Annotated in this window: 56 protein-coding genes (2 of these 56 only partly in view); 22 read left to right on the forward strand and 34 right to left on the reverse strand. The window is 60.4% G+C overall.

All coding sequences use genetic code 11. The features are described 5' to 3' along the window. On the forward strand, window positions 1-360 hold the 3' end of the coding sequence (locus N688_RS10300) for an MFS transporter (RefSeq protein WP_052889197.1). The gene continues 999 nt to the left of window position 1, outside the view; the window shows 360 of its 1359 coding nt (coding positions 1000-1359); its start codon lies beyond the left edge, outside the window; it ends in the stop codon at window positions 358-360. Between the two features lie 7 nt (window positions 361-367). Here the strand turns inward: N688_RS10300 and N688_RS10305 are convergent, their stop codons facing one another. Beyond that, entirely contained in the window at window positions 368-922 is a 555-nt protein-coding gene (locus N688_RS10305; protein WP_202901891.1) for an acyl-CoA thioesterase, read from the reverse strand. A gap of 89 nt (window positions 923-1011) precedes the next feature. After that, window positions 1012-1656, reverse strand: a complete 645-nt coding sequence (locus tag N688_RS10310; protein WP_052889198.1) for a hypothetical protein — start codon at window positions 1654-1656, stop codon at window positions 1012-1014. A 356-nt stretch (window positions 1657-2012) separates the two neighbouring features. Between N688_RS10310 and N688_RS10315 the strand changes: the two genes are divergently transcribed. Beyond that, window positions 2013-2855, forward strand: coding sequence for a phosphate signaling complex PhoU family protein (locus tag N688_RS10315; RefSeq protein WP_052889199.1), 843 nt, complete (start codon window positions 2013-2015; stop codon window positions 2853-2855). Window positions 2856-2982: 127 nt separating this feature from the next. Here N688_RS10315 and bcp read toward each other — a convergent pair whose 3' ends face one another. The 7 genes from bcp to N688_RS10350 form a co-directional block, all read right to left on the reverse strand. Next, window positions 2983-3492, reverse strand: a complete 510-nt coding sequence (bcp, locus tag N688_RS10320) for a thioredoxin-dependent thiol peroxidase (protein ID WP_052889200.1) — start codon at window positions 3490-3492, stop codon at window positions 2983-2985. A 163-nt stretch (window positions 3493-3655) separates the two neighbouring features. Beyond that, window positions 3656-4642: an amidohydrolase family protein gene (locus N688_RS10325; RefSeq protein ID WP_081838716.1), complete on the reverse strand. Its 987-nt coding sequence runs from the start codon at window positions 4640-4642 to the stop codon at window positions 3656-3658. 197 nt (window positions 4643-4839) lie between these two features. Further along, complete coding sequence (locus tag N688_RS10330) at window positions 4840-5484, reverse strand: TMEM175 family protein (RefSeq protein ID WP_052889201.1); 645 nt, start codon at window positions 5482-5484, stop codon at window positions 4840-4842. 360 nt (window positions 5485-5844) lie between these two features. Continuing rightward, window positions 5845-7029 carry a quinolinate synthase NadA gene (gene nadA, locus N688_RS10335; RefSeq protein ID WP_052889202.1) on the reverse strand — a complete coding sequence of 395 codons (1185 nt, stop codon included), beginning with the start codon at window positions 7027-7029 and terminating at the stop codon, window positions 5845-5847. A gap of 65 nt (window positions 7030-7094) precedes the next feature. Continuing rightward, on the reverse strand, window positions 7095-7940 hold the full coding sequence (gene nadC / locus N688_RS10340; protein WP_052889203.1) for a carboxylating nicotinate-nucleotide diphosphorylase: 846 nt from the start codon (window positions 7938-7940) through the stop codon (window positions 7095-7097). Further along, the gene (gene nadB / locus N688_RS10345) at window positions 7933-9648 is read right to left on the reverse strand and encodes an L-aspartate oxidase (protein ID WP_052889204.1); all 1716 of its coding nucleotides are present in this window, start codon (window positions 9646-9648) and stop codon (window positions 7933-7935) included. The genes nadC and nadB overlap by 8 nt, the downstream gene beginning before the upstream one ends. Before the next feature lie 228 nt (window positions 9649-9876). Further along, the gene (locus N688_RS10350; RefSeq protein ID WP_052889205.1) at window positions 9877-10290 is read right to left on the reverse strand and encodes a secondary thiamine-phosphate synthase enzyme YjbQ; all 414 of its coding nucleotides are present in this window, start codon (window positions 10288-10290) and stop codon (window positions 9877-9879) included. A gap of 218 nt (window positions 10291-10508) precedes the next feature. Between N688_RS10350 and N688_RS10355 the strand changes: the two genes are divergently transcribed. Next, the gene (locus N688_RS10355; RefSeq protein ID WP_052889206.1) at window positions 10509-11768 is read left to right on the forward strand and encodes a glycoside hydrolase family 18 protein; all 1260 of its coding nucleotides are present in this window, start codon (window positions 10509-10511) and stop codon (window positions 11766-11768) included. Window positions 11769-11870: 102 nt separating this feature from the next. Here N688_RS10355 and N688_RS10360 read toward each other — a convergent pair whose 3' ends face one another. Continuing rightward, window positions 11871-12515: a TetR/AcrR family transcriptional regulator gene (locus tag N688_RS10360; protein WP_052889207.1), complete on the reverse strand. Its 645-nt coding sequence runs from the start codon at window positions 12513-12515 to the stop codon at window positions 11871-11873. A 240-nt stretch (window positions 12516-12755) separates the two neighbouring features. On the opposite strand from N688_RS10360, the gene N688_RS10365 reads away from it, so the two are divergent. Beyond that, complete coding sequence (locus N688_RS10365; RefSeq protein WP_052889208.1) at window positions 12756-13130, forward strand: DoxX family protein; 375 nt, start codon at window positions 12756-12758, stop codon at window positions 13128-13130. A 145-nt stretch (window positions 13131-13275) separates the two neighbouring features. Here N688_RS10365 and N688_RS10370 read toward each other — a convergent pair whose 3' ends face one another. Together N688_RS10370 and N688_RS10375 are read right to left on the reverse strand one after the other, a co-directional pair. Next, complete coding sequence (locus N688_RS10370; RefSeq protein ID WP_156025374.1) at window positions 13276-15678, reverse strand: beta-galactosidase; 2403 nt, start codon at window positions 15676-15678, stop codon at window positions 13276-13278. Window positions 15679-15948: 270 nt separating this feature from the next. Further along, on the reverse strand, window positions 15949-17103 hold the full coding sequence (locus N688_RS10375; RefSeq protein ID WP_052889210.1) for a LacI family DNA-binding transcriptional regulator: 1155 nt from the start codon (window positions 17101-17103) through the stop codon (window positions 15949-15951). A gap of 535 nt (window positions 17104-17638) precedes the next feature. Here N688_RS10375 and N688_RS10380 point away from each other — a divergent pair. Continuing rightward, window positions 17639-18877 carry an ABC transporter substrate-binding protein gene (locus N688_RS10380; RefSeq protein ID WP_052889211.1) on the forward strand — a complete coding sequence of 413 codons (1239 nt, stop codon included), beginning with the start codon at window positions 17639-17641 and terminating at the stop codon, window positions 18875-18877. Here N688_RS10380 and N688_RS10385 read toward each other — a convergent pair. The 9 genes from N688_RS10385 to N688_RS22785 form a co-directional block, all read right to left on the reverse strand. Next, window positions 18824-20032, reverse strand: coding sequence for an RNA-guided endonuclease InsQ/TnpB family protein (locus N688_RS10385; RefSeq protein ID WP_052889212.1), 1209 nt, complete (start codon window positions 20030-20032; stop codon window positions 18824-18826). The genes N688_RS10380 and N688_RS10385 overlap by 54 nt on opposite strands. A 135-nt stretch (window positions 20033-20167) precedes the next feature. After that, window positions 20168-21073, reverse strand: coding sequence for a sigma-70 family RNA polymerase sigma factor (locus N688_RS10390; RefSeq protein ID WP_052889213.1), 906 nt, complete (start codon window positions 21071-21073; stop codon window positions 20168-20170). Then, on the reverse strand, window positions 21057-21299 hold the full coding sequence (locus N688_RS10395) for a hypothetical protein (protein ID WP_052889214.1): 243 nt from the start codon (window positions 21297-21299) through the stop codon (window positions 21057-21059). Before N688_RS10395 ends, N688_RS10390 begins: the two co-directional genes overlap by 17 nt. 119 nt (window positions 21300-21418) lie before the next feature. After that, window positions 21419-21718, reverse strand: a complete 300-nt coding sequence (locus tag N688_RS10400; protein WP_156025375.1) for a hypothetical protein — start codon at window positions 21716-21718, stop codon at window positions 21419-21421. After that, window positions 21715-22254 carry a hypothetical protein gene (locus N688_RS10405; protein WP_052889216.1) on the reverse strand — a complete coding sequence of 180 codons (540 nt, stop codon included), beginning with the start codon at window positions 22252-22254 and terminating at the stop codon, window positions 21715-21717. The genes N688_RS10400 and N688_RS10405 overlap by 4 nt, the downstream gene beginning before the upstream one ends. Beyond that, a complete protein-coding gene (locus N688_RS10410) occupies window positions 22247-22963 on the reverse strand; it encodes a hypothetical protein (RefSeq protein WP_052889217.1) in 717 nt (238 codons plus the stop codon). Before N688_RS10410 ends, N688_RS10405 begins: the two co-directional genes overlap by 8 nt. Before the next feature lie 123 nt (window positions 22964-23086). Beyond that, window positions 23087-23578, reverse strand: coding sequence for a hypothetical protein (locus tag N688_RS10415; RefSeq protein ID WP_156025376.1), 492 nt, complete (start codon window positions 23576-23578; stop codon window positions 23087-23089). A 21-nt stretch (window positions 23579-23599) separates the two neighbouring features. Then, a complete protein-coding gene (locus N688_RS10420) occupies window positions 23600-24277 on the reverse strand; it encodes a hypothetical protein (protein ID WP_052889219.1) in 678 nt (225 codons plus the stop codon). A gap of 28 nt (window positions 24278-24305) precedes the next feature. Next, window positions 24306-24635, reverse strand: a complete 330-nt coding sequence (locus N688_RS22785; RefSeq protein WP_156025377.1) for a hypothetical protein — start codon at window positions 24633-24635, stop codon at window positions 24306-24308. Between the two features lie 557 nt (window positions 24636-25192). On the opposite strand from N688_RS22785, the gene N688_RS10425 reads away from it, so the two are divergent. The 6 genes from N688_RS10425 (at window position 25193) to N688_RS10445 (ending at window position 30131) form a co-directional block, all read left to right on the forward strand. Beyond that, window positions 25193-26032 carry a hypothetical protein gene (locus N688_RS10425; protein ID WP_052889220.1) on the forward strand — a complete coding sequence of 280 codons (840 nt, stop codon included), beginning with the start codon at window positions 25193-25195 and terminating at the stop codon, window positions 26030-26032. A 112-nt stretch (window positions 26033-26144) separates the two neighbouring features. Next, complete coding sequence (locus N688_RS10430; protein ID WP_156025378.1) at window positions 26145-26489, forward strand: hypothetical protein; 345 nt, start codon at window positions 26145-26147, stop codon at window positions 26487-26489. Beyond that, complete coding sequence (locus tag N688_RS23785; RefSeq protein WP_272945037.1) at window positions 26486-26614, forward strand: hypothetical protein; 129 nt, start codon at window positions 26486-26488, stop codon at window positions 26612-26614. Before N688_RS10430 ends, N688_RS23785 begins: the two co-directional genes overlap by 4 nt. A 161-nt stretch (window positions 26615-26775) precedes the next feature. After that, the gene (locus tag N688_RS10435; protein ID WP_202901892.1) at window positions 26776-27768 is read left to right on the forward strand and encodes a carbohydrate ABC transporter permease; all 993 of its coding nucleotides are present in this window, start codon (window positions 26776-26778) and stop codon (window positions 27766-27768) included. Next, window positions 27768-28697: a carbohydrate ABC transporter permease gene (locus N688_RS10440; protein WP_052889222.1), complete on the forward strand. Its 930-nt coding sequence runs from the start codon at window positions 27768-27770 to the stop codon at window positions 28695-28697. The genes N688_RS10435 and N688_RS10440 overlap by 1 nt, the downstream gene beginning before the upstream one ends. A 207-nt stretch (window positions 28698-28904) precedes the next feature. Continuing rightward, the gene (locus N688_RS10445) at window positions 28905-30131 is read left to right on the forward strand and encodes a glycoside hydrolase family 53 protein (protein ID WP_052889223.1); all 1227 of its coding nucleotides are present in this window, start codon (window positions 28905-28907) and stop codon (window positions 30129-30131) included. Window positions 30132-30363: 232 nt separating this feature from the next. On the opposite strand, the gene N688_RS10450 is transcribed toward N688_RS10445, so the two are convergent. After that, complete coding sequence (locus N688_RS10450) at window positions 30364-30807, reverse strand: ArsR/SmtB family transcription factor (protein WP_202901893.1); 444 nt, start codon at window positions 30805-30807, stop codon at window positions 30364-30366. Window positions 30808-31148: 341 nt separating this feature from the next. On the opposite strand from N688_RS10450, the gene N688_RS10455 reads away from it, so the two are divergent. Continuing rightward, window positions 31149-31622, forward strand: a complete 474-nt coding sequence (locus N688_RS10455) for a hypothetical protein (RefSeq protein ID WP_052889224.1) — start codon at window positions 31149-31151, stop codon at window positions 31620-31622. A 40-nt stretch (window positions 31623-31662) separates the two neighbouring features. Here N688_RS10455 and N688_RS10460 read toward each other — a convergent pair whose 3' ends face one another. Continuing rightward, a complete protein-coding gene (locus N688_RS10460; protein ID WP_052889225.1) occupies window positions 31663-32514 on the reverse strand; it encodes a hypothetical protein in 852 nt (283 codons plus the stop codon). Window positions 32515-32972: 458 nt separating this feature from the next. On the opposite strand from N688_RS10460, the gene N688_RS10465 reads away from it, so the two are divergent. Next, complete coding sequence (locus N688_RS10465; RefSeq protein ID WP_052889226.1) at window positions 32973-33953, forward strand: GAF domain-containing protein; 981 nt, start codon at window positions 32973-32975, stop codon at window positions 33951-33953. A gap of 26 nt (window positions 33954-33979) precedes the next feature. Continuing rightward, window positions 33980-34804 (forward strand): hypothetical protein, encoded by an 825-nt coding sequence (locus tag N688_RS10470; RefSeq protein ID WP_052889227.1) that lies wholly within the window; start codon window positions 33980-33982, stop codon window positions 34802-34804. Here N688_RS10470 and N688_RS10475 read toward each other — a convergent pair. Then, window positions 34801-35427, reverse strand: coding sequence for an ATP-dependent Clp protease proteolytic subunit (locus N688_RS10475; RefSeq protein WP_052889228.1), 627 nt, complete (start codon window positions 35425-35427; stop codon window positions 34801-34803). The genes N688_RS10470 and N688_RS10475 overlap by 4 nt on opposite strands. A gap of 54 nt (window positions 35428-35481) precedes the next feature. After that, on the reverse strand, window positions 35482-35787 hold the full coding sequence (locus N688_RS10480) for a hypothetical protein (RefSeq protein ID WP_052889229.1): 306 nt from the start codon (window positions 35785-35787) through the stop codon (window positions 35482-35484). A gap of 269 nt (window positions 35788-36056) precedes the next feature. On the opposite strand from N688_RS10480, the gene N688_RS10485 reads away from it, so the two are divergent. Continuing rightward, the gene (locus N688_RS10485) at window positions 36057-36494 is read left to right on the forward strand and encodes a helix-turn-helix domain-containing protein (protein WP_052889230.1); all 438 of its coding nucleotides are present in this window, start codon (window positions 36057-36059) and stop codon (window positions 36492-36494) included. Window positions 36495-36747: 253 nt separating this feature from the next. On the opposite strand, the gene N688_RS10490 is transcribed toward N688_RS10485, so the two are convergent. Together N688_RS10490 and N688_RS10495 are read right to left on the reverse strand one after the other, a co-directional pair. After that, window positions 36748-37074 carry a hypothetical protein gene (locus tag N688_RS10490; RefSeq protein WP_052889231.1) on the reverse strand — a complete coding sequence of 109 codons (327 nt, stop codon included), beginning with the start codon at window positions 37072-37074 and terminating at the stop codon, window positions 36748-36750. Window positions 37075-37222: 148 nt separating this feature from the next. After that, window positions 37223-37609 (reverse strand): ACT domain-containing protein, encoded by a 387-nt coding sequence (locus N688_RS10495; protein ID WP_052889232.1) that lies wholly within the window; start codon window positions 37607-37609, stop codon window positions 37223-37225. A 275-nt stretch (window positions 37610-37884) separates the two neighbouring features. On the opposite strand from N688_RS10495, the gene N688_RS10500 reads away from it, so the two are divergent. Both N688_RS10500 and N688_RS10505 read left to right on the forward strand, forming a co-directional pair. Then, window positions 37885-38334, forward strand: a complete 450-nt coding sequence (locus N688_RS10500; protein ID WP_052889233.1) for an ArsR/SmtB family transcription factor — start codon at window positions 37885-37887, stop codon at window positions 38332-38334. Window positions 38335-38366: 32 nt separating this feature from the next. Beyond that, window positions 38367-39398 (forward strand): cation diffusion facilitator family transporter, encoded by a 1032-nt coding sequence (locus N688_RS10505; RefSeq protein WP_162179532.1) that lies wholly within the window; start codon window positions 38367-38369, stop codon window positions 39396-39398. A gap of 48 nt (window positions 39399-39446) precedes the next feature. On the opposite strand, the gene N688_RS10510 is transcribed toward N688_RS10505, so the two are convergent. Together N688_RS10510 and N688_RS10520 are read right to left on the reverse strand one after the other, a co-directional pair. After that, window positions 39447-40733, reverse strand: coding sequence for a Bcr/CflA family multidrug efflux MFS transporter (locus tag N688_RS10510; protein ID WP_052889234.1), 1287 nt, complete (start codon window positions 40731-40733; stop codon window positions 39447-39449). A 418-nt stretch (window positions 40734-41151) separates the two neighbouring features. Then, complete coding sequence (locus N688_RS10520; protein ID WP_052889236.1) at window positions 41152-41766, reverse strand: DUF4202 family protein; 615 nt, start codon at window positions 41764-41766, stop codon at window positions 41152-41154. A gap of 346 nt (window positions 41767-42112) precedes the next feature. Between N688_RS10520 and N688_RS10525 the strand changes: the two genes are divergently transcribed. The 3 genes from N688_RS10525 to N688_RS10535 all read left to right on the forward strand — a co-directional run bounded on the left by N688_RS10525 (window position 42113) and on the right by N688_RS10535 (window position 47046). Then, window positions 42113-43813 carry an ArnT family glycosyltransferase gene (locus N688_RS10525; protein ID WP_156025380.1) on the forward strand — a complete coding sequence of 567 codons (1701 nt, stop codon included), beginning with the start codon at window positions 42113-42115 and terminating at the stop codon, window positions 43811-43813. 533 nt (window positions 43814-44346) lie between these two features. Continuing rightward, a complete protein-coding gene (locus tag N688_RS10530) occupies window positions 44347-45228 on the forward strand; it encodes a PHP domain-containing protein (protein WP_052889238.1) in 882 nt (293 codons plus the stop codon). Window positions 45229-45531: 303 nt separating this feature from the next. Then, on the forward strand, window positions 45532-47046 hold the full coding sequence (locus N688_RS10535; protein ID WP_162179533.1) for a carboxylesterase/lipase family protein: 1515 nt from the start codon (window positions 45532-45534) through the stop codon (window positions 47044-47046). Window positions 47047-47219: 173 nt separating this feature from the next. Here N688_RS10535 and N688_RS10540 read toward each other — a convergent pair whose 3' ends face one another. Together N688_RS10540 and N688_RS10545 are read right to left on the reverse strand one after the other, a co-directional pair. After that, window positions 47220-48158 (reverse strand): class I SAM-dependent methyltransferase, encoded by a 939-nt coding sequence (locus N688_RS10540; protein ID WP_052889240.1) that lies wholly within the window; start codon window positions 48156-48158, stop codon window positions 47220-47222. Between the two features lie 83 nt (window positions 48159-48241). Next, a complete protein-coding gene (locus N688_RS10545) occupies window positions 48242-49180 on the reverse strand; it encodes a class I SAM-dependent methyltransferase (protein WP_052889241.1) in 939 nt (312 codons plus the stop codon). 533 nt (window positions 49181-49713) lie between these two features. On the opposite strand from N688_RS10545, the gene N688_RS10550 reads away from it, so the two are divergent. Beyond that, a complete protein-coding gene (locus N688_RS10550) occupies window positions 49714-50583 on the forward strand; it encodes a class I SAM-dependent methyltransferase (RefSeq protein ID WP_052889242.1) in 870 nt (289 codons plus the stop codon). A 161-nt stretch (window positions 50584-50744) separates the two neighbouring features. Here N688_RS10550 and N688_RS10555 read toward each other — a convergent pair whose 3' ends face one another. From N688_RS10555 to N688_RS10565, 3 genes are all read right to left on the reverse strand, one after another. After that, on the reverse strand, window positions 50745-51614 hold the full coding sequence (locus N688_RS10555) for a carbohydrate ABC transporter permease (RefSeq protein ID WP_052889243.1): 870 nt from the start codon (window positions 51612-51614) through the stop codon (window positions 50745-50747). A 1-nt stretch (window position 51615) separates the two neighbouring features. Further along, a complete protein-coding gene (locus N688_RS10560) occupies window positions 51616-52560 on the reverse strand; it encodes a carbohydrate ABC transporter permease (RefSeq protein ID WP_052889244.1) in 945 nt (314 codons plus the stop codon). Window positions 52561-52726: 166 nt separating this feature from the next. Beyond that, window positions 52727-54043 carry an ABC transporter substrate-binding protein gene (locus N688_RS10565; RefSeq protein ID WP_052889245.1) on the reverse strand — a complete coding sequence of 439 codons (1317 nt, stop codon included), beginning with the start codon at window positions 54041-54043 and terminating at the stop codon, window positions 52727-52729. A gap of 379 nt (window positions 54044-54422) precedes the next feature. Here N688_RS10565 and N688_RS10570 point away from each other — a divergent pair, with 379 nt between their 5' ends. Next, window positions 54423-55543, forward strand: the 5' portion of a protein-coding gene (locus tag N688_RS10570) for a cache domain-containing sensor histidine kinase (protein WP_162179534.1). The gene runs 712 nt beyond the window's last position; the window shows 1121 of its 1833 coding nt (coding positions 1-1121); its start codon is at window positions 54423-54425; its stop codon lies off the right edge, out of view.

The following is a 55543-nucleotide window of genomic DNA, read 5'->3' on the forward strand; positions in this document are numbered from 1 at the left end:
ACCTGGATCGCCGTGAATGTGGCTGTCGAGCCGCTGGTGCTGCGGCTGACGGCCCGTGAATTTGTGGGTCGCGTGACAGCGGTGCTCACGCCGGCAGGTAGCCTGGCCTCGGTTCTGAGCGCAGCGCTGGCCGGGTCCCTGGTGAGCACAGTGCTACACGATTTCCGGGGCACGGTACTCGGCCTGGCTGTTGGCCCGGTAGACACCTTCTTCTGTGGCATCGGGGCTTTGGTGCTGCTGGGTAGCGCGGCGGTGCGCCTGCTGATGCACGATGTACGTCTTCTGGATGAGCAGCCGAAGCCCGAGACCCCAAGGCTGGCCTCCACCAGCGGCGATCAGACCGAGGCGCACGATGGATAGCCCGGCCTCACTCGCTGCTGCCTGCCTCCAGCTTCGCCAGCTCTTCTTCGAGCTTCTGCATCCGTTGACGGCGCAGGCGGGCCCGCTCGATAATGGCGCGCTCCTCGTCATTGCCAGGCACGAGCGGCGGGACCGGCGTGGGCTTACCATGCTCGTCGAGAGCAACGTAGATCACCCGGCTGCTGGCGACGTGCCGCACTTCGCCGGTCAGCGGGTCCTCCGCCGTGACACGCACGCCTACCTCCATGCTACTGCGCCCCACATACTGCAGCTCGCAGTGTACTGAGACAACGTCACCTAGATAGGCCGGCTCCAGGAAGTCAAAGCGCTCAACACGCGCAGTAACCACATTGCGGTGTGAGTGCTTGATGGCAACCACTGCCGCCGCCTCGTCGACCATGCGCATGATGACGCCGCCGTGGACATTGCCATTGGCATTGGCGTCAAGAACACCCATGAGACGGCTGCTGGTGGTACGTGAGTAGGCAATGGTATGCCCCTGGCTACTGTCGATTGCCGGGAACGAGGTTGCTCGCTCTTTCGCCTTGTCGAACAGCTCCATGCGCTCTTTTCACTCCCTGCATTGGTGGCCGATGGTTACGCCCCACCCGACACCCGCCTGGAGGCGGACCCTTGCCCAGGGTCGCACCTTCACGAGCTAAAGGCAAAGGAGCGCAGCATCGGCTGAAATTCCCCTTGATCAGCCAGATCGAAGATCTCCTGGGCAGTAGCGTAGGCAATGGTAAAGCCCTGGGTTTGGGGCGAGTTCGCCGGATGGTTGGCGGCCAGAACAACAATTTTGACCGTGACAGGATTCGGTTGGCCCTCAACACGCAGGTCACCGGTGGCTGCTCCCTGGTTCCAAGACTCGCCAGCGACAGTCGTGGTCGGGGCGACGCTGACTGGCTGGTAGTGAGTCACCTGCGAGCGGAAGAGCTGCAGGCCAACCGAAACCTGGTCCTCTGCTGAGATGACACCGTTCGGATTGGGCTGGACATGCACCGAGAGATAGGCGATGCCCTGCGGATCAGAAAAGGTGACAAAGCCTGCTTTACTCGTGTCTACTTTCCAACCGCGAGGATAGCTGATGACATAGCCATCGCCACGGTAGCTGAGGAAATCGCCCGTCGGGACAGTGCTAGAGGCCACACTCGGCTTACTCGTTGGAGTCGGCGTCGGCGTTGGGGCACTTTCCACGCCCCCAAAGAGATTGCAAGCGCCTAAGACGCTCATCAAGATGAGGGAGCAACCGACGCCCAGGAAGAGACGTGTAAGCTGTTTGATCAAGTGCTCCATCAGCGGGCAGCCCTCCACAATCGATATTTGTATACTGATGATCGGCGCGTAAACTGCTCAGCCTATGTGCCGCCTATTATAGCAGCCACTGCCAGAACGGACCAGGCACGTGGCCCATTTTTGCCCGCCCCGGCCCCGTTCTATGCCGATGATAACGCCTCTCCCCGGGCTTTTTATGGGTCGGTTCGTTCCCCACCTGATCACCGACACCACAGTTGTGCTCGGAGTGTGAGAATCAACGCCCTGGCTGTGTCTTCGCCGAGAACTGCCTGCCCTATCGTCCAGGACAGGGCCATTCTCGCAAGGGCCAGAGATTCCTTCAGCTACAACCTGATGCAACAGGAGACAGATCGGCAATGTCAGAAGAGAAGACTATGTATGAAATAGCTTCCCCCTTTCTTGTTTCCCCACTGGAAGCCACCTGGATTCGCCTGGTTCAGTTGGGTTCCCTAACCAGCGAACGCCTCAGACTGGCATTGACGGCAGTTGCCAATGTGGATCTTGCGCTTGCCAGCACATTGCAACAGAGCGATCCCCAGCTCGCTGCTCTTGGGCAGAGCATTGAGGAAGAGATTGGTCGCTGGCTAGCCATGTCGGGCAAGGGATTAGCCCAGAGTGAGAGTCAACTTCGTTATCTCTGCTCTTTACCCTTGCTCGTGAGCACGCTTTTGCAGCTAGCGGAGGAGACGCGCGAGCTGGCCCGTCTCCTCCGCTGGCTCCAGTTCCCCCCCTCAGCGCCGATGGCGGTTAGCAGAGCCCAAGGCCCTAACACGTCCGCCGCTTCGGCCTTGCTCGTGGCGACACTCTTCGAACGCCTCACGGTCTTTGGCCAGCAAGCCAGCGCGCTGACAACGGCCAGCGTTGGAGCCTTGGCCCGTTGGGATACTCAGGAGGCTCAGCGCCTCTGGCGACGGCAACGCTACTTTCGCTGTCACCTTGCCCGCCTGCAGCACGATCTGCTCACCAGCCTGAGTACTCCCGAGCCAGGAGCGCAGCCACTAGAGCCTGGCCACGAAGGCAGTCAACGCTGGCTCATGCTCCTCTGGAGCTTCGTCTCCTCGCTGCGCGACATCAGTCTCCACGGGAGCACGCTCTGCGAGCGACTGGTCTACCTGGTCGAGGGGCAGCGGGACATTCGTGCTCTGCAACGGGTCGAGCGCCAGCTCCAGATCTGCCATCCCCCAGAGCAGAGGCAATAGCATCGTCTCCTGCCCTCCTGCCTGGGGTCGGTGGCAGACAGGCGCAGGGCACGTATGTCCTGCCAGAAGGCTCGACTCTCTCAGGCCGGCGTCTCGCCCCCGATCCAATCAGAGTCGAGCCGAGCCGTCAGGCAAGCTGCAGCTCCTCGAGCGCGCGCAGCACCTCTTGCGCATGCCCATCTGGCTTGACGCTGCGCCAGATCTTGCGAATGATACCATCCCGATCGATGAGGAAGGTCATGCGCTGCACACCGAGATACTTGCGACCGTAGAGGGTCTTCTCTCCATAGGCCCCATACTGGCGCGCGACCACGGCCCCCACATCGGCAAGCAAGGGGAAAGGCAGATGATATTTCTCGGCGAAGTCGCGATGCGAGTCAACCTCATCGGCACTGATGCCCAGCACGGCGATGCTGCGCCGGCGAAACTCGGGATGCATGTCGCGGAAGTTGCAGGCCTCAGTAGTGCAGCCAGGAGTATTATCCTTCGGGTAGAAGTAGAGGATAACGACGCGCCCGCGTAGATCGGCCAGATGCAGCTGATCACCGCTGGTCTCGTCGCCGCCTACGACAGGCAGCGTGAAGTCTGGGGCCGGCTGGCCCTCCTCTAGCACAACACGCTCTATTGTTTCGCTCATGGCTGGTCCTTTCGTCACACAGAAAGTCTGACCCGGCGTCCACCGAGAGAGGCGGTACGGCGGGTTCGCGCCCGAGGCGCTGCTTACACAGTATCACCGCCACCCTCCCGCTGGCAAGGCTAACTGCACCGTCTGCTCCTGGGCCGCAGCAGACCTGCCCACCCTAGGCCCCGGGCTTGAGCTTGAGCAGACGCTCAGCATTGCCGTGGGCGATCTTCTCGCGGTCGGCAGGGCTGAGCGGCGCCTGCTCAAGAAAGGCTCGTGCCTGCCTGTCCTGGATATAGGGATAGTCGACGGCGTAGAGGATACGATCGGCCCCCACGATCTGCAGCGTCAGCAGCAACGGTGGCAGGGTAAACATGCCGCTGGGAGTAACGTAGAAGTGCTCCAAGAAATAGTCAGCGACGGGGCGCTGCAGGTGAGTGGCAGCAGGAGTCAACGTCTGATTGATGCGCGCCAGGTAGAAGGGGATCATCTCGCCCCAGTGCCCGAGAATCATTTGCAGGCGCGGATGGCGATCAAAGACGCCGGATAGGATCAGATGCAGCGCATGAATGCCGGTCTCCAGGTGCCAGCCCCAGCCTGCAGTTGCAAAGACGGTCGTGACGTTGGGGGGAAGTCCCGCGTAGCAGGAGGCAATCACCGGCTCTGGCGGCGGAGCTGGGTGGAGATAGATGGGCACGTCCAGGGCCTCGGCGGCCTCTAGCACAGGACGGAAGCGAGGATCATCCAGAAAGAGGCCAGCGACGCGCCCGTTGATCATGGCCCCCTTGAAGCCTAGCCTGGAAACGGTGCGCTCGAGCTCGCGGGCCGCCGCCTCGGGATCAGTCAATGGCAAGGTGGCAAAGCCGGCAAAGCGCTCGGGATGGGCCTGGATGGCAGCGGCCAGCCGATCATTGACCTCGCGCATGAGCGCGACCGCCTCGACAGGAGGAATGGTCGGGAGAGCCATAGCCGTGTAGGAAAGCACCTGCATATCGATGCCCATCTCCTCCATTGCCCGAAGCCGCCCCTCGCCAAGATCTTCTAGCTCGCGTTCAGGTGGGGGATAGCCAACGGGACGGAAGCCCTCTTCCTGGGGCTGCCACTGCGCAGCAGCTCGATTGATCTCTGCAATCTGAAAGTGCTCTTCAAGTGCGATGATACGCATATCTTTCACCTTCTCCTTCAATCAACAGTCCGGTCGCCGCTTTCAGCCGCGCGGCCAGCGAAAGCAGGAGAGGCCAGCGTTCTCTTGCCAGCACCCTTCTCTTTTGATGATAGGGCTGACGTGCCAGAGCCTGCTGCCAAGACCGCAGGCGGTCGCTCACTTCGTCGTCCCTCTGCCGGTGGGTTGTGACCAGTGGCTCAGCTCTGTTGCCTGTGCTGCTTGCGCCCGATGAGACGCGTCAGGCCAGTGACCGCAGGAATGAGTAGCCAGCAGACCATCACTGGCAGCGTGGTGCGTGTGAACAACAGCAGTAGCAATGAAGATAGCAACAGCAGCGAGGTAGGGAGACCGTAATAGAGGGCATGCTCCCAGACCTGCCGCCCCATCGCACGCTCAAGCAATCCACGGTGAAAGACGGCATACCAGGTCAGCATCACGAGGGCCAGGCCGCAGCAGGCCAGATTAAGCGTATAGAACGCAATCGCCAGGGGTATGCCTGGATAGCGACCAAAACTGTTCATAGTCACCGGCAAGAGGGTAATGAAAAAGAGAAAGAGCAGACAAAGCGCAGAGAAGCCACCATCAACTACAGTCATTCGATCCATCAAGCGATGCTGACCATACCAGTAGGAGGAGCACAAGAAGAAAGTCATAACATAAATTAAGAAGCGCGGTAGCAGATCAAGAAATGCGTCGGGAACAGCTGCTGATCCGAGGCCATCTGGCAGGCGGATATCGAGGACAAGGAGGGTCATGGCGACGGCAAAAATCCCGTCGCTCAGGGCGCTCAAGCGATCCTTGCTTGCCAGAAGATCTCTGCTCGCTGCGTGTCTCTGCTGCATGCCATCCTCCTTTGGCAGGAGAGAATCCGGCTGAAGTCACACCCTCTCTCCCTGGAGCCAGCTACCACAAGCGCCTCTCCAGATCCGGGGAAGGAGGAGAAGGCAGTTTCCACTCCTTGAGTTGAACCGAGCAGATCCAGGGAGAGCACACCGTTTTTACCTCTTCAGAAGGATAGCAGTCAGCGCATTCTGCTGGCAAGCACGAGGAGGGGAAGAGCAGAGCGCGCTGTCCGAGAGCGACCAGCAGGCCATCGCGAATCAGAGCAAGAAGGGAACGGCGCGCGGGCGCGTGCTCTGCAGAGCAGCATCCTGCGCGCCGTCACTGATGCGGCCACCCTGGTGGTCGCCTTAGCTCAGTCTTTATTTCAGGGCCAGCATGCGGTCAAGGGCTACACGAGCCCAATGGGCCACCTCTGGGTCCACCTTGACCTGATTGATCACCTGGCCGTCGACGAGGGCCTCCAGGACCCAGGCCAGGTACGCTGGATGGATACGGTACATGGTCGAGCAAGGGCAGACAATCGGGTCGAGGCAGAAGATCAGCTTGTCGGGATGCTCCAGGGCCAGGCGATGAACCAGATTGATCTCGGTTCCCACGGCCCACTTGCTGCCCGCCGGCGCCCGCTCGATCTGCTGAATGATGTACTCGGTCGAGCCGTAGAGATCGGCGGCCTCGACCACTTCACGCCGGCACTCGGGATGGACAATGACCGTGATATCGGGGTGCTCGGCGCGCGCCTTGGCGATCTGCTGGACGGTGAAGCGCATATGGGTCGAACAGTAGCCTTTCCACAGGATAAGGCGGGCGCGCTGAAGCCGCTCCTCGTCGTCGAGGGTCTCCTGGGGATTCTTGGGATTCCAGACGACCATCTCCTCTTCGGCAATGCCGTAGGCGTGGCCAGTATTGCGCCCGAGATGCTCATCCGGGAAGAAGAGCAGCCGTTGCCCCCGGCTGAAGGCCCATTCCATCACCTTGAAGGCATTGCTGGAGGTACAGACAATACCACCATGCTGGCCGCAGAAGGCTTTGAGACTGGCCGCCGAATTGATGTAGGTGATCGGCACCAGGCCGGCCTCCTCTCCCAGGACCTCGCTGAGCGTCTCCCAGCACTCTTCAACCTCAGCGATGCTGGCCATATCGGCCATTGAGCAGCCAGCGGTCGGGTTGGGCAGGATGACTTGCTGATGAGGGGCGCTTAGAATGTCGGCACTCTCGGCCATGAAGTGCACGCCACAGAAGACGATGTAGTCGGCTTCAGGCCGCGCTGCCGCCTGCTGAGCAAGCTTGAAGGAGTCACCGCGCAGGTCGGCGTATTTGATGATCTCGTCGCGCTGGTAGTGGTGCCCCAGGATCAGCAGGCGCTGGCCAAGAGCAGCTTTGGCCTGACTGATGCGCCGATCGAGTTCGGCCCCATCCATCTCGGCATAGCGACGCGGGATGTGGTCGGCGCGCCCTCCGTGCGCATACTGGTCGCGCGTGGCCGGATGCAGCAAGGGTAGAATGCGACTCTCCTGGCTGGCTTCACAGGCTGTTTGCAGAGCCATGAGATTTCGCTCCTCCTTTCTCGTTTCGACTTTGCGGGCTGCAGGAACGCTCCCGCTGGCAAGCGCTAGGCAAGAAACTCCAGGGCAACGTCCAGATTGGGAGCCGAGTGCGTCAGCGCGCCCAGGGAGATGAAGTCGACCCCCGTGGCCGCGACAGCCGCCAGGCGCTCTGGATCTGGGCCGATACCGCCCGAGGCTTCGAGGAGGATGCCAGGCGCCTCGCTCCGCACGAGGGCAACGGCCTGACGCAACTGCTCCAGCCCCATGTTGTCGAGCAGGATGACATCAGCCCCAGCCTGGACGGCGGCCTGCACCTCCCCAAGGGTCTCGCACTCGACTTCGATTTTGAGGAGATGGGGCACCTGACGACGTACCGCGTCGATGGCAGCAGTCAGGCCACCAGCAGCCTTGATATGGTTGTCTTTGATGAGGATGCCGTCACTAAGACCGAAGCGGTGGTTGTAGCCCCCTCCCAGACGCACGGCCTCCTTTTCAAGGGACCGCAGACCAGGGGTGGTTTTGCGCGTGTCAAGAATGCGCACGCCGGTGCCAGCCACGGCCCGCACACAGCGCGCAGTCAGGGTGGCAATGCCGGAGAGGTGGCCGAGGAAGTTGAGAGCCACACGCTCGGCACTCAGGAGGGCGCGCGCCGGCCCGCGTAGATCCGCTAACGGCTGACCGGCGGCGATCGCCTCCCCGTCTTTGACGTGGGCCTCTCCCTGGACACGCTCGTCGAGCAGGCGAAAGGCGGCCAGGGCAAGAGGGAGGCCGGCAATGACCCCCTCGCGCCGCGCCAGCAGAACAGCCCGAGCCTGGGCCTCGGCGGGCACTGTACACAGCGTGGTGAGATCGCGATAGGCTCCGTCTTCGACTAGAGCCTGTCTGATCAGGTCAAGCGGGAGTTCAGACATACGGTCTTCCTTTGTGCTGGAGAGCAACGCTGCTCGCGGCCTCGGCGCCCGGAAGAGCGGGCCGCAGGACAAGGCTCACGCCAGCCAGCGCTGGATCAGGCTGAGGATAGTCCCTACGCCAGTGGCTGCCACGACTTTCGCGTCGCGCCAGGGCGGCCTGCACGACGAGAGCAGCACTATCAAGCATGTTGGCGGCCTCTAGCCAGGTGCACGCCACGGCCTCGTGAGGGGCGCGTGGTCGGGCCGCCTCAGCAAAGCGGGTCCGCAGCCGTAGCAACTGTTGCCAGGCGGCGCGCAGTCCCTCCTCGTCGCGGCAGAGCGAGACGGAGCGCCACATCAGGTCTCGCAGCTCCTGCTGAAGCACGCGCGCCAGCTCCTCTGGCCCAACCCAGTCCGGCGGCAGCGGCCACTGCCGGGCCTGCTCCTGGGTAGCGACGAGTGAGAGCCTTAGCTCGTGCCGCCGCCGTCCGGCAGCCCGGGGAGCCTGCTCAGAGAGCGCTCCCCGCAAGGCGGCAGCAAGACGGCGCCCAAAGACCAGTCCTTCAAGCAAGGAGTTGCTGGCGAGGCGATTGGCGCCGTGCACACCAGTACAGGCGACTTCGCCGACGGCATACAGGTGCGGCAGCGTGCTGCGCCCCTGCTGATCCACCAGAATACCGCCCATGCAGTAATGGGCCGCCGGCGCAACGGGTAAGAGATCATGGGCCAGGTCCAGGCCGTAACGACGGCAGAGAGCGGCAATGGTCGGAAAGCGGGCATACATCCGCTCATCAGGAAGATGGGTCAGGTCGAGGTATTGGCAGTCCACCCCTTCAGCCTGCATCTCGCTGAGGATGGCCCGCGCCACCACGTCGCGCGGGGCTAGCTCGGCAAGAGGATGATAGCGCGGCATGAAGCGCTCGCCGGTATGGTTGCGCAGATAGGCCCCTTCGCCGCGGACGGCTTCCGAGATGAGATGGCTGGCCCCATTGACCTTGAGTACCGTCGGGTGGAACTGGACAAACTCAAGGTCGGCCAGAGCAGCCCCAGCCCGCCAGGCCAGGGCCAGGCCGTCAGCAGTAGCCCCAGCAGGGTTGGAGGTGTATGCCCAAAGGCTGCCCGTACCGCCACAGGCCAGCACTGTCTCGCGCGCTTCAATAACAAAGGGCTGCCCGTGCTGATCAAGGGCCTGCAGACCATAGCAGCCAGCCTCGTTAACGAGCAGGGAGCAGACAGGCGTGTCGGCATAGATGGAGATGTGGGAACAAGCCTTGAGGGCGGCCAGCAGGGCCCGCTCGATTTCGGCCCCCGTGGCGTCGCCGCCGGCGTGAAGAATGCGCCGCCGGCCATGAGCCGCTTCCTGACCCAAAAGCAGACCGTCGGCAGTCACAGCCTCAGCGCTCTCGCCAGGTGCCGCCCGATCAAAATGGACGCCCAGCTCGATGAGCCAGCGCACGGCTGTCGGCGCTTCTTCGACAAGGAGGCGTACGGCCTCCGTGTCACAGAGGCCAGCCCCCGCCGCCAGGGTGTCCGCGTAATGAAGTGCGGGACTGTCGTCCGGCCCCAGTGCCGCCGCTAGCCCCCCCTGCGCATAGCGCGTGTTGCTCTCCCCCAGCCGCCCTTTGGTAAGGAGGGCCACACGCCAGTCAGGCGGCAGGCTGAGAGCCACGGTCAGGCCGGCGATGCCAGCGCCCACAATGGCTACGTCAAATCTCTGGCAGCTCGCCATGTTGGTCCCTTCTTGTCTCGGTCCATAGCCATTAAGTGTAAAATTTACACTAACTGGCCTCAAAAAAGAAAAAGGTGTATCAAATACACCAACCGTATTGCTAACAAGTATACCAGCGATCTCTCAGGAAAACAAGGGGCCGGGGAAGCGCTGCCCGGAGAGCACGAGCGCGCGTCTGATCCCGGCCCGGCCCGTTTGTCTCTGCCTGAGCGAATCAGAGAGATGTGGCTACTCACCGATGACTTTCACAATGACGCGCTTATCGCGCTGGCCGTCGAATTCGACATAAAAGAGGCGCTGCCAGGGACCGGCGTCGAAGCGTCCGCGTGTGATAGGAATCACAACCTGCAGATGCATCAAGAGGTTCTTGAGGTGAGCATCGCCGTTATCCTCGCCGGTGCGATGGTGGTGATAGTCGGGCCGCTCGGGAGCCACCTGCTCGGCCCACTCCATGATGTCGCGCCAGAGGCCAGACTCCTCGTCCTGGATAATGACACTGGCCGTCAGGTGCATCGAAGAGACCAGGGCCAGGCCCTCCTGAATGCCACTCTCGCGAATGATGCGCTCGACCTGATCTGTGATAGGGATGATCTCCTTGCGTTTCTTAGTATGAAAGGTGAGATAGGCTGTATGCGATTTCATAGCAACCTCCTGCGGTAGGATCTTCTCGGGACCCCGCCATCTGGCTCGTAGCGCAGGTCCAGCTAGAGAGGGTTTCCGTTCAAGTATAGTGCCGGCTCCGGCACTGGACAATCCAGGCAGGCATTCGGGCCAGGCTCTTCCTTTTGGGGTCTGAAATATGGTACGCTCTGAAACAAGGTGGTTCAGCTCTTCAGCAGCGGCAACAGCGAGGACATCTCATGCAGCAGAGCAGACGCGGCGTGCTGACCGGCCTCTTGCTTATCGCCCTGGCCATTGTGCTGGCCCTCTTGATGGGTGCGGCGCGTGCGCACGCTCCCCTTGGCTTTCTGTGGTCTGGCAACAATGTGGCACTCCAACAACAGGGACAGGGAACGCCGCAGACGCTCCACTTGCTCAATGGCCGGCTAGCCTCTCTCGGCTGGATTGTTGGGCGCGACTGCCAGCGTGGCATCCAGGCCTATCTGCAGACTGCCGACATCAATCCCGATGCAGCCCTGGTCGGCAGCGGCTGGGTCAATCCCTTGACGGGGCAGCTGATGGACGGGGAGAGCAATAACTGCCAGCCAGGCACGCTCAGCATGGAGAGCGTAGTCCGCCTGATCCATAGCAAGGGAGGCAAAGCCTACCTGACGGTCACAATGGAGACCGACGCTAACGGCTGGACGGCGCAGCAGCAGTCGGATTACATCAAAGCAGCCATCAAGCAGCCGGCCTATATTCAGGCGATCGTCAATGTCGTCAAGCAGGGCAGCTACGACGGGGTCATTATGGACCTGGAGGGAGCGGACCGCACCTATCCCCAGATCCAGCAGCTCTTCGCCGACTACAACCGCCTGGTCTGGAAAGCCATGCAGGCCCTCGACAAGCCCTACGGCATCGCCCTCATTCATAAGGTGGCCGACCAGGACGACTACTACAATCTGAACGGCTTTGAGGACTGGTCGCTGCTCGGACGCTGCGCCGACTTTATCGTCATCATGTCCCTGGATCAGTCCTATTTCACCCCGGGGCCAACAGTGAGCGTGCCCTGGCTGAAACAGATCCTGGCCTATGCCCTCAAGACCATGCCCCAGATGCTGCCTCGCACCATCTGGGAGTTTCCCCTTTATGGAGCGCGCTGGCATCAGGCCGCCGACGGGCACTGGATCTTTGACGGAGGGGTTAACTACGCCGATGCGGTGGCCCTGGTCAAGAGCATTCCCGCCGCCCAGATCGACCAGGAGGCCAGCAACCTGAACGACCCCTACGCCGCCCACCTGGTCTACACGGACAGCAGCGGGGTCAGGCATGCCGTCTGGTACCATACCGCCGAGAACCTGCTGCGGATCATTCGCGAGTTTCGCGACCTGCTGAAGCAGACGCCGCAGTTCAGCAGCGCTCAGGCATATTTGCAGATCGCCGTCTGGTACCGGGCCACCTGGGAGCCAGGTACGCTCTGGCGCGCGCTGCTGCCAGTGCTTCCCAATGCCGCTGCCTAGACCTGGCGTCCCGTCCGTCGCTGGACAGTAAAGCTCTGGCCCGGGCATACTTTCCGTCCCTGGTAATCTGCGGCAGACAGCAGGAAGCCAGGCTGGCCAGCCTCACTCTTCCAGTCCAGGAACCAGACGACGCGTGCCCTCCACCAGGATACGCAGCACCAGCTCACTCATCTCCCCTGCCGTCAGTTTCCCCTCTTCACGCTTGCTCCACTGGGCGGCACAGCCAAAGATGGCCCAGCTCATGACCTCTGCCAATGTCTCCAGAGGCACCGGGCGCGACGACCATCGATGAGCTGAGCTACTCGCTGGAGCTTGTCGCAGCCACTGAAGCAAGATGCGCGCTAGCTCTTGCTGGACCGCCCGCTCCATCAGGGGATCAAACTGCCCTCCCGCCGGTGAGCAGTACTCATGCAACCCGCCAAGGAACTCAAAGACAGCGCTGATGAGCAGGCGCAGACTCTCCAGCTGCCAGCCTGGGGTAGCTGGCAGCTTGCTGGTAACAGCCTCCAGAAAGCGTTCGTGGATCACCGCATCAGCCAGGGCATATTTGTCGCCAAAATGGGCGTAAAATGTAGTACGATTAACAGTTGCCCTCTCAGCTATATCCTGAATACTGATATCGGCGAAGCTCTTCTCTTGCAAGAGTTCTAGCAGCGCTTGCTGCAGCAACCGCCGGGTACGGCGGACGCGCGGATCAACGTGCCCACCTGCTGATTCTCCCAAGGGCTGCCCTTCCGCTGTGCTCATAACTGTTCCTCACAGCCTCCTATGTGGACTAACTCGACGCTCGGCGCCCAACTGCCCCAAGTCGCTGTGATCACGACTTTGCCAACAGAGGGCAGCCTCCTGTTGCCTAGACAACAGAGAGGCTAGATTGTCTCTTGCCCTGCAGTTCCAGAGCACAGTAGTATGATAAGCAACATCTATTGCTTAGGCAATAGCCGATGCTTTCAAGATAGCTGTTGTTTAAGACAAGGAGGGAGAACATTGAGCAACTGGCTTCTCTGGATCGTGCAGAGTCTGCTAGCCCTCTCCTTTCTGGCGGCGGGAGTCATGAAGAGTGTTCGCCCACTAGAGCAACTCAAGCAGAGCATGGCCTGGGTAGGCAGGGTGCCACCAATGCTGGTGCGCTTTATCGGTATCTGCGAGCTTCTGGGGGCCATAGGGCTTGTCCTCCCGCTGGCTACCGGCATTCTCCCCGGGCTGACGGTGGCCGCTGCCAGTGGTCTGGCCCTCATCATGATCTTTGCCGCCATTTTCCACGCCAGGCAAGGCGAATATCGCGAGATTGGCCTCAACTTGATCTTGCTTCTGCTGGCGCTAGTTGTCGCTATCGGGCGACTGCCAAGTGCTCATTTCTAAAAACGCTGCCGGTCCTCTTTGTGGGGATAGCGTAATGAGCAAGAAGGAGCCTCCTCAACTCAAGAGCGATGAGGCTCCTTCCAGGCAAGGAAGTAATGCCAAGCGGTCGGGCAGAGGGAAGAAACCGGCGCTGGGCCAGAGCCTCTCAGCAATGTTGCTCGAGCTGGACGCTATACTCTGGCACCAGGCGGATGGCCCGCAGCGTCACCGGCAAGGTACCATCGCTGGCAGGCGCTGGCAGCCGCTCCCTGGAGAAGTAGCGCAGCACCGGTGCATCAGCCCGTAAAGGAGTAAAACGCAGGATCAGCTCCAGTTCCTGCCCAGGCTGCAGAAAGCGCTTCAGCCCGATCACCCACGGCTGATCAGAGCCGAAGTAATCGGCTACCAGCTGCCCATCGAGGAAAGCCTGTCCTACATCGGCCACACAATCCACCTGCAGAAAGAGATCGTGCACTCCTTCCAGGGCCTCCGCTGCCAGCCGCAGGCGCACCACCTGCGGCTCGGGCTGCTCCAGCGACCAGCGCGCCGCCCAGGGAGCACACTGAAGACGATAGCGCCAGAACAAGCCTTGCTGGCCGCTTTCTTCCAGAGAGCCAGAGATCACCATCGAGGCGGGCAGAGGCGGATAGCTCAGCACCTCAAGCTGTGGCTCGCCCTGCCAGCAGATTCTCAGTCCCTCCTCATCAGCATCTACCCAGGCAGCGTCTTTGCTCCCAGTAAGCAGCAGGTACTCATCGCCGGCCAGCGGCACCTTCCAGCAGCGCAGGGCCTGCTCTTGAGACAAGACGAGCAATTCCACAGTCTCACCGGCCATGCTGGTCATCTCCAAATGCGTTCCCAGACCCGGCTCCGGCCAGGCGTAGAGCGTCTCTTGCTCTTCCACTATCCTGCCGCCCTGGAGCGTCAAAGTGCGGCACCCCTCGCGCGCCAGAGCAAACTCGGTTTGGAGTCCCTCGGGAGCAAAAAAGACCATCCTTGTCCGTCCAGCGGTGCGCAGGACCGTCAGCGGCTGGGCCGTCGCATAGCGCAGGCGCAAGCCAGAACCAAGCTCCAGCCCGACAGGCAAGATTGCGCTCAGGCCACGACGCAGCGTCAGACCGCCCGCGCGCGGCACGCGCAGCCTTCCCTCTGGCAGCAGCAGCTCCAGGCTGATCCCTTCCAGATCCTGGCCCCCGGCATGATCCTGATAGGTATTGACAAAGAGAAAGCCCTGACCCTGTTGAGCACGCGCCGCATAGCGCAGTACCCCAGTCATCTGCGGCTTCACGGCAGCGGCCCCCGGAGGTAGCACCACCGGCAGCGGAGCCAGCTGGCTGCCGAACTCTTCCAGGAAGAGGTGCAATAGACGCAGATGATGATAGGAAGGATGGAGCTGGCCATACTCCCCCAGAGGGGCCTGGAAATCATAAGAGAGACGTGGCACCGTAAACTCGTTGAAGAAGCCGTGGCGACCGACCGGATTCGAGCCACCGTGGTACATGTAATAACCCAGCCAGTTGCAGCCGCTGCCCAGAGCCACCACGGCCAGGGCCTGCGTGCACTCAGGCGGCACCTGGGGACGATGGAGATAGGTCATCTGGATGCCGGACCCCAGCTCGCAGTAGACATACGGATAGCGATCGACAGGATAGCGGAAAGCCCCGGCTTGCCACCACTCGTTTTCAGGCTGCTGGGGCGAGCGAAAGAGAAATTCGCGGCTGGGCGAGGGTTCAAAGGCGGGATCAGGCTCCCAAGGGGTAAAGGGATAGGCGGCATGCATGGGCAAAAAGCCCTCCGCAGGCACGGCAGCCCCTCCCCAGGCCGTGCAGGTGTAGAGTGGCGCCACCAGACCAACCTCGTTGGCTAATACCCGCAGGCGCTCCAGGTGGGCCGGCCCGTCGTCGCCTCGCGGCACCCACTCGCTGCCGGGCCGAAAGGTCAGCTCCCAGGGTGCCCCAGCATGCATATACTCGTTCTCTAGCTGCACGCCGAGAATCGGTCCCCCGTCCTGAAAAAAGAAGCCTCGCACCTGACGCGCAATCTCGGCAAAGTAGCGACGCACATAGAATAAATAGCGCTCATCGTTCGAGCGCACGGCTACCGCCCGCCCGTAGAGCCAGTCGGGCAAGCCACCATTGCGGCACTCGCCATGCACAAATGGCCCCACACGCAGCAGGATCTCCAGCCCTATCTCTCCGCAGAGCTGCACAAAGGCGCGCAGATCGCGATTCTCCGACCAATCAAAGCGGCCCTCTTCTTCCTCAACGTGAATCCAGAAGACATAGATTGAGACCAGCGTCAGGCCACCGGCACGCATCTTCTGCAGCGCTTCACGCCAGTAGCGGCGCGGATAGCGCGAGGGATGGAACTCGCCCATGATGGGAATCCAAGGCTGCCCGTTGCGGAGCAAATAGCTCGGCGTCAGCGCCAGCGTCTCCCCCTGCGGCGAGCGCGCCAGGAGCCGCGGCTCCGGCAGCCCCCCCTCCGCCTCCTCCGCAGCGCGCAGATCGAGTCGATAGTAGGAACGATCATCAGCAGGTAGATGTGGCTGCAACGATGTGGCGGACAATGGGCTTCTTCCTCCTGCTCTTCTCTCTTACAGAATCGCTTGCTCGACTTCGCCGATCGCTCAGACCCTGGCGCTATCAGCGCAGGAACAAGGGCGCCTTTTTATCAGGTTGAACTGTTGTCAGGAACTATCGTTGTCCGAGAGACAGCCAGCACCAGGACAGCGACCACAGGCATGGGTAGAGGCGCCAGAGGTCTGAGCGGAGTTGGCCAACGTGACGATAGGTTGGTTGGACGCGGACAGAGTGCCGGTCAGGACGCCCGGTCAGGGTCAGGATCGCGACCAAGACGAAGCGGGGGCCGCAGTGGACTGGCGTATCACCAGGGAAGGCGGGACCAGACGCAGCGGGGCCGTCACTCCCTGGCCCTGGGCCGTGCCATCACTACGCCCATCAGCAGGCAGCGGCTCGCGTCCCTGCTCCTGGCTGGCTGCCTCAATCTGGGTCAGCAGCAGCTCCGTCGCCTCCTGAGCCAGGCGCGTCTTGGGAATGGCAATGGTTGTCAGGGGCGGACGCAGATGGGCAGAGACCACAATATCGTCGAGGCCGACGATCGAGACATCCTCGGGGACACGCAGCCCGCGGTCAAGAACCAGCTCCATCGCCCCGAGGGCCATCCAATCGTTGGTCGCAAAGATCGCCGTTGGCGGCGCCAGCTCCTGCCCGGCACTCAGCAACTGGCGCGCCGCTGCATAGCCGCTTTCCAGCGAGGAGTCACCCAGGGCAATACGGTCCGGGGGTAGCTCCAGTCCAGCCTGCTGCAATGTCGTACGGAAACCTTCTAACCGCAGATGCTGCTGAGGTTCGTCGACAATGACAGCAATGCGCCGGTGCCCCAGCGCCAGCAAATGTTCGGCAGCCAGCTGTCCCGCCTGGAAGAAATCTACCGTCACCTGGGGGATGTCCGACGGCGACTCATTTTCTTGCCAGTCGCAGAGCACAATGGGCACCCCCTGACGGAAATAGTGCGTGATGTCGGCAATGTCCATGCTCGACCCCATGATGATGTAGCCATCAACCCAGCGGCTCATCAGCCGCTCCATCTGCTGCCTCCCCAGGGCAAAATCTCCGTGCGTGTTGCAGAAGAGGGTCTGGTAGTCCCGCTGGCGGAGAATGTTCTCAATGGCCTCCATAATCTCGGGATAGAAGGGGTTGGCAACGGTGGGCAGGATCAGGGCCACAGTAAAGGTTCGGTGCTGTGAGAGATTGCGCGCCAACAGATTGGGCCGATACCCTAGCTCGCGGGCATAGTAGAGCACACGCTGGCGCGTGGCTTCGCTGACTTTGCCTTTGCCACTCAGCACATTGGCAACGGTGCTTTTGGCAACCCCCGCCGCCCGCGCAATGTCGTAAATCGTGACCATATGCCCCTTCCTGGCCACCGCAGGCCGTTCTTGCGACTGCTGCTGAAAGCGAGATTCCTTCATCGAAAGCGTATCCTCATCCCTTCGCTTAGAGTATAGAAGATGGACCGGTCCATGTCAAGTAACAGCTATTCTCCCTTGACATGGACCGGTCCATCTTCTATACTTTTCGCGTGTGGACCGTTCCACTTCCCCCTTGCCGAAGCAGGAGAGCAGTCGGCTCCCAGGAGTCCAGGTAGAGGACTGGCAGGCTGAGTGTCCGGCGAGCGGCGGTCTGGGCAGGCAAGGAAAGCGGTCAGGGCGGTCGGCCTGGCAGGAAGCCGGTGCTCCGCACCAGTGAGCAGCTGGAAGGGAGGGCGCGATCCGTGAAGGGATGAACGGACGGGCGGACGAACGAATGGGCAGATGGGACAGGCGGATGAAGAGACGACTGGGTAGGCACATGGGGAGATGGGAGATGGACGACCGAGTTAACGCCGAGAGGGCGAACGCAGCAATGAACCAACGTCGCCGGGTCAATCGGTCACTCGGTTAAGTGCGTCTGCAGTGTCTTGAGCAGGCGTCAGCTCCTACAGTGCAGTCAAGGAGGAAACGAGAGATGAACCGCGGTCTCCTATTTTGCCATGCCAGGGGGGTGGCTAAGGCCGGCCTGCTGCTGCTCCTGGCGCTCAGCATCAGCAGCTATCTCGTGGCCTGTGGTGGGACGCCCGCCAGCTCTGGGCCGGTGACGCTCACCTTTTGGTCCTGGGTGCCCAACCTCCAGCAAGCGATCGACCTCTTCGAGAAGAGTCACCCCAACATCAAGATTAAGTGGCAGAACGTCGGTTCGGGCGGCACGGAGTACACCAAGCTGACGACGGCCCTGAAGGCGGGTTCAGGCGCCCCCGATGTGGTGCAAATCGAGTACGCCTATCTTCCCCAGTATATTCTTAGTGGGAAGCTGGTCGATCTTTCGCAGTACGGGGCTAACGATGTGAAAGATCAGTTTGTCCCCTGGACCTGGGCCCAGGTCTCCAGCGGTGGTAAGGTCTATGCCATCCCCCAGGATACTGGCCCGATGGGCCTGCTCTACCGCGAGGATATCTTTAAGAAATATAACCTCCCCGTTCCCACCACCTGGGACCAGTACGCCCAGGAAGCCATTCAGCTGCATAAGGCCAATCCCAAGATCTATATCACTGACTTCTCTCCCAGCGATGGCCCCTGGTTCTTCTCGCTGCTCTGGCAGGCCGGTTCCCAGCCCTTTGTGGTCAATGGGACGACGATTAAGATCCATCTGGACGATGCCGCGGCGCTGAAGGTGGCGAACTACTGGGGCAACCTGGTCAAGAGCGGGGCGGTGAGCACTGCCGCTGATTGGAACAACGACTGGTACGCCGCGCTCCAGAATGGCACGCTGGCTACCTGGATCACCGCCGCCTGGGCGCCGTCCGATCTGGAGGGCTTTGCGCCAAAGTCCGCCGGCCTGTGGCGCGTGGCGCCGCTGCCTCAGTGGACCGCTGGCGAGCAGGCCTCGGCCAACTGGGGCGGCTCGACCGACGCGGTGACGACGCAGTGCCAGCATCCTGCCGAGGCCGCGGAGTTCGTCAAGTGGCTCAACACGAACCCCGAGGCCGTCAAGGTCCTGACTCAGAAGCTCTACCTCTTCCCTTCTCAGAAGAGCGCTCTGCAAGACCCCAGCTTCGATACGGCCAACTCATTCTACGGCGGTCAGCAGGTCAACCGCATCTTTGTAGAGTCCGCTCAGGAGGTCAATACCTCTTTCCAGTCAACAGCCCCGGGATCAAGCCGGTGGCTTGCCCGCAGCCTTGTCGGCCCGGGCTTCAGGGCTGGTTGACGGCAGCCCACTCAGCCGTAACTGAGTACAGCGATCACGAATATTCCTGGCCGCGTTGATATCTGCGTGCTCCTGGCAGCCACACTGCGGGCAGGTGAAGGCATGTCGGCGCCGGTTCCCCCGCTGTCCACAGCGAGAACAGATCTGACTGGTATAGGCCGGGTTCACCTCTGTCACCTGCAATCCTTGCTCTCGGGCCTTGTGCTCTGTCCAGCGCCGGATGAGTCCCCGCTGCCACAGCGCGAGCCGCCGCCGCAGCGCTCGCCCCCGGACCTGCTCTTTCTGGGGCGGCGGCACCTGGAGCTGTTCGAAGACCAGCACCGCCTGTGGTGGTGCCCACTCCACCAGGCGCTTTGCTATGGTCTGGGCAAAGGTCTGGGTGCGGTGCCGTTGCCGGCGGCCAAGCCGTTTCAGCACCCGCCGGACACTGCGCGTGTCCCGGTGCTGTGCCTTATGGGCCGCCAGCTTCCGCTGCAGTCTCGCCCGTGTCTTCGCCGTGCGCCGATTGCGCACCTTCACCGCCTTCCCACTCACGAAGAGCACCCGCTCCTGTCCATCTACCGCCACCACCGCATTCGTCTCATTCAGATCGATCCCCACGACCCGGCTCGCTCCTGCTGCCTCATCCGAGGGTGGGAGGGGCTGCGGGTCTGGCACCTCCAGCGTGATGGTCAGTCGCCCCAGCAGCCGCCCATTGCGCTCCAGCACCGTGAGGCTGTCTATCGTCTTCGCCTGCGCCAGCCGCGGCTGAGAAGCCTCCGGCACCTGGTAGGGCAGGCGCTTACGCCCGGCGACCGTCCAGATGGAGAGGGTGCCATCGGGGCACAGACGGGCATCCCGTCCCCGCGGGCCGATGAGGAACAACGCCCGTCTGTGCCGGAACTGGAAGGGGCGCTGTGGCGGGCGGCGGTTGCTCTGGGCGCTCTGGTAAGCGGCAGCCACCAGCCGGATGGCGGTGCAGGTCATCTGCGCGTTGAGCTGGCCCTTGACCTCGTGATAACAAGCTCGCTGCAGGGCCACGGCAGAGAGGGGCTTGCCCCCGTTGAAGCAGGGGGCCGAGAGCTGCTGCTGCACCCGCTGGAAGACGGCCAGCGTCTCACGCACGTCCTCATCGGCTGGCAGCAGCAGCGGGATGGTTCGCTGCACCTGGGCCATCGGCCTCTTCCTTCCTCTTCGTATTCCTTCTCACAAGACGTGTTTCCACGCTCGTTTTCCTTTCCGGTCATCTGATGGAGAGAGAGACACTTTCTCCTGGAAGGCAGGAAAAGAAGCCGGTTGGGTCCTCATCGATCACTCCTTCCTCTTCTGATCTGCTTGTGTCTGGCGCTGGCAGTGAGCCTGCCAGTCGGTTCGCAGCCGGGCCAGTGCGGCCTCGCGCACCTGGCGGACGCGCTTGGGGGGCAGGCCCAGCTCACGAGCAATCTCTACCAGGGTGGCTGGACGCCAGTGGTCCCCCCAACCCAACAGGGCTTCCATCACGATGCGCTGTCTGGGGGTCAACCGGTGCCGCAGCGCCTCTGCCAGCCAGCGTCGTTGCTCCTCCGCCCCGTCGGGACTGCAGACAGCCTCGGCGGGATCGGGCGCTCGGGGATCGCACCGCTCCTCTATCTGCCAGCGCTCTTGCTGTGTCAGGGTGTCCAGGGAGACCGTCCGGGGCACCGGCTGTGAGCCGGGGAGAACTGGCTGGGCGTCCTTCTCTGTCTCCCCTGGGGCTGAGGTGTGAAGACGGACCTGGACATACTCAGGCAACCGGATGGTATCCGCTGCCCGGATCGCCCGGAGGATCGCCTGTCTGATCCACCAGGTGGCATACGTGCTGAACTGGGTCCCTCGCTCTGGGTCATAGTGCCTGGCTGCCTCAATCAGCCCCAGATTGCCCTCCTGGATCAGATCAGCCAGGTCCAGGGCTGCCTGCTCTCGGAGCAGTGGCGCATAGGTCCGCGCCACGCTGACCACCAGGCGCAGGTTTCTCTCTACCAAAGCCATGATCGCCTGCGTCTGCTGAGCACGGGGAGCCGTTCCTGTCTCGGAGCTCCCCGCACCGTCCCGGGGGGAGACGGACAGATCGTTCAGATACAGGGTGACCGGGGTCAGGTCGGTCCGGTAGGCGCGCATGCGCCGGGGGGTCAGATGGGGAGAGGGAGCAGGCGAGCGGGACCTGCTCCCGGAAGACAGGTGGCTAGTCGCGCGGGGCATGCCGACCTCCTGGGGAGACACGAGCGTCCTGGCCTGCCTCCGCTGGGTGCTGCTGGCACCGCCGCCAGGCAAGCTGGAGGGCAAGGTGTTGTGCACACAACTGCTGGATCGTGGCCTCCAGGCGCATCTGACGGGCCTGGTAGGCGGCAATCTGGCGTTCCAGCCGGCGCAGGGAACGCTCTGGGTGGGTAGCTGTTCGATGGAACAGTCCTTTCATCCACTGCATGACCTTTCCTCCTGGATGGGTGGGGAGCGGTCCCCACCCACATCTGTAGGCAGACGAGGAAACGAACAACGTGAAGGCGTGAACAGGGAAATGACCGGGAATTGGCACAAGCAGCGCGTTCAGGCTTGCTCGTCTGAGACAGGCCGGCAAGAAGGAGCCCGCGCCTCGTCGACGGAGAAGAAGGCCCGAGTCCTGGCGGGATTGGCTGGCAGCCACTCGGGAAAGGGGGCCAGCCCGAGCAGGCGGATCAGGGCCTCGACCTCCTGATCGGACAGCCCATCCAGAACCAGGGCCGCCTGGAAATCCTCACCAGGCCGCTGTTCTGACTGTTGGACAATGGCCGCCGCCTTCAGCCCGTCAGGACGCGCGTAGAGCAGCCAGGTTCCTGCGGGGAACCGGCCCATTCTGGCATGGATCACTGGTACTCACCTCCTCCCTCTGTCGGGCAGGGAAACAGGACAGTCTTGCTGATCGCTTTAGGACTCCGGCTAGCCTCCAGGCGGCCTAGAGCAGCCTGCAGGAGCTGGAGCTGCTGCCGGACCTGCTGGCGCAGGCGATCCGGGCTGCTGACCCCTGGCCGGCGCCAGGAGGGCAGGCCCTCCGCCTCCTCGCTGCTGATCCGCCGGGCCAGGGTGCCCACCAGCAGGCGGGTCTCATCACAGTGCTGGCAGGCGTCCATGAGCAGATGCTGCCGGTGGATGGAGGCCGCTTCCACAGCGCCGGCAGACATGTGCGGGGACCCGCCGTGCGCGTGCACCGTCTCCGTCTCCAGCCGTAGACAGAGCTGTCTCAGTCCACGGGTCAGGCGATGCAGATCCGCCAGCGAGAGAGCGGCCTCGTAGGCGCCGACCTGGTGGCTGGCCCAGGAGAGCCAGGCCAGCCAGTGGGACCAGGGAGCATCAGGAGTGGGCGGCTCGCAACCAGGGGAAGGCCCCAGGGGGCTAGACTCAGCCATTGCCCACCCCCGAGGAGCCTGCTGGAAGGTCACTCCGCCGTGCACCAGGGCCAGGGACCTGCATTGCAGAGGCGGGCTCGTCAGGAACTCGTGCCGTCAGATGACACACGAGCTGGAAGGGGACGCCGTCGACCCGGACCAGGATCACAGGCACCTGCCTCGATCCCGAGGATGGCTGCACCTGCAGGGTCACCACGCGCGGGGGATCACCGGGAGCCTCCTGCACCACCTGGGGGAAGGTACACAGGCGCACTGCCCCCGCCCCAGCGACAGCCGAGCCAGGACCCGAGGCCGACACCGGGGCAGTAATCTCCACCACCAGGATGGTTCCATGCCAGTCCTGTCCCAGGAAGTGATGGACCTGGCCACGTACCACGACATCAAGCTGACTGACCCGAGCGGTGCCATAGACATACTGGGCCTGCTGCTGATTCCACCAGGCCCCCAGGGTGGGGCCAAGCCACCCGAGCCAGCACAGGGCCAGCAGCATCCCTGCCCCCAGACTCAGAGTAGCCCGTACCTGTCCCCGGCGCGGCGTCTGAAGCGTGCGCGAGTGACCGGAGCCAGGAGACCCATCCGCAGACATCTCCGGCTCTGCCAGAGGGACCCGGTCCGCGGTCGCAGGAGCCGCCGCTGCCGCAGGGTGCTGGCGACTGGCGCGCAGCGGAATGCCTGCGGGGAAAGACTGGGAAGGGGATGGAGCGGTCATGACAAGAAAAAACCTCCTCTCATGTTCGACAACAAAAGCACGACAGGAGCAACACAGACAGACGGAGGGAAGAAAACCGCCCTGCCGAACGTGGCAGGGACAGGAGCCGTGGCGTAGACGGGCCTATGGGGCACTGGAAGGATCAGCACCTCGTGAGCGGCCTGCTCGTGAGGAGCGTACAGGCACATCCCAGGGCGGCCAGGTTGGTCCTGGACGGATCTCATACCAGGTGAGCCGCTCCTGCAGTTCCGCCCGCAGGTGCTCAGCAAGCCAGAAAGCCCGGCCCTGTCGGGCAGGATCAGGCACCCGGCGCAGCCGCTCAATGCGACACAGCACCTCCTGCAGGGCCTCCAGGTACGCCCGGCGGGTTTTCAGGAAGCGGCCCCGCCCATCCGGGGCGAACCAGGGGGGCCAGAAGAACCACAGGGTTGGCAGGGCAGGAGAGGCCCCGATCCAGTAGAGCCGACCTGGACGCCGCAACAATGCCTTGACCTGTGCGAGGAGCATCGTCAGGGAAGCGCAAGACCCCTCGGGGTCCTCCGGTTCCACTGCTTCCACCTCCTCCATTGAGAGGGAGGAGCACGGTTTTCCTGTCTCATCAGAGGCAGAAGCCATGCGCGTTCACCTCCTGATTTCTCACCACCAGGGATAGGGGCGGTTCAACCCACGCTCGTCAATCTGGACGGACCCAGGAGCTGGGGCAGGGAAACATACCACATAGGGGGAGCGTTTCCCAGGCTGCAGCAACAACCAGCCGGTGGAACCTGAGGAAGCTTCCGTCGGTTCCTGGTCCATGCGTGTGGGTGGAGTCCCCTCCGAGCGCACAGGCACCACCTCCAGGAACACCCCCTGAGGGACCAGCAAGGGACAGTATTGGGGAGGGAGACATTGGTCCTCCAGAAAACGTCGCACGAACCCAGTCAGGAAAGCAGTGATCAGCTTCTCTCGCTCCGGCTGCTGACCCACCAGCGTCCGGGCGCGCTGCTGAGCCAGCAGCAGCGCATGCGGCCCATGCTCTCCCCCAAGGTCATAGTGAAGTCGTCCCGCGAGGTACCAGTCTTCCTCGGTATTCTGGGGATGGAAGAAGAGCAGAGCATCTTTAGTCCCCAGGGCAGTGGCAATTGTCAAGAGAATGTTCTGAAACGTGTCGCAAACGACCTCGTCCTCCAAGTCAGGATCAATGACGACCGCTGCGGGTTCCTGCAGGATTGCAGGGTCACGTCCACACAGCCGCAGGAGTTCCTCCAGCTCATTGGGATACCATACCCGTCCACGCCAGCGAACCCGCCACGAGAGAGAAGACAGAGGGGACATAGAACACCTCCTTGATCAGAATAGGGGGCTAGGAAGAGAGCACCCGAAACTGCTGCAGGGCAAAGGAGACGCCAAAACACTGTTTGTGGCTCCTGCCCGACTCGAAGAACACCACGCAGACACTTCCGTCGTCAGCGACGGAAGTCACGACTCCCCGACCCCAACGGAAGGCCGGGGTCCCGTCAGGATGAAGGCCGACAGGAGAGGGAACCAGCACCGTATGCCCACAGAACAGACGACGCGCCTGCGCCACCAGATGTGCATAGGGCACTGCCCAGGGTGTACGCGCAGCTCTCCGATTGCGTCGCCGACGCAATCGAGAGGGAACGACAGGAGGGAACGACGGGAAGGCAGACATGAGGACCTCCTTGGAGAGAACAAGACACCGATGTAAACTGAAGAGACAGACAAAAGAGGCAGAAAGGGCCGGGCAACCACTGCTGTGTGGCATGCTCTCCCAGGAGAGAGGCAGACCCCCAGGAACTACTGTCCCCACGAGGCAGAGGCATATACAGGGAAGATGCCGCGCACCTCCGAGCGAGCCAGCCCCTTCTCAACCGTAGAACAGTCACCTCCAGCTCGCCGGCCTTGCTTCCTCTCCTTACCACATGTCGCCCAGGTGCTTGGCTCCCCTGCAGAACACCCCCAAGCTGCATATAGTTGTCAAAGTACTTCTGCCAACAACCGTGCCATGTCACTGACACCTTTTCCGTAAAGTGACAAAATGGCCTCCAAATTTCACCAACAACAATATATCTAGCGACAAACGACGCATCTGTCAGTAATTATAGCAGCTAAAAGTGACATTGTCAATAACACAAGACAATTGACTGACGCACTTAGCCTGCTTGCCTTGAGCCACCTCTGTGCTATAATTACTGACAAAGCTCCTGACAAAACCAGATAAGGAAATCTATGAGTAAGCAAGAAAAGCAATGGTTGGAGGCGAAAGAGGCCGTCCCCCTTTTTGTCGAGGTAACCGGTCTGTCAGGGAGGTCCTTTTTCCGATACAAGGAGCGTGTCCGACAGCAACTGCCCCCAGGGAAAAACAGAGGCGCACTATATCTGCGCTCGGATATTGAGAAACTCTCTTCCTCTCAAACCAAAGGCAAGACGAAGACAAAGGGTGAGGAACAGCAGCCTCCCATTACCGTTGCCACCGACTGGATCAGAGAGGGAGATCTTCCCTACGTACTAGCCCTTGATTTCGAGATGTATGGCCCGGAAGGAACAGTTGATCCCAAGATCACATACCGGTGGTGGCAGAAAAACCCATACATGTGCAGGATCTTATTCGACGCGCAGGACCGCAGGAACGTCCTCGGGGCTATTACCATCATGCCCCTAGAGATGGACACCATCTTGAAACTATTGCGGCGAGAAATCCAGGAGCAGGATATCCCCCCTGAAGCTATCCTGACCTATGAGCCAGGCGAGTATGACGCATTTGTACTTTCAACTGTAGTCCGTCCCCAGGCTCGCATTCACCTCCGTCAACTGCTCTACAGCTTGGTGCAGTTCTGGTGTGACCAATATCCGCAGGTTAGACTCCGACGGCTGTACACATTCCCGTGGAGCCGAGAAGGCTGGCTGCTGATCAAACACCTGTACTTTGCCCCCCGACGTGACCTGGCGCCTGACGCCTTTGAGCTTGACCTTTGGGAGCCCAACCCGTCACGGCTGATCCAGGAATTCCAGCAATGTATTGAACAGAAGCAAGCTAATGAGAAGGGAAAAAGTCCAGGGGAGCAGTAAGGGAGGGCCTTTCGGGATAGAGAGATCTGAGAACGTAACCCCTGCAGGCACTCAGAAAAAGCCAGGCTTGGCGACACTGGTAGAGCAGCTGCCTAGGCGCCTAAAGCAGGCGGTGCTGGCTGTGGTTCTGGGGGCGCGCCATATTGCCTATCAGTCAGAGAGAGCACCCAACGTTGATGTAAGGAAGCATATGCCCGCTCCTGATGGCGGCTGGTCACGTACACTCAACGATAGTGTGGAAACTCAGGGACCATGTCATATGGTCGGCGAATGGCATCTGAGCAGCATCAACGATCCGACCTATCCATACGCGCTGAAGTTCGCCAATCGCAGCGGCCTCAATTTGCAGGATTTTCCTCTGACGATGGTCCTGCACGATGTCTATGCGTCTGGCAATGACGCGCACGAGGAGAGATGCCAGCCGACTACTACGCCGGCAATAAGCAGCTGTATGTGACGGCGCTACAGAATCAGCTGGCGTCGGCGGCGAGCGGTAAGATCTCGTTCGAGCAGGCCATGCACAATACACAGAATGCGGTGGTGACCTACGCGCGTTCACAGGGCTTTACGGTCGTCTCGTGAGCAGGCGCGTCAGGAAGGCGCCGGGACCAGGGACCAGATGTCGGCCAGTCACTCTGGCGAGTTGGTCGCTCTTCCCGGCGCTATCCCTGGTCCACAATTTCGTTTCGCTTGAGTCTGCGTCCTCTCTTGTGCTTTCCGCGCCTGAATGAGGGGCTTGTACGATGATACCGTCACAAGATATGGCCAAGCATAGTCAGGCTGAACTAAGGCAGCAAGCTATCGAGATCCAGGATCTGGCAGCTCCTTCTAGCCATCTCCCCAGCGCTTTGCGGTTCTGGCGAGGCTGGAGCCGGCGGGTGGTAATCCCTTACCTCTTCCTGCTTCCGTTCTTGTTGCTCTTCTCCTTCTTCCTCCTGGTGCCGTTACTGTACGCCTTTTGGACGAGCTTCTTTGTGGAGCGCTTGATCGGAGGGATCACCTTTGTCGGGTGGCAGAATTATCAGGAGGTCCTGCACGACGGCAATTTCTGGGAGGGGGTGCGCAACGTGCTCTTGCTCCTGTTCACGCAGGTACCTCTGATGCTCGGCCTGTCCTTGCTACTGGCCCTGCTGCTCGATAGCCAGATTGTGCGCCTCAAGACGATCTTCCGTCTGGGCTACTTTCTCCCTTATGCGATTCCCAGTGTGATCGGCGCCCTCCTCTGGGGCTATCTGTATAGTGCCCATATCGGGCCGTTCGCTCAACTGGCGGAGCTGCTCCACTGGCCACCACCTCCTTTCTTGAGCGCTGCTGGTCTGTTGCCGTCGATTGCCAACATTTTGACCTGGCAGTGGACTGGCTACAATATGGTCATCCTTTATGCCGCCCTGCAGGCCATCCCGCCGGAGCTGTACGATGCGGCGCGCGTCGACGGGGCCAGCGGCTGGGAGATTGCCCGGCGCATTAAGATCCCGCTGATTGCCCCGGCCCTTGTGCTGACGGTGGTCTTCTCGATCATTGGGACGCTGCAGCTCTTTAATGAGCCGCAGATTATGACGGCCATCGTTCCCAATCTGATCCAGGATCACTATACGCCAAACCTCTACGCCTATAACCTGGCTTTCACGAACGAGCAGTACAACTACGCCGCCGCGGTCTCCTTCGTGCTCGGCGCCGTGGTCTTTGTCTTCTCCTACGTCTTCATGCTTGTGACCTATCGCAGGGGGCAACGCTGATGGCTCGTATTGGATCGCTTCCGGCTGGCGGCTCTGTCACTGCGACACGGCAGACCCCGGCCCGGGCAGTGGGTCGACGCAGCGGCTGGACGCTGCGCGGTCTGGTTCTGCTCTTCCTGGTGCTGGTGCTGATCTACTTTGTGATTCCGCTCTTCTGGCTGGTGGTTTCGGCGACGAAGACCAATGATGAGCTGTTCTCAACCTTTGGGCTGTGGTTCGCACCGGATTTCCACCTGCTGCAGAACCTGCACGATGTCTTTACCTACGATGATGGTATCTTTGTCACCTGGCTGACTAACTCGGCTTACTATGCGGTGGTCAGTGCCCTGGGGGCCTCGCTGATTGCAACGTTGGCCGGCTATGCTTTCGCCAAGCTCCCTTTCCCCGGGCGAGAGCTGGTCTTCGCCATTATCCTGGGCACGATCATGGTTCCCAATACGGCCCTGGCTATCCCTACCTATCTGCTGCTGAGCAAGGTCGGCCTGGTCAATACACCGCTGGCCATTATCCTGCCGTCGTTGGTGACCCCTTTTGGGGTCTATCTGATGCGCGTCTACGCTGAGCAGGCGCTTCCTGATGATTTGCTGGATGCGGCGCGTGTTGATGGAGCCAGCGAGTGGCGCATTTTCTGGAGGATTGCCCTGCGCTTGCTGGCTCCTGGCTTTGTGACGGTGCTGCTGCTGACCTTCGTGGGGACCTGGAATAACTTTTTCCTGCCCCTGGTGGTAACCAACAACCCGGCGTACTATCCGCTGACCGTTGGTCTGGCCAATTGGAATCAGCTATCCCAGGCGTTCAGTGGGTCGCGCATTCTCTATACACTGGTGATCACTGGCTCGCTGATCTCGGTGTTTCCGCTGATCATCGGCTTTCTCTTCTTGCAGCGCTATTGGCAGGGCGGCCTGACCTTTGGGAGCCTGCGATCTTAAGCATGTGCTCCCCCATTCCTTGTCAGGCGCTGCCAGTCTCTGCCAGTCTCTGCCAGTCTGGTAGGTTCTGTTGCGTTGAGGCTGCTGGCCCAGGCGTCGCAAGATGTGTGCCCCCCAGGGCCTCACGCGCGCTGGCCAGCAGACAGGGTAGGATGCCCTCAGACCTTCAGACCTCTCGATGTCACTTGAGGAAGGGAGGCAGAATCGATGGATCGCGAAGAGCAGAGCTATCTCCTCTCCTTGGCCAGGGGCACGCGGCTCACCTCTGCTTTCTGGAGAGAAGGTGTTAGCCGAAGACGCTTCCTTGGCCAGATCGCGTCGGCGACAGCGCTGGCCGGTGGCTTAACCCTCGGCAACGGCCTGCCAGCGGCCCTGGCAGCCCCGCATCCGGCTCCGCGCCAGAGCAGTGGACCTCGCCCGCGGGTACTGGGTCACGACCTCTCAACCTTGCAGCAACTGGAGGATGTCGGCAAGCGCTTCTCTGATCAGGGGCGCGTGCTCCCCGCCGAGCAGATCGTGGCGCGCCACGGCGCGACGTTTATCCGGGAACGACTGTGGGTCCAGCCTCCGCTGCCATACAACGATTTAGCGCACATTTTGACAATGGCGCGCCGCATCAAGGCCGCCGGCCTGCATTTCTTGCTGGATTTCCATTACTCTGATTTCTGGGCCGATCCCGGCCACCAGACGACGCCCCAGAGCTGGCAGGGCCAGGATCTGGCAACGCTGGCACAGACGGTCTATGATTATACGCGCTCGGTGCTGGGAGCTTTGGCGCGTCAGGGGACTTTGCCAGAGATAGTGCAGACAGGCAACGAGGTGACGGCGGGCATGCTCTGGCCCCAAGGCCAGATCTATGTCAACGGGACAGAGCGCTGGCCCCAGTTCGCAACGCTACTGAACGCGGCCATTGCCGCTGTGCGCGCTACCAGCCGCTCTATCGAGGTGATGATCCATATCGATCGCGGCGGCGATAATGCCGGCAGCCGCTACTTTTTCGATCATGTGCTGGCCCAGGGCGTGGATTTCGACGTGATTGGCCTGTCGTACTACCCGTGGTGGCATGGGCCGCTCTCGGCGTTGCAGGCCAATCTCAACGATCTGGCGCCGCGCTATGGCAAGGATCTGGTGGTTGTGGAAACGGCTTATCCCTGGACCCTGACCGACGGCGATAGCGAGCCGAATATCGTCAACGCCCAGACCACCCTATTGCCGGGCTACCCTCCCACGCCCGATGGCCAGCTCGCCTATATTCGGGCCGTGCGGGCTATCGTCGAGCAGGTGCCGCAGGGTCGAGGGCGTGGCCTGGTCTATTGGGAATCGGCCTGGATACCCGGCGTGGGCTGGGAGCCAGGGGCCGGCGATGCCTGGGACAATCTGACGCTCTTTGATCGTCAAGGCCGGGCTTTGCCTTCGATTCGCTGCTACGAGTAACGGACAGGCAGAGGCGGACAAGCAGATATCTTCCCCTCTCCTCTCCAACGACCGAGTGTTCAAGCGCTATCGAAGCCGACACAGTCGCAATGTAAGGCGCCCACACAGGTGGCCCAGTCTGCTGATTCGGGAGATTGGGCCACTTGCTTTCTGGCCCCGGCCTCAGACGGCTCTGCCTCCTCTTCCCCGCCTTCGCCCAGCCAGCTTCCCCACCTCGCCCGTCGCCTGACCACTAGCGAATAACGCCACAGGAGGCAATACTGGCAGCGTGCTCCTGCAATAGGGTCCCCGCCAGGGTCAGGAGCAGGCGAACACGCTCGTCACTGAGACGGTAATAGACATATTTTCCCTCACGCACCCCCTGCACTAGACCGCACCAGCGCAGGCAGCCCAGATGGGTCGAGACCCGCCCTTGGGGGACGCCCAGGACGGCGACCAGCTCGCTGACCGTGCGCCCCTCAACGGGAGCCTCCAGCAGCAGCGCCAGCAGACGCAGGCGAGTCGGATCGCTGAGCACCTTGAAGAAGCGCGCATAGAGTTCTGCAGCCTCGGGCCTCAGGAGGCCCGCGCTCTCAGGCTGCTCACTCGTCTCAGTGGGCCGCCGACTCGCCAGGCCAGCCGTCATCACTCCCTGCGACGTGGCGCCGGCGCTGTTACTCTCTCCTTTCCTCTTCATAGAAACATTCGCCCCTTTTTCAGGCGTTACTACCGCTCAGCCATTCTATGTATCCGTATAGGCTGATAGGAGGATGATATCATTCGATCAGGTATACGTCAAGGAAAGCGACCTGGAGACCAGCCTGTGGATGGTAACTCACCCGCGAGGAAGAAGAGAGAAGTAGGCCAGGCGACAGGGAGGGACACGCAACAATCCCGGCGCGTGTACTATACTAATACTGATCGTTCTGCTGCAGCTGGCGAGGGCACGATGCACCGCCGTCAGTCAGCAAGAACGGCTTCGCGGAGAAATTTAGGTTTGTCGATCCCTCCCCTTACCGGGGAGGGAAGGCGCAGCGTATGTGGAAAGATCTCCTTGCTCAAGGAAAATTTGCACGGCTCTGTCATTTAGCTGCCAGGTTGATCATGGTTCTTGGGCTGGCTACCGCTGCAGTGGAGGTATACCTGATCTGGAGTAGCTATCAGCGTCTCATCCAGCTTGGGCTGGCTCCCGGCAGCAGTGGGACCATCTTTGTCAGCCCGGATGGCTCTCCGTATGTGCGGATGATCTCCAGCAGCTCCGTGAGCTGGCTCGACCTTACAGGGCCATTGGCCTTCCTTTTTGGCACCATTGCCACCACCATCTTTTATAGCTTGCTGCTGGTGCTGATCGGGCATGTCCTCAATGCCTTCGCCAGCTCGGCCCCTGCGGGTGCGAGGGCTGAGACGGTGCCGGATGGCCCCAGCGCGGATGAGACAGTGGATGGCCTGATCTTCCAATCACTGGATGAGATAGAGGCAGGTGAGAGGAGTCGAGGCAGGCAAAGCCCTTAAATTGCAGAAGCCTGCTCTCCCCCTCTCCAGGCCAGGACGCTCAGCTCGTGCTTGCCGTGCTTGCGGCCAGCGGCAAACTGGCCCCAACAAGCTGGCTGATTGTGCGACTCATGCGCACAGGGTTGCGCGTCGAAGTGAGATCTCGGTAGCCATCAATGAGAACGAGGGCCCGTGGTCCCATCTCTGTCTGCAGTCGGGCTTCACCCCAGAGACGCTGCTCCTGGCGCGCACAGGCACTTGCTCCCAGGCGGTTCATGACGAGCATATTCTCACGGGCCAGCAGGCGATGAGGCAGATAGGCATAGAGCGGCGAACGCGCCTCCGCTAGCTGGGCCTCGATCTGCTCCGGCTGGTGGCCATAGCGGCGGCAGGCCTCCCGTACCTGCTCACGCAACGTCTCTTCATCCGGGCTGAAGATTGCGTCCAGAGCCTGCAGCAGATTCATGACGCGATTCAGGAGCACCGCCCGACCATGACGGAGTCGAGGTAGCAGCAGGTTCAGCCCCTCCTGGAGAGAACGGCGCGCGTCCTGGATCTGCCGCGTGAGATCGGCGAAAGGCATAGCGTCCAGCCGCCGCTGCAGGAAAGCGACTACTTCGGCGGTCTCGCCTTCCTGCCAGCCACGCAGCAGCTGTAGGCAGCGCTCGCCCTCGTAGCGCTCGATCGTCTTGGGTACGCTCAGCAGGCGGTCCTTGCACTCGCAGATCCAGAGGGCATGGAAATAGCGCACCGTCATCTCGACGGGGAAGGTTGCAAAGCGTTCTTGACCCTGCACCTGCTGAACGAAGAGGAACGCCGCTTCAAATTCGGGACGTAAGCGTGCGAAGGCGCTCAGCTTCTGCTCGACCAGCATCTCAGGAGCTTCGTCGCTTGTTGCTTGCCTGACGTACATGGCTCGCCTCCCCTCAGAGCAATGGCTGGTTGACCCCAGGCCGACAGAGGCCGCCTGACCCCGGCCCTCGGCAAGGAGAAGACAGAGATCTGCTCGGCCCTCTCTGCCCTCTCTTCTCTCGCCCTGCCTGCGCAAGCGGGTGGGCCGGCCCGCTGCGAGTCAGGTGGCGGTGACAGCCGCTTCGGTCAGCATCTCAGTGATCCAGGATCAGACACCTTTAAACATCTTGCTCTTATTGTACTGCCATCGATGGAGCAGGGCAAGCGGGACAGGAAGGCATAGCTCGCCAGCCCTCTGGCATCAGCTGGACCTTGTCCGGCGGGGCGAAGCAGGTTGGTTGGGGAGGAAAGAGCAAGGTGCGTTGACTCAGGCGGCAGAAGAGTTGACGGTCAGGCGCTAAGCTGTTATCATGACGGAAGATCGGTGCAAGAGCCATTTCAGCAGCAAGGCAACACGCTATGGATGAACCACGCACCTGGCGCGAACTGCTAGGAACCATCATCTCTGATACCCACGAGAGACAGCGCCTCGCTGAGGAGCTGGGAGTGACACCCACTACCTTGGGTCGTTGGGTCTCCAGCACTTCTGATCCCCGCCCTCAGAATCTTCGCCTGTTACTCAAGGCGCTGCCTCAATATCGCGAGCAGCTGCAGGAGCTAATTCAGGCCGAGTTTGAGGACTTCGTCACCGCTCCTTCCGAGGACTCGTCTCTTGAGATTCCCGCCGCTTTCTATGCGCGAATCTTTCGGGCCCGCGCGACGACGACCGAGGCGATGCGCTATTGGTCGCTGAGTAACCTGATTCTCCAGCAGGCGCTGGGACAGCTCGACCCCGATCATATGGGAATGGCCGTGCGCGTGGTGCGCTGTATGCCTCCCAAGGAGGGGAAAATCCGCAGCCTGCGCGAGTGGCTCGGATTGGGTACCCATCCCTGGGGGGGCGAGCTGGAACATAAGGCGATGTTCTTGAGCGCTGAGTCGCTCTCGGGCTATGTGGTGAGTTCCTGCCGCCCGAATGCCATCCAGAATATCGATGAGGAGCACTCTCTCATTCCCGCCCATCGCGACCCCCACGAGCGCAGCGCCGCCGCCCACCCCATCCTCTACGCTGGGCGCGTCGCCGGCTGCTTCCTGGTCTCCAGCACCCAACCCTATTATTTCCTCTCCCAGGCTCGCCTGACCCTCATTCAGCAATACGCAGACTTGCTGGCTCTGGCCTTCGACCCCCAGGAATTCTATGATCCCAAAGATATCGAGCTGCGAGTCATGCCCGATCAGAGCATCCAGCGGCAGTATTTCATGCAGTTCCGCCGCCGCGTCTCAGAGGTGATGATGGAGGCCACTCGCTCAGGCCACTCACTCAATAATCTGCAGGCGGAACAGTGGGTCTGGCAGGAACTGGAAGACAAGCTCCTCGAACTGTCTCTGCGGCTTAATTGAGAAGGTTCTAGCATAGAAGATCATCTATGTTCGATGACTTTATCCGGCGGGAGCAGGAAAAGGCTGAGCTTGACCCACGCTGGCGGCGCACCTGTCTGGGGAGCGGGCGCCTGAGCGTGGAGCAATCGCGTCTGCGTCTGGAGCTGGAGGCCAGCCGCCAGGGGGAGTACAGCGACGCGCAGATCGACGACTATGGTGAGCTGCCGCGGCGTGCTTTCCCCTGGCGTCCGCCGCTGCGTCTGGAAGTTCGGGCCAGCTTCTCCCATCCAGCAGCGACGCTGGCCAGCACCGCGGAGACGCCTGGGCTGCTGTGTGGGACTGCAGGCTTCGGTTTCTGGAATTATCCGTTTTCATTGCGCGGCGACGTCCTGATGCTTCCCGAGGCGGTCTGGTTCTTTTACGCCTCGCCCCCTTCCAACATGGCCCTGGTGCCGGGTATACCGGGCTGGGGATGGAAAGCGCAGGTGGTGCATGCGCTGCGTCCGGGCTTCTTGACGGCAGTCGTGCCCACGGCGCTGGCCGCTCTCTGGGGGCGGCTCAGCGGCGAGCTGGGTCCCGCGGCGCGCTGGCTGCAGCGTCTGACCGGGACCCAGGAGCGTCTGCTGGAGGAGGTTGCTTTGACAGAGTGGCATACCTACGCGCTTGAGTGGCTGTCGTCGCAGGCCCGTTTCTTCGTGGATGGCAACCTTCTCTTTACTGCCCCTGCTCCACCACTCCGTCCTCTCGGCTTCGTCGCCTGGGTAGACAACCAGTATGCCATCGCCACGCCGCGCGGTACCCTGCGCTTTGGCACGATGGCGACGGGCCGCCAGTGGCTCGATCTCGACTACGTACGGATCGAGCCCCTCTAGAGAGCCGACGAGTCTTTCGCCTCCTTGATGGGGGGCTCCAGCACCTCGTCGATGATGCCATATTCCACGGCCTCTGCGGCGCTCAGGAAGAAGTCGCGGTCGGTGTCATGCTTAATGCGCTCCAATGGCTGGCCAGTGTGCAGCTGGATGATCTCATTAAGCATGTCGCGAGTATGGAGCATTTCACGGGCATGGATCTCGATGTCACTGGCCTGGCCGCTGACGCCGCTGGCGGTCCACGGTTGATGCAGGTGAATGCGGGCATGCGGTAGAGCCCGGCGCCGTCCACGGTCCCCCGCCATTAGCAGGATGGTACCGAAGCTGGCGGCATAGCCGACACAGGTGGTGGCGATGGGGCAGGGCAGCATGCGCATGGTATCGTAAATGCCCAGTCCAGCGGTAATGACTCCGCCGGGTGAGCTGATGTAGAGGTTGATCTCTCGCTCGCTGCTCTCAGCGGCCAGAAAGAGGAGCTGGGCAATGACCAGTCCGGCCATTTGCTCCTCGATAGGGCCGTTGATCAGAATGATGCGCTCTTTGAGCAGACGAGAGTAGAGATCGTAGGCGCGCTCTCCGCGTCCCGTGGCCTCGATGACGGTTGGTACGTAAAGGGTAGCACTCATCACACTGGTCCTTTCTTGCAGTTGCCCTCTGTCTGGCCTTCGTTCCATCGGAGCTTACTCTTCTCCGGCTGTCTCTTGCCTTGATCCAAGGAGGCGACGCACAAAGTAGTAGTGCAGTTGGGTACCGCTTCCGCTGGCGCGCTCGTCGACAATGGCCTGAAGCAGCCAGCCCTCTTGCCCAAGCCTGGCCAGGCTGGCCTCGGAGAGCAGTGGCTCTTTGCGCAGATCAAGGCTGATGAGACGATACTCCCAGCGGGGAGGCTCTAGCTGATGCTCTTCATAAACAATGGGAATATGCAGGGTTGACTGGATGTGTTCTTGTGTATATGACAGGAAGGGAGCCATAGGACGTGGTAGCATGAAGGTCCTCCTTTCTCTTCTCTGGTGCAGCCTCGGCCTGATCAGGTCAGGTTCAGGTTCCTGCCTCGTCTGCTCCTCTCCTGCTGCGACGGGCAAGCAGGACAGGAGAGAACACCTTGAATATAGCAAAGTGGAGGGGTATAGTGATAGCAAAAAGCGATGCTATCAGCATAGCTGTTTACCAGGCTATGCTATCAGCATAGCTGTCGAAAGCGGCAGAGAGGCCACAGACTCCTCTGCAAGGGAGGAGCACAGAAAGGAGCGTGGGGATGGCCGATCTTCAAGAGACGCTCGGGAAGGTGATCCGCCGGGAGCGCCAGCAGCGCCGGCTGACGATGCGCGAGCTGGGAGAGCGCGCTGGTCTCTCGGAGATCTATGTCGGTGAGATTGAGCGCGGGCAGAAGTACCCCTCGGCCCGAGTGCTAGAGAGTGTGGCCGCAGCTCTTGATCTGGAGGTAGCCGAGTTATTGGAGCTGGTTGCGACCGAACTGCGCGAAGCCTCGGCGGCAGCCCGCGGCGGAACCGCCGGTCTCAGCTTCGGCTTTGGGAGACCGGAGCCTGTCCGCAGCACTATCGGCACTGAGGAGAAGAGAGCAGAGGCCAGCGACTCATTGGCTGCCCAACAGGTGTTGACGATGGCCGGCTTCAGTTCCCTGCTGCTGGCTGGACGGCTGGGAGAGGCGGCGATCCGGCGCTCACACCGCTAGGCTACGCAGTTCGGCTCGCTGCAGAGGAGGGGTTAACTGGCGCAGATGATATGGCCTTACCCTCCTCTGTTGTGTTGCGCTGGAAGGCAAACCTTGCATCAGCTTTGCATGGTGACCACTGTCTGCTAGCGGGACCAGCCACGGCTGTGCGCGTGTTGACAAGTTGGTCTGGCAGAGCCCAGCTTGAGGTAAGCGTAGACACCAGAGGCCCGATGAGAAAAATGGGTCTTCCTTTTCGTCATCAGCTTCGTCATCAGCGCCACCAGCGGCGCGGTCGATGGGCATAGTTGCCGCGACGATAGTAGTAGGGGGAGAGACGACGATAGGCGAAGGCACTCCAGATGAAGACGAGCACTGCCGCCGCCAAGACTGACGTTACCAACGGGACGCCGTTGAGATATGGCTCACCGCTGATGTGCCAGTGGAGGACACCATCAACCAGAAAGATGGCCAGCAGCCCCAGAAGAATGGCGCCGACAATGCCACCAGGGGCGTGACGACGAGCGATGAATTCTCCCACTACTCCGACAATAGCTGCAATGATGACCCAGATGATGAGCTGCTCCAGGCTGATAGTCATGTTGACATGCACCTCCTTGCTTGAGCCGGTCTCGCCCGGCTTTCCCTGGATGCTCGCTTCTACAGCATCTGGGTAAAACACGTGCTTCCCGCACCGCAAGTTTCAGGCCGCCCAAGCCACGAACGCCTCTTGCTTTCTTTCTTTATGGCTATAAGAATTGCTGGCCGTGAGCCAGAAGCACGGCTCGCGCGGCTTCTAGCTGCGGCTCGCGCACTAAAAGATAGTCGGTATCGTAGGTAGAGAGCGCAAAGACCGGAATGCCGGCCTCGGCCAGCGGCCTGAGCAGCGTGGCGAGGATCCCAGTCAAAGCAAAATCGAGGGGTCCCACGACCTTGAGTGCAGCCCAACCTGGCGCACAGGGGACACCTTCGGGCACCCACTCTTGAGGGCAAACCACCGACAGCTCATCGGCGGTCCAGGTGAGCGCCAGCAAGGACTGCCGTTCCAGGCCAGCGGCAGAGAGCCAGCTCGGCAGCGGACTGCCAGGGGCAAGCCGACAAATGGCTAACTGACGCGCGGCTACCAGCAACTGCATTGTCAAGCTCAGTCCTTTCTCTCTCGTTTTCACAGGCGGAGTCGCTCTAACGCATGGCCCCACCTGGTTGACCGGTCAGCCCCACTGAAGCGACCAGAGGGCCCAGGCCCAACCACAAGGTCAGGCGGCTTCTACGATAGCATAGCCTTTCAGTCCTGTACAGGCTCACTCATCCCTGGCATTGGATTGCAAGCAAGCGGCATCGATGTTATAGTAGTAAGAGAAGAAAGCTGCATAGCTGTACAGGTTTTCGGATACGAAAGGAGCAAGCCGCGATGACCGCCCGTCCACGAGCGCGCACGGCAAGCAGGCATACAGAGGAGGCAGATCTCTGTCAGGTGCGGGCCATTCATCCAGAGCAGGTGGAAGCCGTGCGCCAAAGTCTGCTGCCGTTAGAGAGCGCTATGCGCACAGCAGCTTTTTTTGCCGTACTCAATGATCCAACGCGCTTGCAGGTGCTCTTTGCCCTGTTGCAGGCGCCGGCTGGCGAGCTTTGCGTCTGTGACCTGGCTGCTGGCCTTGGTCGGGATGATACGACCATCTCTCACCAGCTACGTGTCCTACGCACGCAAGGTATTGTGAGTATGCGCAAGGTCGGGCGGGTGGTCTACTATCGCCTGGTTGATGACCATGTGCGACAATTGCTTGAGCTTGGCCTGGCTCACGCAAACGAGCCGGCGGGCCGGCCCGCCGCTGTCTCACAGGCGGTGGAGGTATCCGCATAACTATGCATCCTGGTCATTGTGAAGAGTCTGCGATGAAAGAAAAGATGCCTGCGCACAGCGCAAGTGGGCAGAGCCACCCAGAGCACCACTCTCACCAGGGCGATGACGGTCATGCCCATACCCATGCTCATGCTCTGCCGCGGCGGAGCCTCCGTCTGGCCTTTCTGTTGACGACGGTCATCCTGCTCAGTCAGCTCGTTGGTGGCCTGCTGGCTAACTCGTTGGCGCTCTTCTCGGAGGCCGGCCACGTGGTGACGGACCTCTTTGCGCTCGGCCTGGCCTGGTTTGCTGCAGTGCAGGCGGAACGTCCTGCCAATGCGCGCCGTACTTTCGGCTACCATCGCGTCGGCATTCTGGCCGCGCTGATCAACGCGGTGACGCTGATCGCCATCGCGGTGGTTATCCTGATCGAAGCTATCGGGCGCCTTCGCCATCCGGCTGAGGTGCAGCCGTTGGCGATGTTCGTGACACCGCTGATCGCCATCGCTATCAATCTCTTTATCAGTGTCGTGCTTCAGCGCCAGAGCCATCATAATCTGAATACGCGCGCTGCCTTACTGCACGTGCTCGGCGATGTGGGAGCCTCGCTGGCGGTGATTGCTGGCGGCCTGGTCTTGCTCCTGACCGGCTGGAGCGCGGTTGACCCGCTGCTGTCGGTAGGAATCGCCCTGCTACTGGCCCTGGGTGCCTGGCAGGTCGTGCGTGAGGCAACCGATATCCTGCTGGAGGCGGCACCGCGTGGCCTGTCGGTGACCCAGCTTGCTCACGACATGCTGCAGGTCGAGGGAGTCCGGGAGGTTCACGACCTGCATGTCTGGACAATCGCGAGCGGGATGCCAGCGCTGGCCTGCCATGCGACAATCGAGGATGGAACCCCCGCCCGCAGCGCCTCGATTCGCCGCGCGCTGACGCAGATGCTGACGGAGAAGTACCATATCGATCACGCGACGATCCAGCTCGAGTCAGAGAAGGATCGCCAGAGCTGTTGCCACGGTCAGAGCCTCTACTGTTGCCTCGATCCTTCACGAAGCCCGCGTCAGCCACAGGCCACAGGCGAGGAATAAGTGCGGGGTCAGCAGCGCGCTGACCCCAGGACTTCCAAGCAGGTTAGCTCAGCGATCTTCCAGACCGTCGGCCCCCGTCCCCAGAGAAGTGGCAGTCCTGACGGGCTTCCGTCGCCCAAGGAGCAGAAAGGCACTGAGGGCCCCCAGGCCAAGCAAGCCGATGATCGTCGCCATCGGTAGAGCTGTCTGAGACCCTGCGATGCCAACGAGCGGCGAGGCCAGCGCGCCCAGAACAAATTGGAGTAATCCAAGGAGGGCAGAGGCGCTACCGGCTGAGTGCGGATGGTCGGCCAGTGCTAAAGCGGTTGCATTGGGGAAGACCATGCCCTGGCTGGCGACGACGACGAAGAGGGCAGGCAGGATGCCGATTAGTCCGAGGCCACTGATTACCGCTAAGAAGAGACCTCCGCCGCCGAGGGCCACGGCTGTTAAGGCCCCGGCCAGCAGCTTGCGCGGCTCTACTCGCCCAACAAGCCGGCCATTGATCTGCCCCACGATGGCAATGCCCAGGGCATTCGTGCCAAAGACCAGGCTGAAGGCCTGGGGCGAGAGACCATAGATCTCCTGGGTGACAAAAGGAGAGCCAGAGATGTAGGCGAACATGGCCGCCGTCGAGAGACCTCCAGAGAGGGCATAGCCTATGAAGGATCTGTCCGCAAGTAAGCGTCGAAAGGTGCTCAGGGTCGTGCCTGGCTTGCTGCTTTGTCGTCGCTCTGGAGGTAAGGTCTCAGGGAGCCCCAGAAGGACCGCCACCCACATCAGGGCTACCAGCAGCGCAAGGAAGAGAAAGATGCCACGCCAGTTTGTAAGGCGCAGCATGAGACCACCAATGAGCGGAGCCGCTACGGGAGCAATGCCACTCACCAGCATGAGCATGGAGAAGAAACGGGCCAGGGCGATTCCGCTGTATTTGTCTCGTACGATCGCTCGGGCGATGACGATGCCCGCAGCCCCCGCCAGGCCCTGGATGAGTCTCAGGCCAATCAGGAGCGTGATCGACGGCGCGACGGTACATAAGAGGGAGGCCAAAATATAGGCAAGCAGCCCAATGAGCAATGGCCGCCGTCGCCCAAGGCTATCACTCATCGGCCCCGCTAGCAGTTGACCAAGAGCGAGGCCAACAAGACAGGCGCTTAGCGTCAGCTGGGCCGCCGCGGTGCTGGTCCCCAGGTCACGACTGAGTAGGGGCAGCGCCGGAAGATACATGTCAATCGAGAGTGGACCAAAGGCCGCTAGCGATCCCAGAATGATGATGAGCAGGATGTAACGCCACCCCGCAATGGTCTCCACTCGCTGCGTAGACTGCTCCCTCTCGTTAATTGACGGCTGTCTCATTCGCTCGATTGCTCTCTACATATACATTTATCTATTTGAAGGACAGGAGAAGAAGGAAACATTAGCTCTCGATGGTTCTTTCCACGAAGCGCTTGTGGCCGACCTTCGCCGCAGCAGTCGCCCTGAGTGGGTTGATAGCCAGGTCCTTCGGTGCTTGCTCGACTGGACGAAGATGCGCCCACCTGCTGATAGTATAGCTGAAAGAGAGGGAGCGTGTAAAAGTCCCCGGCGGGCTCAGACCTGCTGCGAGGAGACAGAAGACGGTAGCCGCCAGGCCAGAGCTCGGCACTAGAGGGTAGACCTGACCCTCTCTGAGATGGTGTGTGGTGTTTTTGGACAGCCTGCTCAGTTCAAGGAACTGCAGCCAGCGGCATGGGCCACAGTCAGGCCAGGTTCCTGCAATTTGTGAGGGGCGTTTTTATATCTCTCCTGATGCCTCTATCCCTGCTTTGCCTTTATGTCTCAGCAAATCTTCCTGCTGCTGCAGCCGCTCTAGGGCTTGCTGGTAGAGAGGCGTCGCCCAGTGGCGGGCCTCTGGCAGCCGTATCCGTGAGTACATCCAGGAAAACTTGGCGCGAACAGCTTCAGGTGTCCAGCCAGTTTGGGTATTGCTCATCATGTGAAGAAAGGGCTGGACGTTGACCTCCAGGAAGCTGAGGCTGTCCGCCGCCTGAACCCAATCCGCTTCGGGCCATCCTCCTAGCTCGTGCACGCGGATCAGGGCCATTACCTCTTCTATCAGGTCGGCTGGTGCCTGTTGTTCACGCAAAAAGTCGCCCACGATGCGCGCTGAGCGCTCGGAATGCGCTTGTAGATACAGCGGGTCATCTGCTCCACGCGAGAGATCTTGCTTTGGGCTATCGGGTCCAGGGAAGGCTCGCTCCATGTCGTGAGTCAGGGCCGCCAGGAGCATGGCCTCCGAGGCTTCCGGGTTGATGCGCCTGAGCCACTCCTCTGCTTTGAGCAGGTGCAGAGCCTGCCCACCGGCATGCTCCTTGACCCAGGAGCGAGCGCCTGCTAGTAAGTTCTCCATCGATGGTCTCGCCCTTTCCTTATCAGCGGAAGCAAGAAAACACTGCTCATTATTTCTAAGCGTAAACCCCTCTGTCAAGCTCGCTCGGGTGCTGGTGTTACCGCTCGCACCCTGAGCCTGCCAGCGATCTCCGGGCCTCAACGGAAGGTCTCCAGGCCTTTGCTGATGGTGGCAGTTTTATCACTTATCACCATTGAGCTTCATTGCTAGCCCAGAAGCTTTTAGCCGATGCCGCGCAGCGCCTAGCCTCCCTGTCTCTGGTCAGTTGACACCCTATTTTATCCATGCTACCATCAACGGCAAGATTGGTCCTTTATCATTATATTCTCTATCAAAGTGCATGAGTATGGCGGCTGTTGAAGGAAAATTGCGTAGATTGGCCCTTCTGGAGAAGTGGAACCTGGTCGCGCTCGGCCTTATTCTGGCTGGGGTCAGCCTGCGCCTGATGCTGCTCAAGCAGCACTGGCCCTGGACCGATAGCGATGAGGGGGTCTTCGGCCTGATGGCGCGCCATATTGCCTATCAGGGTGAGCACCCAACATTCATGTATGGTTCGTTCTATATGGGACCGCTCCAGGCTTACCTGGGCGCTGCTTTCTTTCATCTGTTCGGGTCATCGCTTCTCGCTCTGCGACTTGGCCTGGTAATGCTCTTTGTTCTCTTTCTAGTTGCTCTCTATCTTCTGGTCCGTACACTGTATACACCAGGGCTGGGTTTGCTGACGCTGACGCTGCTGAGCCTTGGCTCACCTTATATGCTCACCTATCAATTGCGCTCCTATGGGGGCTATCTGGAGATCCTGCTCTGCGGCACGCTGGCCCTCCTGATCGCTACCTGGTTAGCACTTTCCACCAGCTCTACGCTCTCGTGGCGCCGCCTCTTGCTCCGCTGTGGGGGTTACCTGGCCTGGGGCATCGTGGTGGGCCTGGGCCTCTGGAGCGATATGCTTATCTTACCGCTGCTGGGCCTCTCTGGTCTGTTGATCGTACTTTTCTGCTGGCGTGAGTTGGTACGCCTGTTCCCCATTGTTTGCATGCTGGGCGGCCTGGCCCTGGGAATGTGGCCGCTGCTGGCCTACAATCTGCACGCACCACCAGGTCTTGATACGCTTAGCGCTGTGACTGTGCAACAACAAGGACCAGTGCCGCTGCACTATACACCAGCCCTGGTCTGGCAGCAGATTAAGGCTACTATCCTGCTCTCTCTGCCCACGATTAGCGGTAACCCTTTTTGTCCAGTCAGCGAAGTGCCGGTCCTGCGAGACCCCACCAGCGCCCCTACGCTGGCTTGCCGGTTGATCCATCTCGGCTGGGGTACTGGCTATTTGTTGCTCTTTCTCGTCGCCCTGGGGCTGGCCGGTTGGGATCTGTGGCGTCTCGGACGGCGCCCCCGTCTGGAGAGCAAGGCCGATCTGCAGGCTGACCTGGTCCGGGCCAGTGCCCGCCTGCTGCTGTTGATCGCCGCCGCCATCACCCTGGTGCTCTTCATTCATAGTCTCGCGCCACTCAAGTGGCCCTCTCTTCACGGGCGCTATCTGATCATTTTTTGGATTGCGCTTCCCGCAATCCTCTGGCCCCTCTGGCAGGGCGCACGGGCCACGTGGTCTTTTCTGCCCAGGTTGCACCAGCCTGGTCGTGCGATCTGCCTCGCTCTGCTGCTGTTACTGTTGCTCTTCTATGGGATTGGTACGGCCCAGGCTTTTAGTCAAACTTCCACAGCTCAGGTGTATTATCAACAGGATATGGCTTTTGTACATCGACTGGAGGAGCTGGGCGTGACCCACTTCTATAGCGATTATTGGACCTGCTACAAGGTGGCTTTTCTCAGCCAGGAGCGCTTGACCTGTGGGGTTGTCAATCAGCAGCTGCAGCCGGGCTATATTCGCTACTGGCCCTATTACTGGGCTACCCACTCCGATCGTCAGGCGGCTTACGTGCTGCCACGTGGCGACTACGAGGTCGCTCTACAAGGGTTGCTGACCCAGCAGAACCGGCGCTATCGTCTGACGCTCTACGGAGATTACTGTATTGTGCAACCAGAGGGCTAACAACCCTGGCTGCGTAGCCCATAGAATTCCCCTGTCCATCCCCATGCTCAGCTACAGGAGCTTCTCGTTTGCCGATCCTGCAGGGGTGGCCAGCCTTGACCTGCCGGGTCGACCCCGACCGCTTTCGCCTGTGGGAAGGGAGCCGCTGGCAGAGTTCAGACGTCGCTGCCTGCTACCACGGGCGAAGCAGGCCCGCCTGCCTGTCCTTTAAGGGCAGGAAGGGAGCAGATCCGGTGCCAGGTAAGCGCGGCGTCGTTATCCGCGAGCGATCGCCCAATTGAATAAAGCGCGCAGGCAAGAGAAGCGGTCTCTGTCAACTGTAAGCACAGCCAGGGCCCTCGTTCGCTCTTGCCTCCTGCAGAAACAGCCGTGTACCATCTCAGCTGATGATTTTTCCTCCAAGCGAGCTAACAATATGAGCTATGACTCGCTGCTTGTCGGCGACGGCGAGGCTCGTTCCAGCAAAGAGCTGTCGAGCTATGCCAGGAGGGGGGTTCGTCTCCGTTGCTGAGATCAGAAGAAGGAGGTATCAATTGCACCAACGCCTTTCTGAGCTGGCTCCGATCGATCTCCATTTGCACACGACCTGGAGCGATGGGCGCTGGACTGCAGCAGATCTTTTAGCCCACGTCCGCGAGCGGGGTTTTAAGCTGATTGCCGTCACGGATCACGACCGGGTTGATATGATTCCCCAGCTGCAGCACCTGGCGAGAGAGCAGGGGGTGGCCGTCCTCAACGGGGTCGAGATCAGCGCTGCCTGGCAAGGCCAGATGGCCGATGTGCTTGGCTACGGTTTTGATCCTGAGCAGCCGGACCTGCGGCGGCTGGTGGAGGAAGTACGTGAGGGGCAGCGAGCTAACGCAGAGGAGGTTTATGCTGAGCTGCTCCGTCGCGGCTACTCCTTTCCTGAGCGGGAAAGGCTCCTTGCAGCACAGGAGAACCGGCTGCGAGTCGCTGGCGACTGCGGGCTTCTCCTGTTGAAGCATGGCTATGTCTCCAGTTGGCAAGAGGCCCTCGCCGTGATTCGTGACGCGGGCTATCGGGAGATTAAGGTGGATCTGGCGGCGGCAGTCAACGCGCTCCACCGCAGTGGGGGCCTGGCCTTGATTGCTCATCCGGGCCGCGGTCTGCGTGAGCCGGCAGAGTTCACTTTCTACAGCCCTGAGCTACTGGATCGGGTACGGGCAGAGGTCGCCTTCGATGGGATAGAGGTCTGCTATCCCACCCACGGGCCGGAGCTGGAGACGATCTATGAAGCGTATGTCCGGCGTCATGGACTGGTGATGAGCGCCGGCTCGGATTCGCATGGTCCCCCCGGTCGTCTGCCTGTCGGTTACCCGGCCTGGCGCTGCCGGGCGCTATTGGAGCGGCTAGGGATCACGGTCGAGCCGGAGGCAGCAGCCGCCGACAGCTAAAGGGAGAGAGGAGACTGTCCTCCTGCTCGCCAGGCATTTCACCGCACACAGGCAATCATCAGGCAAGGTGGTGCCGGGAATAGGGACGATCGGGTGATAAGATGATGATGGCCACGATGCCACTTCCTCTTTGGTTACCAGACCTGGCCTCTGCAGAAGAGAACAATAAGGCGACCGCTAGCGCTTCGGCGGGATGGTCACAATGTGGCGCTGGCAGGGTTCACTTTCTACGAAGGTAGGAGCTGGCGGCGGCAGTGAGGCTTTCACTAAAGTCTATCAGCATCGATGAGTAGGAGTAGCAACATGAGCGAATGCATTGTCGAAACTCGCTACGGAAAGGTTCAGGGCTATCAGCAAGGCGCCATCTGCGTCTGGAAGGGTATTCCTTTTGCCCGACCTCCGCTGGGGGCCAGGCGCTTCCGCCCCCCTGAGCCACCTGAACCGTGGACGGGTGTGCGTCCGACGACAGCCTTTAGTCCGATGGCTCCCCAGGTTGCCGAGATGGGGGCCAGTATGGTTGGAGCCATCGGGGCCGAGCGCGTTGTCGATCCGCGCCCGATCAGCGAAGACTGCCTCTATCTGAATATCTGGTCCCCCGCTGCGGATGAGGGGAAGCGCCCGGTGATGGTCTATATTCACGGCGGGGCCTTTACCATCGGCTCGGCCTCCGACCCGTGGTACGACGGCACGTCGTTTGCAGAGCGTCACAATATCGTGGTGGTTTCGCTCAATTACCGGCTGGGAATTCTGGGCTTCGTCTATCTTAAGGAGCTAGCCGGAGCCGGCTCCAGCTACAGTGGCAACTGTGGCCTGCTCGATCAGATCGCCGCGCTGCGCTGGGTACGCGAGAATATTGCAGCCTTTGGCGGTGATCCTGAGAATGTGACAGTGATGGGCGAATCGGCAGGGGCCATGAGTATCGCCGCGCTGCTGGGGATGCCAGCAGCGCGCGGCCTTTTTCAGCGAGCGATTCTGCAGAGCGGCGCCGCTGGCGATCTGCCTACTGGCGCCGAGGCCACGCGTGTGGCTCAGGCTCTGCTGAGCAAGCTTGGTCTCTCACAGGTCGAGGCCCTGGCCGAGGTGCCGCTAGAGGCTCTGCTCAAGGTTCAGCCGGAGCTGGGACAGGAGTTCGGTGGCGTCCGCGCTTTTAGCCCGGTCATCGATGGGGAGACGCTGCCGCGGCATCCGCTGGAGATGCTGGCCCAGGGTCTGGCCAGAGATGTGACTGTATTGGCAGGAACGAATCGCGATGAGTGGCGGCTGTTTGCGCTGATGGGCGGCGGAGCACAGATCAACGAGGCTTTGCTCAGACGTCTCTTTGGCGATGCCGCTCAGCAGGTGCTCGCACGCTATACGGAGGCACGCGAGGACCACTCTCCCGAGCTGGCCTGGATCGACCTGATGGGTGATCTCGTTTTTCGTATTCCGGCTCTTCGCTTAGCAGAAGCCCAGGTTCGACAGGGAGCACCTGTCTGGGTGTACCGCTTTGATTGGAAGTCACCCGCCTTTGGTGGGGCGCTGGGGGCCGCGCATGCGATGGATATTCCCTTTGTCTTCAATACGCTTGATGTGGGACTCTCACGCCTGTTTACAGGCACAGCTCCCAGTCGGCAGACCTTGGCCGATCTCATGCATGCCGCCTGGGCAGCCTTCATTCGCGATGGGAATCCGCACCTTCCTGCTCTACCAGCGTGGCCACGCTACGATCTGGAACGGCGCGCAACGCTGATTTGGGATGAGGTACCTTCTCTGGCGGAGGACCCCCAGGGGGAGCTACGAGCACTCTGGGAAGGGGTCAGGCTGATCTCGGAAGCTTGATCGCCAGTCGGCAGCCAGGCCAGAGAGGTCTTCCCCGGCAAGGCCGGATCAGTTGATTGCCACCAGCCTGCGCGAGGCGAGTGTGTTGCGTGCCTCGCCTCGCGCTTTTCGGCAGCCCGCTCCGTTCTGGCCCAGAAGGCCCGGCTTCTCTGCCCGCTCCGGGCAGCGATTCCTTAGCTAGCTGCCGGCTTCTGGCCATAAGCAATAGCAAAGCTCCATTTTGTCTGCAGCTCATTCCATTCCTGACCTGCCCTCTCGATAAGGCTCCGTACCTCTTGCTCTGCTAGCTGGAAACGGGCCGCAATGGGGACACTAATCGCCTTCCAGGTTTCTCGGGCATCAAGAGAGAGGAGAGAGCCAAGGCGTCCACCCCAGTCGCCGAGGGGAACTTGAATGCGCTGAGACTTGACCTGTAATAAGCCCGCCTCCTCTAGATAGCGGTCCAGCGAGCGCATCACTTCGCCTTCGCTATCGAGACCACGCAGAGCAGTCAGCTGACCGGCCAGCTCAAGAAAGCGCTCGGTCGCAGGTCCAGCAGGAACAAAGTTGCTTACATGGATGCTGAATTCAACGAGTTCGATCCAGCCGCCAGGGGCGGTGACGCGCGCCAGCTCCTGCACTACCCCCGGCCAGGCAGCGAGAGGCACAGCCGCTAGCAGAAAGCGCTGATGGACAAAATCGAACCAATTGCTGTCAAACGGAAGCCCTTCGAGCACATCGCCCTTCACAAAACGATAGTTCGCTGGCGGCGAACTACTTACCTTGGTCTGCTCCACGTCCAGCCCCACTACTGCCGCCTCCGGGAACTCCTGGGCCAGCTCGATGGCCCACTGCCCCGTCCCACAACCAACGTCCAGAATGCGACGCGGTTGCTTGATCGGCGCCAGATAGTTGCCCCGCATGAGACTACGCAGCACATAGTGTTGAAAATCAAGGCGATTGACCTCTCCCAGGTCCTTCGGCAACAAGTAGGGCTGCTCCTGCAAATAGCGCCGACTCCCCTGCAAACGCGGCAAGGCTACCTCACCAAGAGACCGGCGCGGCGGACGATTCACCAGCTCCGCCTCGCTGGCAGTCGCTCTGGCTCGACGGCGGAAGAACCACCAGGGCATCTACTCCTCCTTTCTGCCCCGTACTCTCAGGAAAACAGAAGATCCTCCTGTTGGTGCCATTGCTCGCCCCAGGCGGCGATTCTTTAGCTAGCTGCCGGCTTCTGCCCATAGGCAACAGCCAGGGAGTAGGAAGTCTTCAGCTCATTCCATTCTTGACTAGCCTGATCCAGCCAATTGAGCACCTCTTGCTCAGAGAGGCCAAAGCGGGCAGCAACAGGAGCGCTGACAGCCTTAATTCCCTCACGTACATCGATAGCCATCAATGAACCCAGGCGCCCACCCCACTCGCCGACCGGAATCTCGAGCGGATAGCGATGGACGTTGATCAGACCTGCCCCTAACAGATAGCGGTCTAGCGAGCGCATTACTTCGCCTTCGCTATCGAGGCCGCGCAGAGCCGCAAGCTGTCCAATCAGGCCGATCAGCTGCTGGGTAGCTGGGCCTGCAGGGGAGAAGCTGCTAGAGCTAGGGCTTCCTTCAACGAGTTCGATCCAGCCGCCAGGGGCGGTGACGCGCGCCAGCTCCTGCACTACCCCCGGCCAGGCAGATAAAGGAATAGCCAGGAAGAGGAGACGCTGATGGACAAAATCGAACCAGTTGCTGTCAAACGGAAGCCCTTCGAGCACATCGCCCTTCACAAAACGATAGTTCGCTGGCGGCGAACTACTTACCTTGGTCTGCTCCACGTCCAGCCCCACCACTGCCGCCTCCGGGAACTCCTGGGCCAGCTCGATGGCCCACTGCCCCGTCCCACAACCAACGTCCAGAATGCGACGCGGTTGCTTGATCGGCGCCAGATAGTTGCCCCGCATGAGACTACGCAGCACATAGTGTTGAAAATCAAGGCGATTGACCTCTCCCAGGTCCTTCGGCAACAAGTAGGGCTGCTCCTGCAAATAGCGCCGACTCCCCTGCAAACGCGGCAAGGCTACCTCACCAAGAGACCGGCGCGGCGGACGACTCACCAGCTCCGCCTCGCTGGCAGTCGCTCTGGCTCGACGGCGGAAGAACCACCAGGGCATCTACTCCTCCTTTCTGCCCCGTACTCTCAGGAAAACAGAAGATCCTCCTGACCCCGCCTCTATCGTCTGCCAGACAAGGGAGCGAGCAGCAAGACCGGCGCGGCCTCCTCCCTGAGACAGGCAGACAGAGCATGAAGCTGGCGGGTTCTTCGGGAGAAAGCGTAGTTCAGAGGAAAGTGTAGAAAAGCAGACAAGCTGCTGTCAAGATGTTTTGCATAGATAAAGAGCACTCTCTCTGATTTTCATGGTTTTTTCACATCCTGGCCTTCAGATCAGAAGCTAACCCAGCCAGGCGAGAAGAGCAGCCAGCGGTATCCCCGGAAGGGCGAACCCGCGCTGAATCTGGCGCGGGTCCTGCTAAGCTACGCCCGTCACCCCTTGAGCGACTCCTGCCCGACGCCCTATACTCTCCCTCTCTTCCAGGAGGGAAACGCTTTCTGCTACACTTGAGAAAGGAATATGCCCAAGAGATACCATTGTCCTGGAGACGCCCAAGGTGGCGCGCTTCTTCAGATTGGAAAGGAAGCAATTGCATGGCGGAAGCAGATCATACCTATGTGATTGATCCAGAGAACGCCGGCGAGCTAGCCCGCCTGATGCAACAGGATCGGCTGTTGACCGAAGGGATGGGGGGTCTTCTTCCCGAGGGCCAGCTCCTGCCAGAGAGTGGGCGCCTGCTTGATCTAGCCTGTGGTCCCGGTGGTTGGGCCTTAGAGGTGGCTTTTCACTATCCCCATGCCGAGGTGATCGGCATCGACATCAGCCAGCCAGTGATTGAGTATGCCCAGGCTCAGGCTCAGTCGCGCGGACTTAGAAACGTTCGTTTCCAGGTGGGCAATGTCATGGAGCCGTTGGCTTTCGCAGATACCTCTTTTGACCTGATCAACGGGCGAGCTTTGTCGGGCTTTATGTTGCCAGCCGCCTGGCCTCGTCTGTTGGCCGAGTGTTTCCGCCTCCTCAAGCCCGGTGGTATCCTGCGCCTGACCGAGGGAGAGCTTCCTTTGACGACCAGCCCAGCCTACGAGCGTTTCAGTTCCTTGATCGCTGAAGCTTTCCGGCGGGTTGGGCAGAGTTTTTCCCCTGATGGGCGCCATCTCGGTATTACGCCGGTGCTGCCACGGATGGTACGTCAGGCTGGCTTTGAGGAGGTACGGCTCCGAGCAAGCGCAATCGAGTGGTCGATGGGGACCGAGACGTACTATCCCGTCTTCAAAGATCACCTGGCCGGGATGGAATTGATTCGGCCCTTTCTCGTAAAAGTCGGCTTAATCGGCCAAGAGGAGCTAGGAACACTGATTCAGCAGGCGATGGCCGAAATGCAACAAGAGAATTTCTGCGCGATCTGGACGCTGCTCACCGTCTGGGGTCGCAAGCCTACAACTACGCCCGACGCTACCGTCTAGGAGAAGAGAACGTTGCTCGCTGATGGTGATCCTGAGCGAGTTCCTGAGAGCACGCTGCCCACTCCAGGGAAGCGCTCCATCATCAGCGAGCAGCCTCACTGAGTGCTGTCACAATGGCGAGACCAGAGGGTAGCAAGAGCTTACTGCGTCTTGTACCGGTCCTAGCCACGCAAGGCCCCCGCAGCGATCCCTTTGATAAAGTACCGTTGCAAGAAGAGAAAGGCAAGGACCAAAGGCAGCGAGGAGATGATCACCGCCGCAAAAATGAGGGACCAGTTATTATTGAATTGCCCCACAAAGGCAAAAATGGCGAGAGGCAACGTTTGCATACCATCACGCTGCAAGAAGATGAGAGGAATAAAGAAATCATTCCAGGTTGAGAGGGCACTCGTAATGGCGACTGTGGCTGTGACGGGACGCAAGAGCGGGAAAACAATGGTCCAGAAGATGCGCATTGGACCCGCCCCGTCCAAACGCGCCGCCTCTTCCAGTTCACGGGGCACAGTCTTGATAAAACCAGTATAAAGAAAAATGGCGAAGGGCAGGTTGACAGCAATATAGAGCAGGATCACCCCCTGATAGGTATTGATCAACTGCAAGTCATGCATCTCCTTATAGAGCGGAAAGAGACCAAGCTGGATCGGCACAACCAGGCCAGCGACGAAATAGAGATAGAGGCGCTGGGGCCAGGGGCCGCCGAGACGGGCCAGGGGATAAGCCGCCAAAGAGCCACAGACAATGAGGCCGAGCACGGTGGCGCTGGTGATGAGGAGACTATTGAACAAGGCTTGTCCCAGAGAGGCATTGCTCCAGGCATCAGCAAAGTTCGACCAGATGAACTGCTGAGGCCAGCCAAGAGGATTATTCAGCAGCTCAGTTGGCGACTTGAGAGCCACCGACAGCAGCACCAGCAGGGGGACAAGCACCAGCCCACTCCACCAGAGTACGAGCAGCAAGGCCATTCCTCGGGAGCAGAAGAAGGCAAAGGACTTACACCTACGCCCTTGCCTGGAAAGAGCAATCGAGCGCATTTCACAGTTCCTCCTCTCGTGCACGTAGAAAATGCAAATTGATGATAGAGAGGGTCAGAATCAGCAGGGCCATTACAATACCCACCGCAGTGGCATAGCCAAAGTGATTGAGGGTAAAGGCCTCTTTGTAGATTCTCAGAGCTAATGACTCACTGGCGTCCCCTGGTCCCCCATTAGTCATCACAAAGATAAGATCGAAGATCTTCATACTACCAATCAGAGTCAGGACAACATTGACTGTCACAGCGGGCGCAATCAAGGGGAAGGTAATATAGCGAAAGCGCTGCCAGACTGAGGACCCATCAACCCGAGCTGCCTCGTATAGCTCAGCAGGCACTGCCTGCAGACCAGCAAGAAATACTACCATGCTGAAGCCCATAAACTCCCAGGAGTTGGTAAAAACCAGGCTCCAGAGAACTAAGCGAGGATTCCCAAGCCAGTCCTGCTGCCAGGTTGCCAGGCCAAGATGGCCCAGCAGAGCATTGAGAAAGCCGAACTGTGGACTGTAAATATAGCTCCAGATGTAGCCAATGGCCAGCGGACTCAGCATCGCGGGAATGAGGAAGAAGACACGCAGGAAGGTCAGTCGGCGTAGCGGCCCATCCAGGATCAAGGCCAGGAGCAGCGCGACGCCATTTTGCAGGATCATCACGCCTGTGGCAAACAGAAGCGTATTTCTCAGATCGGTAAACACAGAACGGTCGCTTATCAGCTGACGGAAATTGGCCAGGCCCACCATCTGGAGATTTGGGGCAAGGCCATCCCAATCGGTCAGGCTATAGTAGAGGCTGCCGACGATGGGATAGATAACAAAGATGGTAAAGATGACCAAGGCGGGCAGCCAGAAGAAACTGTGCGTCCAGAGCTGCCGCAGACGAATCCCCCATTGTGACGGTCGCCTCTGGCGCTTCTCCAAAGGCATCATCACCAAAGAGCCTGGTTCCATAATGAGCCCCTTTCTTGCTCGCCACGGCAGCCGTTGCAGAAGAGCAATAGCGCCAAGGAGAGGAAGGAAAGCGAGCGGGTGAGACCTCGCGCTAGCGAACTGGGTCCCTCCTACTTTCGGGCGCCGAGGAGCTCACCCGCCATGCAACACGAGCCGAAGCAAAGAGCTAGCTGATCGATCCTTTATTCTTCAGAAAGACCGAGTCCATGTCCTGAAGCATCTGATCAATGCTCATCGAACCAGCAAAAACCGCCTGGATGTCCTTGAACATGGAATCTTGCACGCCAAGAGGCCAATTTTGATCGAGGAAGTTATAGGAGCCAACCTTGAGAGGGGCGACCATCTCCTGGGCAGCAGGATCAAGGGCCGGATTAGAGATATCGAGGAAAGAGGAGTAGGCCACCTTCTCTTTCAGATAGAGGGCCATAATGTCGGGCCTGGCCCAGAACTGGAGATACTGGCGTGCCTCCGCAGGATACCTGGTCGTGGAGGAAATAGCAAGCGTAGTTCCAACGGCGGAAGAGACCCAGATGGATTGCCCGGCCTCTCCATAGGGGAGGGGGAACATCCCCAGGTCAAGCTTGGGATTGAGTTGCCGGATCGGCGCCAAAATCCAGTTGCCATTGACGACCATCGCGGCTTTGCCTGCAGCCATCATCTGAGTTGTCTGCACATAGGTTGTCCCCAGAGCCCCCTGGTTGAAATAGCCGCGGGCATTGAGGTCAAGATAGTCCCTCATCATCTGCCTCCAAGGAGAAGCGAAAAATGTTCGCCGGCCAGCGAACATCTGCTTATCAAAGTCGGGGTCATTACGGTAGATCGCCGAGGGGGCCATAGCATAGGGAATGAGTTGATCAACCCACTGGTCTTTGATACCCAAGGCCAGAGGAGTCACCCCAGCTCGCTTGAGCTGCTCGCAGACCGCCAGGAAGTCAGGCCAATTCGTCGGTACCGAGAGATTATACTCCCTGAAGATCTGCTTGTTGTAGACAACGCCGATGACATTTTGGTCGAGCGGCAAGGCATAGATGCGACCATCAGTGTAAGAAATCACTCGCTTGACGCCCGGCAACAGGCGCTTGACCCATGACTCGCTGGAGAGATCGGCCAGATAGTGGGCCTTGGCATAAGGGTAAAACTTGACGCCCGGGAAGACCCCGAAGATATCCGGCGCATCCCCGCCAGCCAGGCGAGCCTTTAGAACGGTTTCATACTGATCCGTGGGAAGCGAGGAGAACTGTACCGTGATGTTGGGATAGGCTTGATGAAAGCGCTTGTTGATTTCGGCCACGACAGGGCCAGCATCAGTACCAATCCAATGGAGAAACTTCAGCGTCACTGGCTGCTGGCCCGCATTCCCTGCGCTGGAGCCACCGCAGGCCTCTAACCATGAGCTGGTACTGAGAGCCATCGCCGCGAAGAGGGCCGACCTGGACAGGAAGCGGCGCCGCGTGAGCGGAGGAGAACCAGCCATACACTCCATGAGGAAACTCCTTTTCTGCGCTGAAAGCCGATGAGATCTCCGACTCCACCCTGTCGTCTGCCGGCAGACAAGAGGGCCACTGTCACTCTAGAGCAGAGTATAGGAATTCCCTCCACCGGCCACAAGGCAGCAACTTTCAGAAAAGGTTCGTTACTTTACGCTCTTGAAAACAGAGGGCTAGATTTCCTTCCACGTTCAGCGGAGGTAAATGGGCCTTCAGAGCAGCTCACAACAGCGCTGAGCGACTGTTACCTCCACTTACCTGACCATAGACAGAGCCAGGAGCGATTGCTTACAATCAATAGCCGAGGCAGCTCAGCTGCTGCCAGGCCGCCATGCCTCGCTGTTGCCCAGTGAAATGAGCGGGAGAAACTCAGCGATGAGAATGCACAGCAATGGAGTGGTTCCCTTCCGCACACAACTATCTCTGTTTCTCTTGCCAATCATTATTTTCCCTCTGGCTTTCATTGGATATGTATCGTACCAAATATCCTACCGGGCTTTGCAGAATCGCTCTGCCCAGAACGTTAGCCAAATTGCTTCTCTGGTCAATCATAATCTAGACACAACGCTAGAGCAGGCCATCCAGCTGGCAAAGACTCCACTGTATCAGCCAGAGATTCAGCGCATTGTCACCTACTATACGCAGCACCCTGAGCTGACCTTTGACACGGTCTCGTTAAGCGATATTGAGGCTATTGAGAATTTTTGTCTTGATATCCTCATTCGTAATACAAACATTGATTCAGTCGACATCTATACTGCTGGCTCAACAGTTTTTTCGGAGAGCTTCATCGACCTTCAACCGCTCGATCATTGGCAATCTCTGCCCTGGTTCCAGACCTTGATGCATTCCTCCACCATTCGCACGCTGCTCCTCCCGGCCCATCCCCTGCCCTCGGATCAGGGGAAGCGCCTGGTCTTTTCGGTGGCCCAGGCACTGGTCAATACGGCAACCTTCCAAACGGTGGGCGCGATTGTTCTGAACATTGACACCCAGACGACTATCGACCAAATCATCTCGAATTCTTCCGGTCAGGATGAAACACTTTTTCTCATCTACGGCCCCTCTGGGCAATTGATTTACAGTTCTCCTCTGGCAAGCCAAACGGCAGGGGGACCAGACCAGACACGCACGCTGATCAGCGCGGTCCTGCAGGCCCTCCACCGTCAAGAGGGGGAGCTGAGCTGGAACCAGACTGATTATTTCCTCTCTAGCAATACCTCTGGACTCTCTGGCTGGACGGTGGCCGCACTTGTTCCTAGCTCCAGCCTGATGCAAGACATCGAGGCAATCAAAGAAACGACCGTGCTGATCATCTGCCTGACCATCCTTGTAGTGCTGGGCAGCACAGTCACCGTCATCCAACGACTGAGCCAGCAGATCACTCAGCTGCGCACCTTGATGAAAGAGGTTGAAAACGGCAATCTCGATGTCCGGTTCCTGCCTCGGGGCCGCGGTGAGCTTCAGTCGCTCGGCAGTAGTTTCAATCATATGGT

It is taken from the genome of Thermogemmatispora carboxidivorans (assembly GCF_000702505.1).
In the GTDB taxonomy this organism is placed as follows: domain Bacteria; phylum Chloroflexota; class Ktedonobacteria; order Ktedonobacterales; family Ktedonobacteraceae; genus Thermogemmatispora; species Thermogemmatispora carboxidivorans.

What these genes read in the sequence shown, in the direction of transcription:
- N688_RS10305 (WP_202901891.1), bottom strand. Translation starts at nt 922, where the DNA reads ATGGAGCTGTTCGACAAGGCGAAAGAGCGAGCAACCTCGTTCCCGGCA.
- N688_RS10310 (WP_052889198.1), bottom strand. Translation starts at nt 1,656, where the DNA reads ATGGAGCACTTGATCAAACAGCTTACACGTCTCTTCCTGGGCGTCGGT.
- N688_RS10315 (WP_052889199.1), top strand. Translation starts at nt 2,013, where the DNA reads ATGTCAGAAGAGAAGACTATGTATGAAATAGCTTCCCCCTTTCTTGTT.
- bcp (WP_052889200.1), bottom strand. Translation starts at nt 3,492, where the DNA reads ATGAGCGAAACAATAGAGCGTGTTGTGCTAGAGGAGGGCCAGCCGGCC.
- N688_RS10325 (WP_081838716.1), bottom strand. Translation starts at nt 4,642, where the DNA reads ATGCGTATCATCGCACTTGAAGAGCACTTTCAGATTGCAGAGATCAAT.
- N688_RS10330 (WP_052889201.1), bottom strand. Translation starts at nt 5,484, where the DNA reads ATGCAGCAGAGACACGCAGCGAGCAGAGATCTTCTGGCAAGCAAGGAT.
- nadA (WP_052889202.1), bottom strand. Translation starts at nt 7,029, where the DNA reads ATGGCTCTGCAAACAGCCTGTGAAGCCAGCCAGGAGAGTCGCATTCTA.
- nadC (WP_052889203.1), bottom strand. Translation starts at nt 7,940, where the DNA reads ATGTCTGAACTCCCGCTTGACCTGATCAGACAGGCTCTAGTCGAAGAC.
- nadB (WP_052889204.1), bottom strand. Translation starts at nt 9,648, where the DNA reads ATGGCGAGCTGCCAGAGATTTGACGTAGCCATTGTGGGCGCTGGCATC.
- N688_RS10350 (WP_052889205.1), bottom strand. Translation starts at nt 10,290, where the DNA reads ATGAAATCGCATACAGCCTATCTCACCTTTCATACTAAGAAACGCAAG.
- N688_RS10355 (WP_052889206.1), top strand. Translation starts at nt 10,509, where the DNA reads ATGCAGCAGAGCAGACGCGGCGTGCTGACCGGCCTCTTGCTTATCGCC.
- N688_RS10360 (WP_052889207.1), bottom strand. Translation starts at nt 12,515, where the DNA reads ATGAGCACAGCGGAAGGGCAGCCCTTGGGAGAATCAGCAGGTGGGCAC.
- N688_RS10375 (WP_052889210.1), bottom strand. Translation starts at nt 17,103, where the DNA reads ATGAAGGAATCTCGCTTTCAGCAGCAGTCGCAAGAACGGCCTGCGGTG.
- N688_RS10380 (WP_052889211.1), top strand. Translation starts at nt 17,639, where the DNA reads ATGAACCGCGGTCTCCTATTTTGCCATGCCAGGGGGGTGGCTAAGGCC.
- N688_RS10385 (WP_052889212.1), bottom strand. Translation starts at nt 20,032, where the DNA reads ATGGCCCAGGTGCAGCGAACCATCCCGCTGCTGCTGCCAGCCGATGAG.
- N688_RS10390 (WP_052889213.1), bottom strand. Translation starts at nt 21,073, where the DNA reads ATGCCCCGCGCGACTAGCCACCTGTCTTCCGGGAGCAGGTCCCGCTCG.
- N688_RS10395 (WP_052889214.1), bottom strand. Translation starts at nt 21,299, where the DNA reads ATGCAGTGGATGAAAGGACTGTTCCATCGAACAGCTACCCACCCAGAG.
- N688_RS10405 (WP_052889216.1), bottom strand. Translation starts at nt 22,254, where the DNA reads ATGGCTGAGTCTAGCCCCCTGGGGCCTTCCCCTGGTTGCGAGCCGCCC.
- N688_RS10410 (WP_052889217.1), bottom strand. Translation starts at nt 22,963, where the DNA reads ATGACCGCTCCATCCCCTTCCCAGTCTTTCCCCGCAGGCATTCCGCTG.
- N688_RS10415 (WP_156025376.1), bottom strand. Translation starts at nt 23,578, where the DNA reads ATGGCTTCTGCCTCTGATGAGACAGGAAAACCGTGCTCCTCCCTCTCA.
- N688_RS10420 (WP_052889219.1), bottom strand. Translation starts at nt 24,277, where the DNA reads ATGTCCCCTCTGTCTTCTCTCTCGTGGCGGGTTCGCTGGCGTGGACGG.
- N688_RS22785 (WP_156025377.1), bottom strand. Translation starts at nt 24,635, where the DNA reads ATGTCTGCCTTCCCGTCGTTCCCTCCTGTCGTTCCCTCTCGATTGCGT.
- N688_RS10425 (WP_052889220.1), top strand. Translation starts at nt 25,193, where the DNA reads ATGAGTAAGCAAGAAAAGCAATGGTTGGAGGCGAAAGAGGCCGTCCCC.
- N688_RS10435 (WP_202901892.1), top strand. Translation starts at nt 26,776, where the DNA reads ATGATACCGTCACAAGATATGGCCAAGCATAGTCAGGCTGAACTAAGG.
- N688_RS10440 (WP_052889222.1), top strand. Translation starts at nt 27,768, where the DNA reads ATGGCTCGTATTGGATCGCTTCCGGCTGGCGGCTCTGTCACTGCGACA.
- N688_RS10445 (WP_052889223.1), top strand. Translation starts at nt 28,905, where the DNA reads ATGGATCGCGAAGAGCAGAGCTATCTCCTCTCCTTGGCCAGGGGCACG.
- N688_RS10450 (WP_202901893.1), bottom strand. Translation starts at nt 30,807, where the DNA reads ATGAAGAGGAAAGGAGAGAGTAACAGCGCCGGCGCCACGTCGCAGGGA.
- N688_RS10455 (WP_052889224.1), top strand. Translation starts at nt 31,149, where the DNA reads ATGTGGAAAGATCTCCTTGCTCAAGGAAAATTTGCACGGCTCTGTCAT.
- N688_RS10460 (WP_052889225.1), bottom strand. Translation starts at nt 32,514, where the DNA reads ATGTACGTCAGGCAAGCAACAAGCGACGAAGCTCCTGAGATGCTGGTC.
- N688_RS10465 (WP_052889226.1), top strand. Translation starts at nt 32,973, where the DNA reads ATGGATGAACCACGCACCTGGCGCGAACTGCTAGGAACCATCATCTCT.
- N688_RS10470 (WP_052889227.1), top strand. Translation starts at nt 33,980, where the DNA reads ATGTTCGATGACTTTATCCGGCGGGAGCAGGAAAAGGCTGAGCTTGAC.
- N688_RS10475 (WP_052889228.1), bottom strand. Translation starts at nt 35,427, where the DNA reads ATGAGTGCTACCCTTTACGTACCAACCGTCATCGAGGCCACGGGACGC.
- N688_RS10480 (WP_052889229.1), bottom strand. Translation starts at nt 35,787, where the DNA reads ATGCTACCACGTCCTATGGCTCCCTTCCTGTCATATACACAAGAACAC.
- N688_RS10485 (WP_052889230.1), top strand. Translation starts at nt 36,057, where the DNA reads ATGGCCGATCTTCAAGAGACGCTCGGGAAGGTGATCCGCCGGGAGCGC.
- N688_RS10490 (WP_052889231.1), bottom strand. Translation starts at nt 37,074, where the DNA reads ATGACTATCAGCCTGGAGCAGCTCATCATCTGGGTCATCATTGCAGCT.
- N688_RS10495 (WP_052889232.1), bottom strand. Translation starts at nt 37,609, where the DNA reads ATGCAGTTGCTGGTAGCCGCGCGTCAGTTAGCCATTTGTCGGCTTGCC.
- N688_RS10500 (WP_052889233.1), top strand. Translation starts at nt 37,885, where the DNA reads ATGACCGCCCGTCCACGAGCGCGCACGGCAAGCAGGCATACAGAGGAG.
- N688_RS10505 (WP_162179532.1), top strand. Translation starts at nt 38,367, where the DNA reads ATGAAAGAAAAGATGCCTGCGCACAGCGCAAGTGGGCAGAGCCACCCA.
- N688_RS10510 (WP_052889234.1), bottom strand. Translation starts at nt 40,733, where the DNA reads ATGAGACAGCCGTCAATTAACGAGAGGGAGCAGTCTACGCAGCGAGTG.
- N688_RS10520 (WP_052889236.1), bottom strand. Translation starts at nt 41,766, where the DNA reads ATGGAGAACTTACTAGCAGGCGCTCGCTCCTGGGTCAAGGAGCATGCC.
- N688_RS10525 (WP_156025380.1), top strand. Translation starts at nt 42,113, where the DNA reads ATGGCGGCTGTTGAAGGAAAATTGCGTAGATTGGCCCTTCTGGAGAAG.
- N688_RS10535 (WP_162179533.1), top strand. Translation starts at nt 45,532, where the DNA reads ATGAGCGAATGCATTGTCGAAACTCGCTACGGAAAGGTTCAGGGCTAT.
- N688_RS10540 (WP_052889240.1), bottom strand. Translation starts at nt 48,158, where the DNA reads ATGCCCTGGTGGTTCTTCCGCCGTCGAGCCAGAGCGACTGCCAGCGAG.
- N688_RS10545 (WP_052889241.1), bottom strand. Translation starts at nt 49,180, where the DNA reads ATGCCCTGGTGGTTCTTCCGCCGTCGAGCCAGAGCGACTGCCAGCGAG.
- N688_RS10550 (WP_052889242.1), top strand. Translation starts at nt 49,714, where the DNA reads ATGGCGGAAGCAGATCATACCTATGTGATTGATCCAGAGAACGCCGGC.
- N688_RS10555 (WP_052889243.1), bottom strand. Translation starts at nt 51,614, where the DNA reads ATGCGCTCGATTGCTCTTTCCAGGCAAGGGCGTAGGTGTAAGTCCTTT.
- N688_RS10560 (WP_052889244.1), bottom strand. Translation starts at nt 52,560, where the DNA reads ATGGAACCAGGCTCTTTGGTGATGATGCCTTTGGAGAAGCGCCAGAGG.
- N688_RS10565 (WP_052889245.1), bottom strand. Translation starts at nt 54,043, where the DNA reads ATGGAGTGTATGGCTGGTTCTCCTCCGCTCACGCGGCGCCGCTTCCTG.